General features: G+C 71.7%; 50 protein-coding genes, 1 tRNA gene and 2 pseudogenes (1 of these 53 cut by a window edge). 27 read left to right on the top strand and 26 right to left on the bottom strand.

From position 1 onward, the window contains the following. Positions 1-1,277, top strand: the 3' portion of a protein-coding gene (locus tag ACWC94_RS02470) for a sodium/solute symporter (protein WP_450794481.1). The gene continues 370 nt to the left of window position 1, outside the view; the window shows 1,277 of its 1,647 coding nt (coding positions 371-1,647); the start codon falls outside the window, past its left edge; the stop codon is at positions 1,275-1,277. A gap of 86 nt (positions 1,278-1,363) precedes the next feature. Here ACWC94_RS02470 and ACWC94_RS02465 read toward each other — a convergent pair whose 3' ends face one another. The 3 genes from ACWC94_RS02465 to ACWC94_RS02455 form a co-directional block, all read right to left on the bottom strand. After that, positions 1,364-2,251 carry a cellulose-binding protein gene (locus tag ACWC94_RS02465; RefSeq protein WP_450794480.1) on the bottom strand — a complete coding sequence of 296 codons (888 nt, stop codon included), beginning with the start codon at positions 2,249-2,251 and terminating at the stop codon, positions 1,364-1,366. 274 nt (positions 2,252-2,525) lie between these two features. Continuing rightward, a complete protein-coding gene (locus tag ACWC94_RS02460; protein WP_450794479.1) occupies positions 2,526-5,702 on the bottom strand; it encodes an SUKH-4 family immunity protein in 3,177 nt (1,058 codons plus the stop codon). Positions 5,703-5,712: 10 nt separating this feature from the next. Further along, on the bottom strand, positions 5,713-6,753 hold the full coding sequence (locus ACWC94_RS02455; protein ID WP_450794478.1) for an SMI1/KNR4 family protein: 1,041 nt from the start codon (positions 6,751-6,753) through the stop codon (positions 5,713-5,715). Between the two features lie 275 nt (positions 6,754-7,028). Here ACWC94_RS02455 and ACWC94_RS02450 point away from each other — a divergent pair, with 275 nt between their 5' ends. Both ACWC94_RS02450 and ACWC94_RS02445 read left to right on the top strand, forming a co-directional pair. After that, on the top strand, positions 7,029-7,544 hold the full coding sequence (locus ACWC94_RS02450; protein ID WP_450794477.1) for a YwqJ-related putative deaminase: 516 nt from the start codon (positions 7,029-7,031) through the stop codon (positions 7,542-7,544). 111 nt (positions 7,545-7,655) lie between these two features. Then, positions 7,656-8,189 (top strand): SUKH-3 domain-containing protein, encoded by a 534-nt coding sequence (locus tag ACWC94_RS02445; protein ID WP_450794476.1) that lies wholly within the window; start codon positions 7,656-7,658, stop codon positions 8,187-8,189. A gap of 27 nt (positions 8,190-8,216) precedes the next feature. On the opposite strand, the gene ACWC94_RS02440 is transcribed toward ACWC94_RS02445, so the two are convergent. Continuing rightward, positions 8,217-9,518, bottom strand: a complete 1,302-nt coding sequence (locus tag ACWC94_RS02440; RefSeq protein WP_450794474.1) for a sensor histidine kinase — start codon at positions 9,516-9,518, stop codon at positions 8,217-8,219. Between the two features lie 166 nt (positions 9,519-9,684). Here ACWC94_RS02440 and ACWC94_RS02435 point away from each other — a divergent pair. The 8 genes and pseudogenes from ACWC94_RS02435 to ACWC94_RS02400 all read left to right on the top strand — a co-directional run bounded on the left by ACWC94_RS02435 (position 9,685) and on the right by ACWC94_RS02400 (position 16,309). Continuing rightward, positions 9,685-10,499, top strand: a pseudogene (locus ACWC94_RS02435) (helix-turn-helix domain-containing protein). Between the two features lie 68 nt (positions 10,500-10,567). Beyond that, positions 10,568-10,642: transfer RNA gene (locus tag ACWC94_RS02430), tRNA-Gln, on the top strand. A gap of 130 nt (positions 10,643-10,772) precedes the next feature. Further along, entirely contained in the window at positions 10,773-12,221 is a 1,449-nt protein-coding gene (glmU, locus tag ACWC94_RS02425; RefSeq protein WP_450794473.1) for a bifunctional UDP-N-acetylglucosamine diphosphorylase/glucosamine-1-phosphate N-acetyltransferase GlmU, read from the top strand. A gap of 153 nt (positions 12,222-12,374) precedes the next feature. Next, a complete protein-coding gene (locus ACWC94_RS02420; RefSeq protein ID WP_450794472.1) occupies positions 12,375-13,355 on the top strand; it encodes a ribose-phosphate diphosphokinase in 981 nt (326 codons plus the stop codon). Positions 13,356-13,564: 209 nt separating this feature from the next. Beyond that, the gene (locus tag ACWC94_RS02415; RefSeq protein ID WP_450794471.1) at positions 13,565-14,158 is read left to right on the top strand and encodes a 50S ribosomal protein L25/general stress protein Ctc; all 594 of its coding nucleotides are present in this window, start codon (positions 13,565-13,567) and stop codon (positions 14,156-14,158) included. A gap of 75 nt (positions 14,159-14,233) precedes the next feature. Beyond that, complete coding sequence (gene pth / locus ACWC94_RS02410; protein ID WP_450794470.1) at positions 14,234-14,839, top strand: aminoacyl-tRNA hydrolase; 606 nt, start codon at positions 14,234-14,236, stop codon at positions 14,837-14,839. A gap of 98 nt (positions 14,840-14,937) precedes the next feature. After that, positions 14,938-15,441 carry a hypothetical protein gene (locus ACWC94_RS02405; protein WP_450794469.1) on the top strand — a complete coding sequence of 168 codons (504 nt, stop codon included), beginning with the start codon at positions 14,938-14,940 and terminating at the stop codon, positions 15,439-15,441. A gap of 169 nt (positions 15,442-15,610) precedes the next feature. Further along, positions 15,611-16,309, top strand: a complete 699-nt coding sequence (locus ACWC94_RS02400; protein WP_450794468.1) for a hypothetical protein — start codon at positions 15,611-15,613, stop codon at positions 16,307-16,309. Positions 16,310-16,378: 69 nt separating this feature from the next. Here ACWC94_RS02400 and ppc read toward each other — a convergent pair whose 3' ends face one another. Continuing rightward, the gene (ppc, locus tag ACWC94_RS02395) at positions 16,379-19,111 is read right to left on the bottom strand and encodes a phosphoenolpyruvate carboxylase (RefSeq protein ID WP_450794467.1); all 2,733 of its coding nucleotides are present in this window, start codon (positions 19,109-19,111) and stop codon (positions 16,379-16,381) included. 303 nt (positions 19,112-19,414) lie between these two features. Here ppc and ACWC94_RS02390 point away from each other — a divergent pair, with 303 nt between their 5' ends. Genes ACWC94_RS02390 through ACWC94_RS02380 form a run of 3 tightly spaced genes read left to right on the top strand, consistent with a single transcriptional unit; the run spans position 19,415 to position 21,615 of the window. Next, a complete protein-coding gene (locus tag ACWC94_RS02390; protein WP_450794466.1) occupies positions 19,415-20,422 on the top strand; it encodes an acyl-CoA desaturase in 1,008 nt (335 codons plus the stop codon). Beyond that, positions 20,419-21,093 carry a TetR family transcriptional regulator gene (locus ACWC94_RS02385; RefSeq protein ID WP_450794465.1) on the top strand — a complete coding sequence of 225 codons (675 nt, stop codon included), beginning with the start codon at positions 20,419-20,421 and terminating at the stop codon, positions 21,091-21,093. The genes ACWC94_RS02390 and ACWC94_RS02385 overlap by 4 nt, the downstream gene beginning before the upstream one ends. Positions 21,094-21,123: 30 nt before the next feature. Next, on the top strand, positions 21,124-21,615 hold the full coding sequence (locus ACWC94_RS02380; RefSeq protein ID WP_450794464.1) for a hypothetical protein: 492 nt from the start codon (positions 21,124-21,126) through the stop codon (positions 21,613-21,615). On the opposite strand, the gene ACWC94_RS02375 is transcribed toward ACWC94_RS02380, so the two are convergent. Both ACWC94_RS02375 and ACWC94_RS02370 read right to left on the bottom strand, forming a co-directional pair. Next, positions 21,564-21,923 carry a VOC family protein gene (locus ACWC94_RS02375; RefSeq protein WP_450794463.1) on the bottom strand — a complete coding sequence of 120 codons (360 nt, stop codon included), beginning with the start codon at positions 21,921-21,923 and terminating at the stop codon, positions 21,564-21,566. The two genes, ACWC94_RS02380 and ACWC94_RS02375, sit on opposite strands and share 52 nt — an antisense overlap. Positions 21,924-21,925: 2 nt before the next feature. Next, entirely contained in the window at positions 21,926-22,738 is an 813-nt protein-coding gene (locus ACWC94_RS02370) for a trans-aconitate 2-methyltransferase (protein WP_450794462.1), read from the bottom strand. An 89-nt stretch (positions 22,739-22,827) separates the two neighbouring features. Here ACWC94_RS02370 and tamR point away from each other — a divergent pair, with 89 nt between their 5' ends. Beyond that, positions 22,828-23,325 carry a MarR family transcriptional regulator TamR gene (gene tamR / locus ACWC94_RS02365; protein WP_069780386.1) on the top strand — a complete coding sequence of 166 codons (498 nt, stop codon included), beginning with the start codon at positions 22,828-22,830 and terminating at the stop codon, positions 23,323-23,325. On the opposite strand, the gene ACWC94_RS02360 is transcribed toward tamR, so the two are convergent. Continuing rightward, positions 23,284-24,051 (bottom strand): LuxR C-terminal-related transcriptional regulator, encoded by a 768-nt coding sequence (locus ACWC94_RS02360; protein ID WP_450794461.1) that lies wholly within the window; start codon positions 24,049-24,051, stop codon positions 23,284-23,286. The genes tamR and ACWC94_RS02360 overlap by 42 nt on opposite strands. Positions 24,052-24,522: 471 nt before the next feature. Between ACWC94_RS02360 and ACWC94_RS02355 the strand changes: the two genes are divergently transcribed. Beyond that, complete coding sequence (locus ACWC94_RS02355; protein WP_450794460.1) at positions 24,523-24,942, top strand: hypothetical protein; 420 nt, start codon at positions 24,523-24,525, stop codon at positions 24,940-24,942. A 62-nt stretch (positions 24,943-25,004) separates the two neighbouring features. Here the strand turns inward: ACWC94_RS02355 and galK are convergent, their stop codons facing one another. The 3 genes from galK to galT are packed head-to-tail and all read right to left on the bottom strand — an operon-like array spanning position 25,005 to position 28,179. Continuing rightward, positions 25,005-26,159, bottom strand: coding sequence for a galactokinase (gene galK, locus ACWC94_RS02350; RefSeq protein WP_450794459.1), 1,155 nt, complete (start codon positions 26,157-26,159; stop codon positions 25,005-25,007). Then, the gene (gene galE / locus ACWC94_RS02345; protein ID WP_450794458.1) at positions 26,159-27,121 is read right to left on the bottom strand and encodes a UDP-glucose 4-epimerase GalE; all 963 of its coding nucleotides are present in this window, start codon (positions 27,119-27,121) and stop codon (positions 26,159-26,161) included. The genes galK and galE overlap by 1 nt, the downstream gene beginning before the upstream one ends. Next, positions 27,118-28,179: a galactose-1-phosphate uridylyltransferase gene (gene galT / locus ACWC94_RS02340; RefSeq protein ID WP_450794457.1), complete on the bottom strand. Its 1,062-nt coding sequence runs from the start codon at positions 28,177-28,179 to the stop codon at positions 27,118-27,120. Before galT ends, galE begins: the two co-directional genes overlap by 4 nt. Positions 28,180-28,358: 179 nt before the next feature. Here galT and ACWC94_RS02335 point away from each other — a divergent pair, with 179 nt between their 5' ends. Further along, complete coding sequence (locus ACWC94_RS02335; RefSeq protein ID WP_450794456.1) at positions 28,359-30,050, top strand: sodium:solute symporter family protein; 1,692 nt, start codon at positions 28,359-28,361, stop codon at positions 30,048-30,050. 21 nt (positions 30,051-30,071) lie between these two features. Beyond that, positions 30,072-30,434: a hypothetical protein gene (locus ACWC94_RS02330; protein ID WP_450794455.1), complete on the top strand. Its 363-nt coding sequence runs from the start codon at positions 30,072-30,074 to the stop codon at positions 30,432-30,434. A 94-nt stretch (positions 30,435-30,528) separates the two neighbouring features. Here the strand turns inward: ACWC94_RS02330 and ACWC94_RS02325 are convergent, their stop codons facing one another. The 4 genes from ACWC94_RS02325 to ACWC94_RS02310 form a co-directional block, all read right to left on the bottom strand. Further along, positions 30,529-31,212: a helix-turn-helix transcriptional regulator gene (locus ACWC94_RS02325; protein ID WP_450794454.1), complete on the bottom strand. Its 684-nt coding sequence runs from the start codon at positions 31,210-31,212 to the stop codon at positions 30,529-30,531. A gap of 229 nt (positions 31,213-31,441) precedes the next feature. Then, entirely contained in the window at positions 31,442-33,214 is a 1,773-nt protein-coding gene (locus ACWC94_RS02320) for an outer membrane protein assembly factor BamB family protein (protein ID WP_450794453.1), read from the bottom strand. Positions 33,215-33,293: 79 nt separating this feature from the next. Continuing rightward, a complete protein-coding gene (locus ACWC94_RS02315; RefSeq protein WP_450794452.1) occupies positions 33,294-35,120 on the bottom strand; it encodes an outer membrane protein assembly factor BamB family protein in 1,827 nt (608 codons plus the stop codon). Between the two features lie 568 nt (positions 35,121-35,688). Next, a complete protein-coding gene (locus tag ACWC94_RS02310; RefSeq protein WP_450794451.1) occupies positions 35,689-37,497 on the bottom strand; it encodes an ABC-F family ATP-binding cassette domain-containing protein in 1,809 nt (602 codons plus the stop codon). A 182-nt stretch (positions 37,498-37,679) separates the two neighbouring features. Here ACWC94_RS02310 and ACWC94_RS02305 point away from each other — a divergent pair. Continuing rightward, a pseudogene (locus ACWC94_RS02305) lies at positions 37,680-38,267 on the top strand (Uma2 family endonuclease); the annotation flags it as partial. Positions 38,268-38,287: 20 nt separating this feature from the next. Here ACWC94_RS02305 and ACWC94_RS02300 read toward each other — a convergent pair. From ACWC94_RS02300 to rsmI, 6 genes are all read right to left on the bottom strand, one after another. Next, positions 38,288-39,181, bottom strand: a complete 894-nt coding sequence (locus ACWC94_RS02300; protein WP_450794450.1) for a 4-(cytidine 5'-diphospho)-2-C-methyl-D-erythritol kinase — start codon at positions 39,179-39,181, stop codon at positions 38,288-38,290. Further along, a complete protein-coding gene (rsmA, locus tag ACWC94_RS02295; RefSeq protein WP_450794449.1) occupies positions 39,178-40,071 on the bottom strand; it encodes a 16S rRNA (adenine(1518)-N(6)/adenine(1519)-N(6))-dimethyltransferase RsmA in 894 nt (297 codons plus the stop codon). The genes ACWC94_RS02300 and rsmA overlap by 4 nt, the downstream gene beginning before the upstream one ends. 245 nt (positions 40,072-40,316) lie before the next feature. Continuing rightward, positions 40,317-41,744 (bottom strand): ubiquitin-like domain-containing protein, encoded by a 1,428-nt coding sequence (locus tag ACWC94_RS02290; protein WP_450794448.1) that lies wholly within the window; start codon positions 41,742-41,744, stop codon positions 40,317-40,319. A gap of 160 nt (positions 41,745-41,904) precedes the next feature. After that, positions 41,905-42,801, bottom strand: a complete 897-nt coding sequence (locus ACWC94_RS02285) for a TatD family hydrolase (protein WP_450794447.1) — start codon at positions 42,799-42,801, stop codon at positions 41,905-41,907. 47 nt (positions 42,802-42,848) lie between these two features. Next, positions 42,849-43,250 carry a hypothetical protein gene (locus ACWC94_RS02280; RefSeq protein WP_450794446.1) on the bottom strand — a complete coding sequence of 134 codons (402 nt, stop codon included), beginning with the start codon at positions 43,248-43,250 and terminating at the stop codon, positions 42,849-42,851. A 362-nt stretch (positions 43,251-43,612) separates the two neighbouring features. Next, positions 43,613-44,461 (bottom strand): 16S rRNA (cytidine(1402)-2'-O)-methyltransferase, encoded by an 849-nt coding sequence (gene rsmI / locus ACWC94_RS02275; RefSeq protein WP_450794445.1) that lies wholly within the window; start codon positions 44,459-44,461, stop codon positions 43,613-43,615. Between the two features lie 98 nt (positions 44,462-44,559). Here rsmI and ACWC94_RS02270 point away from each other — a divergent pair, with 98 nt between their 5' ends. Together ACWC94_RS02270 and ACWC94_RS02265 are read left to right on the top strand one after the other, a co-directional pair. After that, complete coding sequence (locus tag ACWC94_RS02270) at positions 44,560-46,308, top strand: dolichyl-phosphate-mannose--protein mannosyltransferase (RefSeq protein ID WP_450794444.1); 1,749 nt, start codon at positions 44,560-44,562, stop codon at positions 46,306-46,308. Positions 46,309-46,468: 160 nt separating this feature from the next. Further along, positions 46,469-48,139, top strand: coding sequence for a penicillin-binding transpeptidase domain-containing protein (locus ACWC94_RS02265; RefSeq protein WP_450794443.1), 1,671 nt, complete (start codon positions 46,469-46,471; stop codon positions 48,137-48,139). On the opposite strand, the gene ACWC94_RS02260 is transcribed toward ACWC94_RS02265, so the two are convergent. After that, positions 48,140-48,478, bottom strand: a complete 339-nt coding sequence (locus tag ACWC94_RS02260; protein WP_450794442.1) for an SsgA family sporulation/cell division regulator — start codon at positions 48,476-48,478, stop codon at positions 48,140-48,142. A 169-nt stretch (positions 48,479-48,647) separates the two neighbouring features. Here ACWC94_RS02260 and ACWC94_RS02255 point away from each other — a divergent pair, with 169 nt between their 5' ends. The 6 genes from ACWC94_RS02255 (at position 48,648) to ACWC94_RS02230 (ending at position 53,575) form a co-directional block, all read left to right on the top strand. Further along, complete coding sequence (locus ACWC94_RS02255) at positions 48,648-49,703, top strand: energy-coupling factor ABC transporter permease (protein ID WP_450794441.1); 1,056 nt, start codon at positions 48,648-48,650, stop codon at positions 49,701-49,703. A 1-nt stretch (position 49,704) separates the two neighbouring features. Continuing rightward, positions 49,705-50,466, top strand: coding sequence for a cobalt ECF transporter T component CbiQ (gene cbiQ, locus ACWC94_RS02250; RefSeq protein WP_450794440.1), 762 nt, complete (start codon positions 49,705-49,707; stop codon positions 50,464-50,466). Further along, positions 50,454-51,215 carry an energy-coupling factor ABC transporter ATP-binding protein gene (locus ACWC94_RS02245; protein ID WP_450794439.1) on the top strand — a complete coding sequence of 254 codons (762 nt, stop codon included), beginning with the start codon at positions 50,454-50,456 and terminating at the stop codon, positions 51,213-51,215. The genes cbiQ and ACWC94_RS02245 overlap by 13 nt, the downstream gene beginning before the upstream one ends. Continuing rightward, positions 51,212-51,688, top strand: coding sequence for a MarR family winged helix-turn-helix transcriptional regulator (locus ACWC94_RS02240; protein ID WP_450794438.1), 477 nt, complete (start codon positions 51,212-51,214; stop codon positions 51,686-51,688). Before ACWC94_RS02245 ends, ACWC94_RS02240 begins: the two co-directional genes overlap by 4 nt. Positions 51,689-51,842: 154 nt before the next feature. Next, positions 51,843-52,289, top strand: a complete 447-nt coding sequence (locus ACWC94_RS02235) for an organic hydroperoxide resistance protein (RefSeq protein ID WP_450794437.1) — start codon at positions 51,843-51,845, stop codon at positions 52,287-52,289. A gap of 83 nt (positions 52,290-52,372) precedes the next feature. Continuing rightward, a complete protein-coding gene (locus ACWC94_RS02230; protein WP_450794436.1) occupies positions 52,373-53,575 on the top strand; it encodes a serine hydrolase domain-containing protein in 1,203 nt (400 codons plus the stop codon). Here the strand turns inward: ACWC94_RS02230 and ACWC94_RS02225 are convergent. From ACWC94_RS02225 to ACWC94_RS02210, 4 genes are all read right to left on the bottom strand, one after another. Then, the gene (locus ACWC94_RS02225) at positions 53,565-53,840 is read right to left on the bottom strand and encodes a DUF1876 domain-containing protein (RefSeq protein ID WP_450794435.1); all 276 of its coding nucleotides are present in this window, start codon (positions 53,838-53,840) and stop codon (positions 53,565-53,567) included. The two genes, ACWC94_RS02230 and ACWC94_RS02225, sit on opposite strands and share 11 nt — an antisense overlap. Positions 53,841-53,904: 64 nt before the next feature. Continuing rightward, positions 53,905-54,816 (bottom strand): NAD(P)-dependent oxidoreductase, encoded by a 912-nt coding sequence (locus tag ACWC94_RS02220; protein WP_450794434.1) that lies wholly within the window; start codon positions 54,814-54,816, stop codon positions 53,905-53,907. 73 nt (positions 54,817-54,889) lie between these two features. Next, entirely contained in the window at positions 54,890-55,735 is an 846-nt protein-coding gene (locus ACWC94_RS02215) for an EamA family transporter (protein WP_450794433.1), read from the bottom strand. Further along, the gene (locus ACWC94_RS02210) at positions 55,732-56,244 is read right to left on the bottom strand and encodes a YbaK/EbsC family protein (protein ID WP_450794432.1); all 513 of its coding nucleotides are present in this window, start codon (positions 56,242-56,244) and stop codon (positions 55,732-55,734) included. Before ACWC94_RS02210 ends, ACWC94_RS02215 begins: the two co-directional genes overlap by 4 nt. Between the last annotated feature and the right edge of the window lie 98 nt (positions 56,245-56,342).

The raw sequence follows: 56,342 nt of genomic DNA, 5'->3' as shown, positions 1-56,342 counted from the left end.
ACGCGCTGGCCCGCCGGCTGCCGGGCCGCAGTGTCCGCATCACGGCCTGCGCGGTGACGATCGCCGCCCTGCTGCCGCTGATGCTGGTCCAACTCGCCGGAACCGGGCAGCTGATGGCGTTCATCCTGGGCTTCACCAACGAGTCGCTGAAGACCGGATGCGTCGTGGGACTCGGCGCCCTGATGATCGCCTACGCGGCGATCGGCGGCATGAAGGGCACCGCGCTCATCCAGATCCTGAAGATCGTGATGCTGGTCGGTTCGGGCGCCGTGGTCGCCGTACTGGTCCTGCACCGCTTCGACTGGGACCCGGGCGCCCTGTTCACCGCGGCCTCGCGGCAGAGCGGCGCCGGACCGGCCTTCCTGCACTCGGGGCTGCAGTTCGGCGCCTCGGGCAGGTCCCGCCTCGACATGATCGCCTCGGAGCTGACGGTCGTGCTCGGCGGCGGCGTCCTGCCGCACATCACCATGCGCATGTACACCGCCTCCAGTGCCCGCCAGGTACGCCGCTCGATGTCCTGGGCGGTGTCGGTCGTCGCCCTGTTCGTGCTGATCATCACGGTGGTGGGGTTCGGCGCCACGGCCCTGGTCGGCCGTGCCGTGATCGCGGGGGCCGACCCGCAGGGCAACACGGCCTATCTGCTGGGCTCGCGGGCGGTGTTCGGCGCGGACGTGTCGACGGCGGAGACCTTCCTGTTCACCATGGTCACGACGGCGATCTTCCTGACCCTGCTCGCGTCGGTGGCCGGGATGATCCTCGCCTGCGCCAACTCCCTCGCCCACGACGTGTTCGCGGCCCGCGTGCAGGAGATGCCGGCCCGGCGCGAGATGGCCCTGGCCCGCTTCTCCGCGCTCGCCATAGGCGCTCCGACGATCCTGCTGGCCACCCTGGTGCAGCACCACAGCCTGCAGCCCCTCGTGACGCTCTCCTTCTGCCTGGGCGCCTCGGCCATCGCACCCGCCCTGGTCTACGGGCTCTTCTGGCGCCGCTACACCCGCAGCGGGCTGCTGAGCACGCTGATCGGCGGCTCACTGACCGTGCTGCTGCTGATGCCGGGCACCAACCTGGTCTCCGGCTCACCCGTCTCGGCCTTCCCGCACGCCGACTTCAACTGGTTCCCGTTCACCACCACCGGCATCGTCTCCATCCCGGCCGGCTTCTTCTTCGGCTGGCTCGGCACGGTGCTCTCCGACCGCACCGAGGCGGAACAGCAACGCCACCAGTACGAGGCGGTGGAGGGCCGAATCCTGGCGGGGGCGGTGCGGGAGGGGGGCTGACGGGGCGGCGAGCGGGGTGCCGGCCGGGGCGCGCCGGAGGGCACGCCCGACCCCGGCGCCGGCCGCGGGGACGGTGGGCGGGGTCGCTATTCCAGGGACGTTCTCCCCGTCAGCGAGATCAGGTTGCTGCGGGCCTCGTCCATGTGGGCCCGTACGTCGTCCCAGGCGTCGCCGTGCTCACGCAGCACCCGTTCCGTCTCCCGGGCGATGCGTTCCTCGTGCAGGCGCGCCTCGGCGATGAGGTCGGCGGCACGCGCGCACGCCTCCTCCTGGCTGCGGCGCGCGACCTCCTCGGCCTCGCCGAGGACCCGCTCGGCGTCGGCCAGTGCGGCCTCGGCCCGGCTCATCCGCTCGGCGTACCGGGCATCCAGGGCGGCGATCCGCTCGGCCTCCTCGCGCTCGACCTCGGCCCACCGCTCGGCCTGCTCCCGGGACAGCTGGGCGGCCAACCCGGTCGTGCGCTGCCGCATCTCGCGCAACGCGGCGAGCATCTCTCCGCGCCCTTTCCTCACCTCGCGCCGCGTCCTGACACGAATGCCGTCGGCCTCGGCGCGCGCGGCGATGAGCCGCCGGCGGGCGTGTTCGTCCGCTTGCGTGCGCAGCGCGTCCGCCGCTTCGTGCGCCTTCCGGCGCGCGCTGTCGGCGCGTGTTTCGGCCTGCGCGACCTGCCGCTCTGCTTCACGCCGCGTGCGCTCGCGGAGGTCTGCCGCCTCCTCCTGCACGAGCTGGAACAAGCGCCGTGCGCGCCCTCCCAGCACCTCGTACGTCTGCGGCGGGAGCTGGGCGACGACCTCGCGCATCCGCGCGGCCTCCGCCTCCATGTCCTTGGCGAGCACGGTCAGCCGCGCGGCACGTTCCCACGCGGCGTCGCGGTCGTACGACAACGCCTCCATGTAGGCGTCGACCTGGTCGGTGCGGTAGCCGCGCCCCCGGACGGTCACAAAGCCGTGCGGCGACTTCGATGCACTGCTCACCCTGGGAACCCCTCTCCACCGGACATACACGACAGAATGATTTCGCGCATATCTTGATGGATCGGACGTAACCGTTCATAACGCGACACTCCGCGGTCACGTCCCGCTCGCCCTCGCGCCATTCACGCGCGGGGTGCAGTGAATCCGCCGCACCGGGACGGCGCGAGAGAACGGCGGCCCCCACCCGTTCGGCCCACGGACACGACCAGAAACGCGTCGTGCCCCTCACGCACGCGTGAAGGGCACGATCAGCGCTTGCGCCGGGCCGGCGTCCCTACAGCAGCCCGTCCCACATCTGCTCCAGCAGCACCGACCACCAGCTCTCCGGCGAACCCAGCGCCGCCGGGTCGAGGGCGGCCAGCTGCGCCTGGAAGTCGACGGTCCAGCGGCCCGCCTGCTCCTGGTTCAGTCCGTACCTCAGCCGCCACATCCGGCCCAGCAGAGCCAGGCAGCGCGCGAACTCCGGCAGCCCGCTGTTCACGAACTGCGGCGGCACCGGAGCCCCGCCCGGCCCCGCCTCGACCGGCACGGCCACGATGTTCGCCGTCCCGTACTGCACACAGATCGCCTTGCCGAAGTCGGTGCCCATGACGAGGTACGAGCCCGCGTCCGCCGCCGGCTGCACCCCGCGCTCGGCCGCCAGCTCCGCCAGCGTGGGCACCGGGCGGCCCGGCTGGGCCTGCGCCCAGAAGAACGGGCCCATGTCCATCGGCAGACCGGCCACCACCAGCGTGTGCGCCACGACCGGCGGCACCCCCTGCCGGGACACCGCCTGCTGCTCGAACCGGAAGACCCCCGGCCCGAACACCGCCGCCAGTTCCTGCCCGATGCCCTCCGGCGGGATCGCCGGGACGGCCTGCACCGGCGTCAGCGGCGCCCGCACCGGCGCCGGCCGCGCGGGACCGTCCGCCACCTGGTGCAGCTCACCCTGGTGCGCCAGCAACTGCTGCATACCCTGCTGCCTGCTCGCATGGTCCGTGCCGTACGGCGCGATGCTGGTGATCCGCGCCTGCGGCCACTGCTCCCGGATCATCCGCGCACAGTAGGCGCCCGGCAGCGCGCACGACTCCAGCTCCGTGTGCAGCTCCAGCACCTGGTCCGGCGGCACGTTCATCGCACGCAGCTCGTGGAAGATCTGCCACTCGGGGTGCGGGGTGCCCGGCGCCGAACGCCGGATCAGCTGCTGCTCCGAACCGTCCTGCGCGCGGTAGCGCAGCACCGCCTGGTAGCCGGGCCCGACCGTCGGCTGCCCCTGCTGCGGATACCCGTACGCGGGCGGCTGCCCCGCAACCGGCCCGCCCGGAGGCGGCACCGCACCCGGCGGCATCGGCTGCGGCGCCCCCGGAGGCATGCCGGGAGCTCCCGGCGCACCGGGTGCGCCGGGAGCCTGCGGCGGCGGGGGCGCGCCCGGACCTGCCACGGGCGGCGCCGCCAGCACCGTCTCCGCATGGTGCACGGCCCCACGCCCGCCCCCCGGAGCGCCGGGCGCGCTCGGCGGCTGCGGTGCGCCGGGGGCGCCGGGACCCGCAGGGGCTCCCGGAGGGTGCGGCGCGCCAGGCGCGGGCGGCACGCCAGGGGCGCCCGGAGCCGCAGGAGCGCCGGGCGGATTGGGCATGCCCGGAGCGCCGGGAGCACCCTGCGCGCCCGGCGTACCCGGGACACCCGGAGCACCCGGCGGCTGGGGCGCGCCCCCGCCCAACTGGCTGGGGTCGGCCAGCATCGTGGCCGCATGGTGCACGCTGCCCGGAGGGGCGGCAGGCGGATTGGGTGCGCCCGGAGCATTAGGCGCGCCCGGCACCTGCGCCCCTTCCGCGCCACCCGGACCGGCCGGCACGCCCCCCTGGCCCTCGGGCCCCTCCGGCCCGAGGGCCGACACCAGTTGCGTCGGGATATACGCACCGGCAGGCGCACCCGGCGCGGGCGGCGTCGCCGCACTCCCCGGGCGCGCGCCCGGCGTGCCAGGAGCACCCGGCGGCGGAGGGGGCGTGCCCACTCCGCCGCGCGCCTTCTTCGGCGGCGGCGCGGCCTTGCTCGTCGCGGCATCCGCGATGTCCCCGGCGTTCGGCGCGAAATGCCGCGCGGACGCACCGGCGTCGGCCGGAGCCTGCGGCGCGCCCGCCGCACCACCCGGCGCCTGCGGGTAGCCGTAACCAGGAGCAGCCTGCGGGGCTCCGGGACCCTGCGGATAGCCGTACGTCGGGGCGCCCGGGGGCGGTGGCGGGGGCGTGTTGCCCTGCAAGGCGCCCGGCGCACCAGGAGCGGCAGGGGGCGGGAGCGGCGTGCCGGGCGCCTGCGGGTACGCGGGTACGCCCGGCGCAGGCGTCCCGGGAGCCGCCGGCGGCTGCGGATGACCGTACGGCGGTGTGCCGGGCGGCGGCGGGGGCGTACTGCCCTGCGGAACGCCCGGCGCACCGGGAACAGCGGGCGCCCCGGGTGCACCAGGCGCGCCCGGCGTGTGCACGATGCCAGGCGCGCCGGGCCCACCGGCAGGGGCGGAGGGTCCACCCTGCGCGCCCGGCGGGAAGCCCTGCGCGCCCGGCGGGAAGCCCTGCGCGCCCGGCGTGTTCGAAGGGTCGAGCGCCGGGGCGACCGCCGTCGGCGGCAGCTGGCTGCCCCCCGACATGAGCGCCGTCTTCGCATCCGGTGCGCTCACCGGCGGCCGGGGAGCCTCGGCGCCGGGGTCGCTCAGCGGCGGCGCGAACACCGTCGCGGGCAACGGCACCGAGCGGTCGTCCTCACCGGGGTCCGCGTTCGTGTCGGTACCGGCCCAGGGCGTGGCCCCCACCGGCACCTCCGCAGGAGGCGCGGCGTGCGGAGCAGGCGCCCCGGGCACACCGGACGCGCCCGGCGCACCCGGCCCGCCCTGCGCCCCATCAGGCGCCCCGGACACCCCGGAAGCCCCCGCCGGCACCCCGGCCTGCGTCTGCGCCAGCCCCGCCCCACCGGACGAAGCCCCGCCACCGGCACCGGACGCCTCCGAACCGGCACCGGCACCCGCACCCGCACCCGCACCCGCACCCGAGGCACCGGACGCCGCGGCAGCCCCGGCCCCGGCCTCAGCCCCCCGATCCCCCAGCCCCAGCTTGTCCGCCGCCTCCTGCAGCCACTCCGGAGGAGTCAGCAGGAACGACGTCTGATTGAGGTCCACCCGGGCAGCCGCCGGCGCCGGAACCGCGTCCCGCGGCTCATCGGCACGGCCGTACTCCTCCTCGTACCGGCGGATCACCTCACCCACCGGCAGCGCCGGCCACAACGTGGCCTCCCCGCTGTCCCGGGCGATCACCAGCCGCTGCGCACCCGCGTCCGACCGCGGCCCCTCCGCCCGGTCCTCGCCCCACACCACGAAACCCAGTTCGAACTCCCGCACCCGCACCTCACGATGCTGGTACGCGGGCACGTCACCGTTGATCCACTCCTCGGCGCGCTCCTGCGCCTGCGCGTAGGTCACCATCGCCTGGAACTCACTCTCCCACCGGGCCGGACGACGCCGCACCGGAGGACACCGGAACGACACGGGCGAAACCGCCGTCGACCATCAGATTCGCCACCGTCTCCAACTCGGGCGGACTGCCCGCCAGCCGCGACAGGAAGGCATCGAAATCGTCACCGCACGGCAGCAGCAGACGCTCCACCCGCTCCGCCGGCGACCACGACGGATCCACATCACGCACGTCGTCGTACGCGCAGAACCACACCGAACCGGGCCGCTCGCCCTTCACCTTCACCGCGAGCAACCCACCCTGCACGAACGCCACCCCGAGGTAATCCTTCGTCAGATGGTCGCGCAGGCACTTGTTCATGTACACCAGGTCGTTGACCGCCGCCTCGTCCCGCACCGTGAAGAACGGCTGGTCCAGCAGCAGGCCCAACTCGGCGTCCAGCGCCGTACCCACCGGCGCGCACCCGCCGGCCGCCTTCAAGAACGAGCGGTACGCGCCCGGAAGCCGGTACCCGAGGTCCTCCTCGACGCCCTGCACCTGCGCCTCCGCCACCGCCACACCCGACTTCGGCAGCCCGAAGTGCGCCGGCCGCGTCTCCTGCAACGGCCGCGTCCCCCGCTTACCGTGATCCACCGACGCCGTCGCCACCCCACCGTGATGCCGCAACAACGCCTTCACCTCGACCGGAACCAGCTCCAGCCGCCGCGTCCCCACCACGTGATGCCACGTCCAGCCGTGCGGCGTCGCCACATCAGGCACCGTGTCCCACAACTCGTGCCGCTCCGCCGCCAGCGCCGCGTTCGCCGACACATAGTCCGTCAGCCGCAACTCGTCGACGCCGAAACCCTCCGGCGGCTCGGCGATCTCCACCGCCACACGCGCGTACGGAGCGAAATCCGGGTAACCACGCTCATCGACCCGTACCCCTCTCGGGTGACGCGCCGCCCGCACCGGATCCGGGAAATGCACGACCTGTCCGGCGTAGGCCGCGTTCGGCGGCACGGCTTGTCCCCCGGCCTGGCCGCTGGGCGGTGTCCCCAGCCCGAGCCGACCTGTCGTCATGGCGGTAGCCCCCTGCGGCGTTCTCTCTGGCCTCAATCGGCGGTGTCGATCGCGAACGGCGACAGCCTATGCGGTACACGAACCCCGGTCACCGGCCCACCGCGTCCCCGGGGAAACCGGCCCTCCCGCTTCCGTGACCAGCCGTCACCCCACCGTGACCACCCACGCCCGGCCCGGGCGTGTCGCGCCGCCCCAGCTTCCGCACCCGCCACGGCATTTGGCACCCTGTGTCCTTCGGGGGAAGCCGGGGCACACCCGGGGAGGGGAAAACGATCATGAACACCTTGCGCACCGGAGGTACCGACGTGCGGGCCGGCGACCCACGCATCGACTGGAGCGGCACCGACACACCCCCCGCCCCCACCCTCCGCCACCGCCGCGACGGCATCCTGCCCACCGTCGCCGCCGCCCTCTCCGTCCGCGGCGCCACCCTCACCGGCACCGCCGCCCGCAGCGACCAGCCCCCCGCCCTGCACCCCCTCGTCCAGGACTTCCTCGACGCCCTCACCAGCAGTGAACGCGACCGCTTCACCGGCCGCTGCGCCGAGACCATCCTCATCTCCCGGCACATCACCGCCGCCGACGCCACCCGCAGCAAACGCGCCGCCCGCAAACCCATGACCAACAGCGAAGCGCGCAAAGCACTCAAACACGCCAAACTCACCGCCCGCCGCATACGCGAGGACGGCGACCCCCTCCACGGCAGCTTCGCCACCCCCTGCCGCGCCTGCACCGCCCTCAGCGCCCACTTCGGCGTCCGCATCGTCGACCCCACGGCAACCGACGGCTGACCACCACCGTCAACCCCAGTACCACCACACCCCACCGCCGACACGACGCACCCCGCACAACGCGGGACGCGGAACGCACGACGCACGACGCACGAGACGACTGAAGGGCAGATGCACCCCGAACACGCCACCACCCCCAAGCCCGCCACCCGCCACGAGCACGGCACCACCCCGGCCCGCTTCCCCGTACTCGTCGACGCCGCCCTGCGCGCCGCCGGCTGGCAACCCGGACGCTGGGACATAAAGCAGGCCGAGATCTGGGCCGACGCCCTCCGTGACCACACCTCGCCCGCCGGACACCGGCACACCGTCTTCCCCGCCGCCGTCGAAGCCTGGGCCGAATTCGGCGGACTCACCATCACCCCCAACGGCCCCGGCCGCCAGATCGCCCCCGCCACCCTCCACCTCGACCCCCTCCACGGCCTCCACCACGCCCGCACCCTCGGCGACCTCGGCCGCGCCCTCGGCACCGAACTCTGCCCCCTCGGCGAAGAAACCGACACCGCCGCCACCCTCGCCATCGACACCGAAGGCCGCGTCTACACCCTCGACCACACCGGCGACTGGTACGTCGGCCCCGACATCGACCACGCCCTCGCCACCCTCGTCACCGGCATCGAACCGGTACGCCTCACCGCCGGCTGAGCCACCGGACCCCCACCGCCGCGGTACTCACACCGCCGGAATCACCGCCGACACCCGGAAGCCCCCCGCATCCGTCGGCCCCGACACAAACACCCCGCCCAGCGCCACGACCCGCTCCCGCATCCCCACCAGACCGTTCCCGCCCGACGGCAACCCCGCCGCCGACGCCGACCCCGGCTCCGGCGGCGGCTCGTTCTCCACCTGCATCGCGATCTCCGACACCCGATGCGCCAGCCGCACATGCGTCTTCGCGCCCCCCGCATGCTTGTGGACGTTGGTCAACGCCTCCTGCACCACCCGGTACGCCGTCTGCTCCACCTGAGCCGCATACGACCGCACCGCCCCCTCCACCGACAGGTCCACGACCATCCCCGCCGCCGACGACTGCCCGATCAGCTCCTCCAGCTCCGACAGACACGGCCCGTCCTCGACCACCACATCCGAAGCCGCGGCGGCAGCCGCCTCCCCCACCCCCGCCAACGGCACCTCGCGCACCCGTCGGCCCACGTCCTCCCCCGACCGCAACACCCCGAGCATCTCCCGCAACTCCGTCAACGCCTGCCGCCCCATGTCCCCCACCAGCGCCGCGTTCTTCGCGGCCTTCTCGGGATCCTTCCGCGCCACCGCCTGAAGCGCGGCGGCATGCACGACCATGAGGCTCACCCGGTGCGCCACCACGTCATGCATCTCCCGCGCGATCCGCGTCCGCTCCTCGTTCCTGGCCCACTCGGCCCGCTCCCCCGCCCGCTCCGCGAGCAACTGGAGCTCCCGCTCCAGCGAATCCGCCCGCTCCCGCAAGCTCTCCATCAACCGCCGCCGCGCCCCCACGTACAGCCCCAGCAGCACCGGGGGAGCCGTCAGCCCCAAGGCCGTCGTCACCGCCGCGAACGGCACGAACCAGTCACCCAGCGTCAGGTCCCCCCGCGCCATGTCCTGCCGCACCCGTACGAACGTCACGACGGCCGTCCCCACCAGCGACATCCCCGCCAGCGCCCCGATGATCCGCCGCGGCAGCTCACACGCGGCGAGGGTGTACAGGCCGACGACGCCGAGCAGGAACCCCATCTGCGCCGGCGTGATCGCGATGGCGACGAGCACGACCGCAACCGGCCACTTCCGCCGCACGAGCAACACGGACCCGGCGATCACCCCGAAAACGATCCCCACCGCCACCGGGATCCCCGCATCCCGTGCGAACGGAATCCCCTCAGCCGCGCACTCCACGGCCGACACCAGCGCAAGACTCCCGTCGAGCGCCGCACTGCGCCACCTGGCCCACCACCACGGGCCGGTCAGGCCCTTGGCATGCTCTTCCCCCGTCACGGTCATACGTCCAGCCTACGGGCGGCAGCCAGGCCTTTTCCGGTGACTTTCCCTTACCACCACACACCACACTCCGTAACCGAACGACCTCGAGACCCACTGATATCCCGCGAACTGGTGAACCGTTCTCGTTCGACGCCGGAAGGAGTCATTCCGCCCGGACGGTACGGGTATGACACACCCACCGGGCAAGTACGCCGACTTCGAGAGCCCGCGGGACCGGGCGGTCGCCCTGCGCCGGGCGGGCTACAGCCTCCGGCAGATCCGCGACGAGCTGAAGATCTTCAAAACATCCTCAACCAGCTGGTGAAAGGGGAGCCCCCACCGGAGTGGACGAAGCGGCCTCGAGCCAAGGACGACCTGCGGGCGAGGGCACGGGAGCTACGACTCCAGGGCTGGACTTACAGCGAGATCCAGGCGGAACTCGGTTGCTCCAAGAGTTCGGTCTCACTCTGGGTGCGCGATCTACCGCACCCCGAACCCAAGTGCACCCCCGAGGAACAGCGGGCACGCATGAACGCCGGGTTGGCAAGGCTGCGGGCCTCACAGGACCGCGAGCGGACCGCGACCAAGCAGGCAGCGGCAGCAATGATCGGCACCCTCGCGGATCGGGAGCTCTTCATCACGGGCGTCGCCTTGTACTGGGCCGAGGGGACGAAGGACAAGCCGCACGCTCGCCGCGAGAGCGTCGAGTTCGTCAACAGCGACCCAGGGATGATCTCGGTCTTCCTCGCCTGGCTGGACCTGCTGGACGTGGGACGCGAGCGCCTGCACTGCCGGGTCATGATCCATGAAACCGCAGATGTCGACGCCGCCGAGCGCTACTGGGCCGACCTGGTCGGCATCGACAGGGCGCTGCTCGGCAAGACCATCCTCAAGAAACACAACCCCGCGACCGTGCGCAAGAACACCGGCGCCACCTATCGGGGGTGCCTCGGAATCAAAGTGCGACAGGGAGCGGATCTGTACCGTCGCATCGAAGGCTGATGGTGCGGCATAGTAGGTGCCGCGACCTCAGCGGGCTGATCAAATGTCCGTTTAGGACGCATATGCACTCCCCTGTGGTGTAATCGGCAACACGGGTCACTTTGGATGATTTGTTCCAGGTTCGAGTCCTGGCAGGGGAGCCACAGCACACAAACCCTGAGTTCGGGTCCTGCCCGGCGAAAGCCCGTCAGGGCCCGCTCTCATGTCCGCCACATGTCCCCCCGGTATCCTGCGGCTGTCACCCCCACTCACCCACAGCCGAAGGGCAACCCCGTGAGCGCCATTCGCCCGGCAGCCGTCGTCGTTCTCGCAGCGGGTGAGGGCACCCGTATGAAGTCGGCCACACCGAAGGTCCTGCACGAGATCTGCGGCCGTTCCCTCGTGGGCCATGTGCTGGCCGCCGCCCGTGAGTTGGACCCGCAGAATCTCGTGGTCGTCGTGGGGCATGCCCGTGAGCAGGTCACCGCGCATCTGAACGAGATCGACCCGGCCACCCGGACCGCCGTACAGGCGGAGCAGAACGGGACCGGGCACGCCGTGCGCATGGGTCTGGAGGAGCTGGGCGGGGCCGTCGACGGGACCGTGGTGGTCGTCTGCGGGGACACGCCGCTGCTCACCGCCGACACGCTCAAGCAGCTCGCCGGGGCGCACGCCGCCGACGGCAACGCGGTGACCGTGCTGACGGCCGAGGTGCCGGACGCGACCGGGTACGGCCGGATCGTGCGGGACGAGGCGACCGGTGCCGTGACGGCCATCGTGGAGCACAAGGACGCGACCGACGTCCAGCGGGTGATCCGGGAGATCAACAGCGGGGTGTTCGCGTTCGACGGGCAGTTGCTGGCGGACGCGCTGAAGAAGGTCCGCAAGGACAACAGCCAGGGTGAGGAGTACCTGACCGACGTCCTCGGCATCCTCCGCGAGGCCGGTCACCGCGTCGGCGCCTGTGTGGCGGCCGATCACCGGGAGATCGCCGGGATCAACAACCGGGTGCAGCTGGCCGAGGCGCGCCGGATCCTCAACGACCGGTTGCTGACCGCCGCGATGCTGGACGGGGTCACCGTGGTCGATCCCGCCTCGACCTGGGTGGAGGTGACCGTGACCTTCGAGCGGGACGCCGTGGTCCTTCCCAACACGCTGCTGTCCGGGTCGACGCATGTGGGTGAGGGTGCCGAGGTGGGACCGAACAGCCGGCTGAAGGACACGCAGGTCGGTGCGGGGGCGCGGGTGGACAACACGGTGTCCGACGGGGCTGTCGTGGGGCCGGAGGCGAGTGTGGGGCCGTACGCGTATCTGCGGCCGGGCACGCGTCTGGGCGCCAAGGGCAAGATCGGGACCTACGTCGAGACGAAGAACGCCAGGATCGGTGAGGGCACCAAGGTGCCGCATCTGTCGTATGTCGGTGACGCGACGATCGGGGAGTACTCGAACATCGGCGCGGCGAGTGTGTTCGTGAACTACGACGGTGAGAGCAAGCACCACACGACCGTCGGGTCGCACTGCAAGACGGGGTCGGACAACATGTTTGTGGCTCCTGTCACGGTCGGGGACGGTGCCTACACCGCTGCCGGGTCCGTGATCACGAAGGATGTGCCGCCCGGTTCGCTGGCCGTGGCCCGTGGTCAGCAGCGGAATATCGAGGGTTGGGTGGCGCGGAAGCGTCCGGGGAGCGCGGCGGCGAAGGCGGCCGAGGCGGCGTCCCGGGCGGGCGAGGGCGAGGGCTGACGGGAAACGGGTGCGGCAAAGTCGGCGTACCGTGATAAGTGCACATCCGCACGCGTGCACCCGCACCCTTACCAGCTGATACGGCCTCTCATGCCCAGCCGAGAGGTCGCCGAGCAGCCGGCTGGCTGAGACAACCTCTGAGGAGACAGTGCTGTGACCGGGATCAAGACGACCGGCGAGAAGAAGTTGATGTTCTTCTCCGGCCGCGCCCACCCCGAGCTTGCGGAGGAGGTCGCCCAGCAGCTGGGTGTCGGGGTCGTCCCGACGAAGGCCTTCGACTTCGCGAACGGTGAGATCTACGTCCGTTACCAGGAGTCGGCGCGTGGTGCGGACTGCTTCGTGATCCAGAGCCACACGGCTCCGATCAACCAGTGGATCATGGAGCAGCTGATCATGATCGACGCGCTGAAGCGTGCGTCGGCCCGTTCCATCACGGTGATCGTGCCGTTCTACGGTTACGCGCGGCAGGACAAGAAGCACCGGGGTCGTGAACCCATTTCGGCGCGTCTGATCGCTGATCTGATGAAGACGGCGGGTGCGGACCGGCTCCTGACGGTGGATCTGCACACGGACCAGATCCAGGGCTTCTTCGACGGTCCGGTGGATCACCTGTTCGCACTGCCGCTGCTGGCGGACTACGTGGGCGACAAGGTGGACCGGAACAAGCTGACGGTCGTGTCGCCGGACGCGGGCCGGGTGCGGGTGGCGGACCGGTGGTGCGACCGGCTCGGTGCGCCGCTGGCGATCGTGCACAAGCGGCGTGACAAGGACGTGGCGAACCAGGTGACGGTCCACGAGGTCGTGGGTGAGGTCAAGGGCCGGGTGTGCGTCCTGGTCGACGACATGATCGACACGGGTGGGACGATCTGCGCGGCTGCCGACGCGCTGTTCGCGCACGGGGCCGAGGACGTGATCGTGACGGCGACGCACGGTGTGCTGTCGGGTCCGGCCGCGGACCGGCTGAAGAACTCGCGGGTGAGTGAGTTCGTGTTCACCAACACGCTGCCGACGCCGGCGGAGCTGGGCCGGGACCTGGACAAGATCACGGTGTTGTCGATCGCTCCGACGATCGCGAGTGCGGTGCGTGAGGTGTTCGAGGACGGATCGGTGACCAGCCTCTTCGACGAGCAGTGAGGTTTCTGCACGTCCGTCGCCGGCGTTAGCCGTTGATCCTTTTGGGTGTGGCCTCCCCCTCCGAGTAGACTGCTCGAGTTGCTCGGCGAGGGAGGCCGTACTCGTTCTTCGGGACGGGGCCGGCGGTCCGTTATCGACGCGCTCTTCGTAGCAGGCCGTTCGTGGCCGGGTGACCACGTCCGTTCCGAGTTCTACGAGGAGTGATCCCTATGTCCGAGGTGAAGCTCGCCGCTGAGACCCGTACCGAGTTCGGCAAGGGTGCGGCCCGTCGCATCCGCCGTGACAACAAGGTTCCGGTCGTTCTGTACGGCCACGGCACCGAGCCGGTGCACCTGACCCTGCCGGGTCACGACCTGCTGCTGGCGCTGCGTACGCCGAACGTCCTGATCTCCCTGGACATCGACGGCAAGACCAACGAGCTGGCGATCCCGAAGGCCGTGCAGCGCGACCCGCTGAAGGGCTTCCTGGAGCACGTCGACCTGCTGCTGGTCAAGCGTGGCGAGAAGGTCACGGTCGAGGTTCCGGTGCACGCCGAGGGCGAGCTGGCCCCGGGTGGCAACCTGCTGGAGCACGTCCTGAACGCGCTGCCGGTCGAGGCCGAGGCCACGCACATCCCCGAGGCCGTCACGGTCTCCGTCGAGGGCCTGGAGGCCGGTGCCTCCGTCCACGCCAAGGACATCACCCTGCCCAGCGGTGTGACCCTGGCCGTCGAGGAGGACGCGGTCGTCCTGCAGGTCCTGGCCGCGCAGGCCGAGGAGACCGAGGGTGAGGCCGCCGCGGGCGAGGAGGCGGCCGAGGCCTGATCCTCGCCGTCGTCATCATCTGTTCAGCCGCTGCTTCCCTCGCCGGGAGCAGCGGCTGGCGCGTATCAAGGAGACATGGACGTGACCACCCCCGCCAGTACTGATCCCTGGCTGATCGTCGGGCTCGGGAATCCCGGGCCGGAGTACGCCATGAACCGGCACAATGTCGGGTTCATGGTGGTGGACCTGCTCGCGGAGCGGATCGGGGGGAAGTTCAAGCGGGCGGGCAAGGCGCAGGCGCAGGTGCTGGAGGGGCGGATCGGTCCGGCGGGTCCGGCGAGCCGGCGGGTGGTCCTGGCCAAGCCGATGTCGTACATGAATCTGTCCGGTGGTCCGGTGAACGCGTTGAAGGACTTCTACAAGGTGCCGGTGGCGAACGTCGTGGCGGTGCACGACGAGCTGGACATCGACTACGGGGTGCTGCGGCTGAAGCTGGGCGGCGGTGACAACGGGCACAACGGTCTGAAGTCGATGACGAAGGCGATGGGGCCGGACTATCACCGGGTGCGGTTCGGGATCGGGCGTCCGCCGGGTCGTATGCAGGTGGCGGACTTCGTGCTGAAGGACTTCGCGTCGGCGGAGCGCAAGGAGCTGGACTACTTCGTGGACCGTGCGGCGGACGCGGTGGAGTGTCTGGTGGCGGAGGGGCTGGAGCGGGCGCAGAGCGCGTACAACTCCTGACGTGCGGCGCGCACAACTTCGGACGTGCGGCGCGCACAACTCCGGACTTGTACGGCTTTGCCTCCCGGGCGAGTTGACCGGTCGCAGGGGGATGGCCAATGATCCCGGCCATGCCTGCCACTGCCACCACCGCTCGCCAGGCGTCCGTGACCGCGTTGCGGTTCGGGCGGGTCGCGGCGATGGGTACGCTCGCCGCGCTGATCCTTTTCTGCGGGGTGTGGGGTTCCTGGGGGACCGCGCAGCACGTGATGCTGACCAAGGGGCGTGAGGCCGGCACGGTGCGGGTGACGCGGTGTGCGGAGGACGTCTGCACGGGGCCGTTCACACCGGGGTCGCAGGGGGCGCGGGCACGCGCGCGTGTGGAGCTCGGGCAGTCGGTGGCGGTGCGCAAGGGGCGGACGTACGACGTGGTCCTGAAGCCGGGTACGACGGACGCGGTGCGCTCGGGTCCGGCGGGGATCCTTTATGCGTGGGTGCCGCTCGGCGGGGCGTTGCTGCTGGCCTCGGTGGTGGTGGCGGGCGGGATGCGGCTGACCCGGGCCGCGTGGGTGCTGGCGGGGTCGGGGATCGCGCTGCTGACGGCGGCGTTCGTGACCCTCTGATGCGTGCCCCTCTGATCCGTGACCCTGTGAGGGGTTGGGGCGTTCTTCACGTCTGTGGGGGGGGTCTGTTCGTTGCCTGTTCGTGCTTGATCGGCGTCAGGCGTGGGCTGGAAGCTGTACCGCCCCCTCCACATCTTCCCCGTTCACCACTCGAAGATGGATCAGTCCCATGCGTACCCTCATTCGCGCCGGCGCGCTGAGCGCCGGTGTCGCGGCGGCGCTCGTGTGCGCCCCGGCCGCCCACGCAAGTGCCCCCGGTGACAACGGCACCGTCAAGATCCACGACGCTCGGACCGGCGAGGAGCTGCGCCGCAACGAGCCGCATGTGTGCACGTTCTATCTGGACGCCTTCGGCTTCGACGGTGGCCAGCGGGTCGACTGGCACATCGAGGCCTGGGCGCCGACGGCCGCCACGAAGGGCGCGACCGTGAAGACCGGGGCGATCACTCTGGGCACGGACGGCCACGGCCGTACGGCGGACCTGTCGCTGCCCGACGGGCACTACAAGCTGTTCTGGAACTTCGAGGGCGAGAAGGGCGCGGCCAAGCACAAGGTGTTCTGGACGGACTGCAAGGGCTCCGCGGGGGGTGGCGGGAAGCCGTCCGGCTCGGCGTCGTCGTCCACTTCGGCGCCCTCTTCGTCGTCTTCGTCGCCGTCTTCGTCGTCCGGTGCGGCCCCGGGTGCGTCGGCGTCCGCTTCGCCCGCCGCCGCGGCCCCGTCCTCGTCGCCGTCCGCCCGGAGCGCCGGCGACGGTCTCGCCGAGACCGGCAACGGCGCTCCGGTGGGTCTGCTGTCGGCCGGTGCCGCGGCGCTGGTCGCCGTGGGCGGCTGTCTGGTGGCCCGGCGCCGGAGGACCCAGCAGGGCTGAGGCCGGTGTGCACATACGGGTGCCCCCGGGGTCGTACGACTCCGGGGGCACCCGTGTGTGGGGTGGCCGTCAGCCGGTGTTGCGCAGGCCGGCCGCCACGCCGTTGACGGTGAGGAGCAGGGCGCGGGAGAGCAGCGGGTCGGGGTCGGTGCCCGCGGCTGCCGCGTCGCGCTGGCGCTTGAGCAGGGTGACCTGGAGGTAGGAGATGGGGTCCAGGTAGGCGTCGCGGATGCTGAAGGTCTGCTTCAGGACGGGCTGGGCGTCCAGGAGTTCGCTCTCGCCGGTGACCCGCAGGACCTCGCGGACGGTCAGCTCGTGTTCGGCCTTGATGGTGTCGAAGACGTGCTTGAGCTCGTCGGGGACGAGGGTGTCGACGTAGTGCTGGGCGATGCGCAGGTCGGTCTTCGCGAGGGTCATCTCGACGTTGGAGATGAAGTTGCGGAAGAAGTGCCACTGCTGGTGCATCTCGTCGAGGACGGTGTCCAGGCCGGCCTCGCGCAGGGCCTTGAGGCCGGAGCCGACGCCGAACCAGCCGGGGACGATCTGCCGGGACTGGGTCCAGCCGAAGACCCACGGGATGGCGCGCAGGCCGTCGAGCGAGACGCCGGAGCCGGGGCGGCGGGAGGGCCGGGAGCCCAGGTGCAGGTCGGCGAGCTGGTCCACCGGCGTCGACGCGAGGAAGTACGTCGGCAGGTCCGGGTCCTCGACGAGGGCGCGGTAGGCCGCGTGCGCCGCGTCCGACACCACGTCCATGGCGGCGTCCCAGCGGGCGAGGGCCTCGTCGGACTGGCGGGGGGCGGTGTGCAGGGCGGAGGCCTGCAGGGTGGCCGCGACCGTCAGTTCGAGGTTCTCCCTGGCCAGGGACGGGATGAGGTACTTGTCGGAGATGACCTCGCCCTGTTCGGTGACCTTGATCTCGCCTTCGAGGGTGCCCCAGGGCTGGGCGAGGATGGCGTCGTGGGAGGGGCCGCCGCCGCGGCCGACGGTGCCGCCGCGGCCGTGGAAGAGGCGCAGGCGGACGCCGTAGCGGTGGGCGACGTCGCGCAGGCGGCGCTGGGCGCGGTGGATCTCCCACTGGCTGGTGGTGATGCCGCCGAACTTGGAGGAGTCGGAGTAGCCGAGCATGACCTCCTGGACGTCGCCGCGCAGCGCGACCAGGCGCCGGTAGGACGGGTCGGAGAGCATGTCCTCCAGGATGGTGTCGGCGGCCTTCAGCTCGTCCGTGGTCTCCAGCAGGGGGACGATGCCGATCTTCGCCCAGCCGGCATGCAGGTCCATGAGGCCTGCCTCGCGGGCGAGGACGGCGGCGGCGAAGACGTCGTCGGCGCCCTGGCACATGGAGATGATGTAGGACTCGACGACCTCGGGGCCGAAGACCTCCAGGGCCTTCTTGACGGTCTCGAAGACGCCGAGGGTCTTCCGCCCGGCCGCGTCGACGGGCGCCGGGGTCGGCGCGAGGGGACGTCGGGACCTGAGCTCCTTGGCGAGGAGCTTGGCGCGGTAGTCGCGGGGCATGTCGGCGTAGCGCCAGGACTCCTCGCCGAGGCGGTCGAAGAGCTGGCCGAGGGCGTGGTGGTGGGCGTCGGCGTGTTCGCGGACGTCCATGGTGGCGAGCTGGAGGCCGAAGGCGGCCAGGGTGCGGATGGTGCGGGCGAGGCGGCCGTCGGCGAGGAGGCCGCCGCGGTGCTCGCGCAGGGAGGCCTGGATGATCCGCAGGTCCTTCAGGAGTTCGCCGGTGCCGAGGTAGTCGCGGCCGTCCTCGTGCGGGGTGCCCTTGGCGAGGCGCTGCTTGGTGTTCTCCAGCTTCTGCCGGATGCAGGTGGCCTTGAGCCGGTAGGGCTCCTCGGCGTTGAGGCGCTTGTAGCGGGGGCTGATCTCGGGGAGCACCTCCAGGTCGCGCTTGAGGGACTCCAGCAGCTCCTCGGTCGCTCCGGTGTAGCGGATGGAGTTGGAGAGCAGGCCGCGCAGTTCGTCGATCATCTCCAGGGCGTCGTTGATGCCGTGCTCGTGCTGGAGGATGAGGACGTCCCAGGTGACCTGGGGGGTGACGTTGGGGTTGCCGTCGCGGTCGCCGCCGATCCAGGTGCCGAAGGTGAGCGGGCGGGTGTCGTCGGGGAGTCTGACGCCGACCCGTTCCAGTTCCGCCGTCAGATCCTCCAGGACGTCGCCGACGGCGTTCGCGTGCAGCTCGTCGAGGTAGTAGATGGCGTTGCGGGCCTCGTCGGCGGGCTCGGGGCGTACGACGCGCAGCTCGTCGGTCTGCCACACCAGGTCGATGTTCTCGGCGAGGCGGACGTCGTGGCGGCGGCGGTCGGAGCCCTGGACGGGGGTCTCCAGGAGCGCGGCGATGCGCCGGAGCTTGTTCAGCACCGAGCGGCGCGCGGCCTCGGTGGGGTGTGCGGTGAACACCGGGCGGACGTTCAGGTTCTGGACGGTCTGCTTCAGGTGCTCGGGGTCGGCGTCCTTCAGGCGGTCCGCCGTCCGGGCGAGGAGACCGCCCTCGGCGGCGCGCCGGGCGCGCAGCTCGCGGCCTCGGTGCACCTGTTCGGTGACGTTGGCGAGGTGGAAGTAGGTGGAGAAGGCGCGCACCAGCTTGGCCGCGGTCTCCAGTTCGGTGCCGCGCAGGAGCTCGGCGGCGGCCTCGCCGTCCTCGCGGGTGAGGCGGCGGACCTTCTCGACCAGGTCGAGGAGCTCGGGGCCCTCCTGCCGGACGAGGGTCTCGCCCAGGAGATCACCCAGCCGGCGGATGTCGGCGCGCAGCTCGCTGCTGGTCGTGGTGGTCTGGTCGTCGGCACTGCTCACAGGTGCGGCTCCTTGCAGTGTTGAAGCTCGTCTGGGAGGGAACCCGGCCGGCTGCCGGGCGGCGTGCGCCGCATACGGGCCGGAGTGTCCGGGAAGGAAACTTCAGCGGACCGCGCTGTCCGACCGAGTCCAAGGATAGGTGCCCCTGTGGACGCGCAGGCCGTGGGGCTCTTGCCGCCGCACGACACGCTGCCATACTTACGAAGCCGTAGGTTACGGAACCGTAGGGAAGTACCGTCGAGTCCCGTCCGGTCCCGGCGGCCCGGCACCTGCCTCGACCCTCGAACCCCACAGGGGACGCGCATGACCTCAAGTTCCGATGTGATCGAAGAAGCCCGTAAGGCCGACGACACTCTCCCCCCGTCCGCCACGCTGGGTGGCGAGCAGAAGCGTTCGATCGAGCAGATCACGCTGCTTTTGTTCATCACCGTGCCGTTCCTGGCACTCGTGGCGGCTGTGCCGCTGGCCTGGGGCTGGGGGGTGAGCTGGCTCGATCTGGGCCTGCTGGTGTTCTTCTACTTCCTGGGATGCCACGGCATCACGATCGGTTTCCACCGGTACTTCACCCATGGTTCGTTCAAGGCCAGACGGCCGCTGCGGATCGCGCTGGCGATCATGGGCTCACTGGCGGTCGAGGGCCCGCTGGTGCGCTGGGTGGCCGATCACCGCAAGCACCACAAGTTCTCCGACGCGGAGGGCGACCCGCACTCTCCGTGGCGGTTCGGGGAGACGGTTCCGGCGCTGATGAAGGGCCTGTGGTGGGCGCACATCGCCTGGATGTTCGACGAGGAGCAGACCCCGCAGGACAAGTACGCGCCGGATCTGATCAAGGACCCGGCGCTGCGGGCGATCTCGCGGCAGTTCGTCCTGTGGACGGCCGTGTCGCTGCTGGCGCCGCCGCTGATCGGCGGTCTGGTGACGATGTCCTGGTGGGGCGCGTTCACCGCGTTCTTCTGGGGATCACTCGTACGGGTGGCTCTGCTGCACCATGTGACGTGGTCGATCAACTCGATCTGTCACGCGGTGGGCAAGCGGCCGTTCAAGTCGCGGGACCGCTCGGGCAACGTGTGGTGGCTGGCGGTGCTGTCGTGCGGTGAGTCCTGGCACAACCTGCACCACGCCGACCCGACCTCGGCGCGGCACGGGGTGATGCGCGGCCAGATCGACTCCTCGGCCCGGATCATCCGCATCTTCGAGCTGTTCGGCTGGGCGTACGACGTGCGCTGGCCGTCACGCTCGCGTATCGATTCGCGCCGGAACACCGGCCAGGACGGCTCCCGGCGCCGGAAGGAGACCGCGAAGGCGGCATGATTGACGCCGTGGCGACCGACTCCAGCACCTCCAGCAACGACAAACCCCGGCGGACCCGCCGGACCCGTATGACCGGTGCCGAGCGCCGCCAGCAGCTGCTGGAGATCGGTCGCACCCTCTTCGCGGCGAAGGGTTTCGAGGGCACCTCGGTGGAGGAGATCGCGGCGAAGGCCGGGGTGTCCAAGCCGGTGGTGTACGAGCACTTCGGCGGCAAGGAGGGCCTGTACGCGGTGGTGGTGGACCGCGAGATGCGGCGCCTGCTGGACATGGTGACCGGCTCTCTGACGGCCGGGCATCCCCGCGAGCTGTGCGAGCAGGCGGCGTTCGCGCTGCTGGACTACATCGAGGAGTACACGGACGGCTTCCGCATCCTGGTCCGTGACTCCCCCATCCCCCAGTCGACCGGTTCCTTCGCCTCGCTGATCTCCGACATCGCCACGCAGGTGGAGGACATCCTGGGCCGCGAGTTCAAGAGCCGCGGCTTCGACCCGAAGCTGGCCCCGCTGTACGCGCAGGCGCTGGTCGGCATGGTCGCGCTGACCGGGCAGTGGTGGCTGGACGTGCGCCGCCCGAAGAAGGCGGAGGTCGCGGCGCACCTGGTGAACCTGGCGTGGCACGGCCTGGACGGGCTGGAGCAGAAGCCGCGACTGATAGGGCACCGCAAGTCATAGGCGTTCGGGGCCCCGGCGTACGATCACGCGGTGGCTGGGCAGCGCAGGATCCGTACGAGACGGCAGCAGGCGTGGGGGACGGTCGTGTGCGGTGTCGTCGCCGCGGGCCTGTTCGCTCTCACCGGCTACCTGGCCGGCTCGGCCGTGGGGCATCTGGGGCTGCTGGGGCATCCGCTGGCCCTGCGGGCGACGCACTGCTGGACGACCGGGCCCTCCACCACGTCGCGCGGCGGCTCCACCGGCAGCGACTGGGACTGCACGGGCCTGGCGGCCTCCGGCGGCAGGGCGCACCGGATCACGGCGACCGGCTTCACCTCCTACCCGGTGTTCATGCCCGTCCGGGTGGCCCAGGAGCCCTGGGGGACCTGGGTCCCGGTGGACCAGGGCGGCTGGAACAGGGCGGGCCGCGCGCTCTCACCGCTGATCCCCCTCGCGATCGCGGTGACGTTCGCCCGGTGGACGCTGATCAGCTACCGGGGCTGGAGGAACTCCAGGCGGTTGCCGACGGGGTCCAGCGAGTAGAAGCGCAGATGGCCGGGGAGGTTGTCGTCCCAGGTCACCGGGGCGCCCAGGGACTCCAGCCGGGCCGCGTACGCCTCGATCCCGCTCACGCGCAGCCCCGGATGGGCCTTCTTCGCGGGACGGAAGCCGTCCTCGACGCCCAGGTGGAGCTGGACGGAGCCCGCCTCGAACCAGCAGCCCCCGCGGGCCGCCAGCGCCGGCGGCTTCGGTGTCTCGCTCATCCCGAGAACGCCGGCGTAGTACGCCCGCAGCACGTCCTCAGACCCGGGCGGGGCCGCCAGCTGCACATGGTCCACGGCGACGAGCACGGTCAGGCCTCCTTCACGGCGACGGCGAACAGGCGGCGGAAGGGCAGGACCGTGCCGTACGGCGTGCCGGGGTAGGCCTGCCGCAGCAGATCGCGGTACTCGGCCACGAACGCGTCCCGCGCCTCGGGATCGTCGGCGAGCACGGTCAGGGCGGGCCGCAGTCCGGTTCCCATGACCCAGTCCAGGACCGGGTCCGCACCGGCGAGGACGTGGAAGTACGTCGTCTGCCACACGTCGGTCGCGCAGCCGAGGCGGGCGAGGCGGTCCAGATAGACGCCGGGGGCGTGCACGGAGTCGGTGTGGCGCAGGACGCCGGCGAGGCGGGACTTCCAGCGTGGGCCGCCGGCGAGTTCGCGCATCAGGGCGTGCAGCGGGGCGTCGGTGTTGTCGGGCACCTGGAAGGCGAAGGTGCCACCGGGGCGCAGACCGGCGATCCAGTCGGCGAAGCGCTCGGCGTGCCCCGGCACCCAGTGGAGGGTGGCGTTGGAGACGATCAGGTCGTACGGCTCCTCGGGTGTCCAGGTACGGACGTCGGCGTGGGCGAAGTCCAGCCGGCCGCCTCCCGCGGTGGGGCCCTCGTGGTCGGTGTGGGCCGCGTCGAGCATGGCGGGCGAGTTGTCGTAGCCGGTGACGTGGGCGGCGGGCCAGCGCCGGGTGAGCAGGGCGGTGACGTTGCCGGGGCCGCAGCCGAGATCGGCGATACGGGGCTGCTCGCCGCGCGGGTCCGGGATCCGGGCGAGGAGGTCGGTGAAGGGGCGGGCCCGGTGACCGGCGTGCCGCAGGTACTGGCCGGGGTCCCAGCTGGGAGTCGTCATGCCGGTTACTTTCCCCGCCCACATATCTCGATGTCAAGAGACTCGATCTCAAGAGACTTCATGTCGACACAACCACTACACTGATCTCCATGGAGGACGAGGTCGATCGGCTGGTCGCAGCGTGGCGCCGGGAACGTCCGGACCTCGACGTGGAGCCGCTGGAAGTGCTCAGCCGGGTGAGCAGGCTCGCCCGGCATCTGGACCGTGCGCGCCGGCTCGCCTTCGCCGAGCATCAGCTCGAGCCCTGGGAGTTCGACGTGCTGACCGCGCTGAGGCGCGCGGGCACGCCGTACCAGCTCTCCCCCGGCCAGTTGCTGACCCAGACCCTGGTCACGTCGGGCACGATGACCAACCGCATCGACCGGCTGGCCAAGAAGGGCCTGGTGGAGCGGCTGCCCGACCCGAGCGACCGGCGGGGTGTGCTGGTCCGGCTGACCGACACCGGCCGGGACCGCGCCGACCAGGCTCTCGCGGGCCTGCTGGAACAGGAGCGGGCGATCCTCGCCGAGCTCTCCCGCGCCCAGCGCGCGGAGCTGGCCGGTCTGCTACGCCAGCTGACCGCCCCGTTCGACAACATCCCCGGCTAGGTCGGCCGGTCCGACACCGGCGCGGCGGGCGAGTGCCACGGCGGCCAGCGTGGAGTGGACGCCGAGTTTGCCGAGGACGTTCTGCATGTGGGTGCGCACGGTGTGCGGGGAGAGGAACAGCCGCTCGGCGACGGCCTTCCGGCCCAGCCCCGCGACCATGCAGCGCAGCACCTCCCGCTCGCGCGGGGTGAGGGACTCCACGAGCCGCTCGCTCTCGGTGCGGTGCCGGCGGGCGGCGGTGAGTTCGCGCAGGACGCCCGTGAGCAGGGCGGGCGGCAGATGGGTCTCGTCGCGCAGCACGCCCCGGATCACCGTCAGCAGCCGGGACAGCGAGCAGTCCTTGGCGACCCAGCCCGAAGCCCCGGCCTGCAGCGCGAGCGCCGCCCGCCGGGGGTCGTCCTTCTCGGCGAGCACCACGATCCGCACGGCGGGCTGGGCGGCGCGGACCCCCGCGACCAGGGAGATGCCGTCGACCAGCCCTTCCTCGTCGCCCTCCTGCACGGGTACGGCCGGACGGGTGCCGGGCACGTTGCCGCCGAGGTCGGCGTCGACCAGGAGGACGTCGTAGCGGCGGCCCTCGCCGGCCGCGCGCTCCAGGCAGCGCAGCGCGGCGGGGCCGCTGCCGGCGGCGAAGACGTCGACGTCGGGCTCGGCGGCCAGGGCGGCGGCGAGCGACTCGGCGAAGATGCGGTGGTCGTCCACGACCAGGACTCGGATACGAACCACGAAACCCCCTTCCCCAGGCTCCGCGCGGAGCAGGGGACAACCAAGGTCCGGAAAGGGCCCGGCCGCCATCAGCCGGTCCGCAAGGACCGCAACGGCCCGGAGAACGACGACCCGCGCGGGTACGACACCCCACGGAAAGGACGCGCGCCGCGCGGCCGCCGCCGTCGCGGAAACTGCTACCCCCACCGCGGGTGCCGTACCCGACTGTCTCGCCCCCTGATCAGCACCGGCCCCCACCGGTGCTGTTCCACAGAGTACGGATGGGAGCACGCAGCGGAAGCGGATTTGCAGAACTGACCATCCGATGTGTGAGTCATGTGCCGCATGTTTCGTATGGGACGGAATTCGACAGCGCCGACGTGATCAGGTGGTGCACCCCTCACATGATCGAGGGCCTTCGAGTGGCATGGCCATGACTCACATACGATGTACGGTGGCGTGTTTTCGATCTTGACACAGGAGTGAAACCCTTTGAAGAAGAAGCTCAGCCGCATGCTCACCGTCGGTGCCGCGGCCGTCGGCGCCGTCGCCCTCGCCACGGGCCCCGCCTTCGCCGGCAGTGTCGGCGCGAACGTCTACGGGGCCCAGGGCTCCGGGACCTTCCGCTACGACGGCCACTACATCGCCCCGCAGATCTATCTGACGGTGGCCGACACCAACAAGGACGGGCACTCCGTCGGGATCCGTGTGCAGTCCCTGACGCCGGACCGCAAGGTGACCAGCTACAGCTGGCACAAGGTCTACACCGGCGCCAGCACCGAGCAGACGTGGCCGACCTCCCTGCAGGACAACCGCGGCATCTGGGCCCTGCGCGTCCAGGTCTGCGTCTTCGAGGGCGACAGGACGCTGGGCTGCGACGAGTCCAGCTGGGACGGCAACCCCAACTACTGATCCGTCCCGCCCCCCGGCCCCGTACACGCCCGGCGCGTACGGGGCCGGTCGGGGTGGCGGGGTCAGTTCAGGCGGCGTGCCCCCGCCGACGGCACCGCCTCGAACACCCGGGGGGCGGTGAAGCCCGCCGCGGCGAAGGCCTCTTCGACCGCCTTCGTGAGGGTGTCGACGTCCGTGGCCTGCGCCAGGACGATCGCCGAACCGCCGAAGCCGCCACCGGTCATCCGGGCGCCGAGGGCGCCGTTCGCCAGGGCGGTGTCGACGACCAGGTCCAGCTCCGGGCAGGAGATGCGGAAGTCGTCGCGCAGCGAGGCGTGGCCCGCGGTCAGGACGGGGCCGATGGCGCGGGTGTCGCCGGCGCGGAGGAGGGCCACCGTCCGTTCGACCCGTTCGTTCTCCGTCACGATGTGCCGGACCAGGCGGACGGTCTCCTCCTCGTCGCCGAGCCGGGCCAGCGCCGCGTCCAGGCCGGCGTACGGGACGTCCCGCAGGGCGTCGACACCGAGCAGGGCCGCGCCCTTCTCGCAGCCGGCCCGGCGCTTGCCGTACTCGCCGCCGCTGTGGGCGTGCTTGACCTGGGTGTCCACGACGAGCAGGCGCAGGCCCCCGGCCGCGAGGTCGAAGGGGATCTGCTGCTGGGACAGGTCACGGGTGTCCAGGAAGAGCGCGTGGCCCTGCTCGCAGCAGGCCGACGCCGTCTGGTCCATGATGCCGGTCGGCGCGCCGACGTAGACGTTCTCGGCGCGCTGGCACAGCCGGGCCAGCTTCCAGCCCGGAAGGCCCAGTCCGTAGAGGTCGTTGAGCGCGAGGGCGATCACCACCTCCAGGGCCGCCGAGGAGGAGAGGCCCGCGCCGGTCGGGACCGTCGAGGACAGGTGGACGTCCGCGCCGGTGACCTCGTGGCCCGCCTCGCGCAGCGCCCAGACCACGCCCGCCGGGTACGCCGTCCAGCCGTCGTCGCCCTGCGGGGTCAGCGCGTCCGGCGACAGCTCCACGATCCCGCCCCCGACGTCCGCCGAGTGCAGGCGCAGGACGCCGTCGGTGCGGCGGGAGACGGCTGCGACCGCCCGGTGCGGCAGCGCGAACGGCATGACGAAGCCGTCGTTGTAGTCGGTGTGCTCGCCGATCAGGTTGACCCGGCCCGGCGCCGCCCAGACGCCCTCGGGCTCCGTGCCGTACAGCTCGGTGAAGCGCTCCGCGACCTGCTGTGCACCCACTAGTGCTCCCTCGTGATGCTCTGCGCGAACCGCCACGCGTCCGCGACGATGCCCGCGAGATCCGCGCGGGTCGGGTTCCAGCCCAGTTTCTCGCGGGCGGTGTCCGCCGCGGCGACCAGCACGGCGGGGTCGCCGCCCCGGCGCGGGGCCGCGATCTCGGGGATCGGGTGGCCGGTGACCCGACGGGCGGTCTCGATGACCTGGCGGACGGAGAAACCCTCGCCGTTGCCGAGGTTGCAGATCAGGTGCTCGCCCGGCCGCGCGGCCGTCAGAGCCAGCAGGTGCGCCTCGGCCAGGTCGGCGACGTGGATGTAGTCGCGGACGCAGGTGCCGTCGGGGGTCGCGTAGTCGTCGCCGTAGACCGAGATCGCCTCGCGGCGGCCCTGGGCGACCTGGAGGACCAGCGGGACGAGGTGCGACTCGGGGTCGTGGCGCTCGCCGTAGGCGCCGTAGGCGCCCGCCACGTTGAAGTAGCGCAGGGAGACCGCCGCCAGGCCGTGGGCGTTCGCCTCGCTGGTGATCATGTGGTCGACGGCGAGCTTGGAGGCGCCGTAGGGGCTCGTCGGCCTCGTGGGGGCGCTCTCCACGATGGGGACCTGCTCCGGCTCGCCGTACGTGGCCGCCGTGGAGGAGAAGACCAGCTTGCGGACGTTCGCCTCGCGCATCGCGCCGAGCAGCGCCATGGAGCCGGCGACGTTGTTGTCCCAGTACTTCTCCGGTTTCACCACCGACTCGCCGACCTGCGAGAACGCGGCGAAGTGCAGCACACCGTCGTAGGAGGGGTCGAGCCACTTGGCGGCGTCGCGGATGTCGCCCTCGACGAAGGCGGCACCGGCCGGGACGCCCTCGCGGAAGCCGGTCGAGAGGTTGTCGAGGACGGTGACCTCGTGGCCGGCCTCCAGCAGGTGCTGGGCCACGACACTGCCGACGTAACCCGCGCCACCCGTCACCAGGTACTTCATGAACTCGCTACCTCTCGCAGTCGCTCGGCCGCGCGCTCCGGCGGCACGTCGTTGATGAACACGTTCATGCCGGACTCGGAACCCGCGAGAAACTTCAGCTTGCCGGAAGTGCGGCGGATGGTGAAAAGCTCGAGGTGCAGCGCGAAGTCGTCCCGCGTCACCCCCTCGAACTCCTCCAGCGGGCCGAACGGGGCCTGGTGCCAGGCCGCGACGTACGGCGTCGGAGGCTCACCGGCGCCGAAGATCCGGTCGAAGCGCTTCAAGAGTTCCAGATACACCTGGGGGAATTCTGTGCGCGCGGCCTCGTCCAGGGCGAGCAGGTCGGGCACCCGGCGCTTGGGGTACAGGTGGACCTCGTACGGCCAGTGCGCCGCGTACGGCACGAAGGCCGCCCAGTGTTCACCCTCAAGGACGATCCGCTCACCGGTGAGCTCGCTCTCCAGGACGGCGTCGAAGAGGTTCTCCCCGCCCGTGGCCTCCTTGTGGGCGGCGAGCGAGCGGAGCACGAGGGCGGTGCGAGGGGTGGTGAAGGGGTAGGCGTAGATCTGACCGTGCGGGTGCTGGAGGGTCACGCCGATCTCGGCACCCCGGTTCTCGAAACAGAACACCTGCTCGACTGCGGGCAGGTGCGACAGCTCCGACGTGCGGTCCGTCCACGCGTCGAGCACCAGCCGCGCCTGATCCTCGGAGAGGCCGGCGAAGGAGGCGTCATGGTCGGAGGTGAAGCAGACGACCTCGCAGCGGCCGGAGTCGCCGGCCAGGGAGGGGAACCGGTTCTCGAAGACGACGACGTCGTACGACACGTCTGGGATCTCACTGAGCCGCTCGCCCCGCGTCGGACACAGGGGGCACTCGTCGGCCGGCGGATGGTACGTGCGCCCCTGCCGGTGGGAGGCGACGGCGACCGAGTCGCCGAGCAGTACGTCCCGGCGGATCTCGGAGGTCGTGACCGTGCGGTCCAGGGGGCGGCGGTCGACGGCGTCGCGCACGGTGTCGTCCCGCAGGTCGTAGTAGATCAGCTCACGACCGTCGGCCAGCCGTGTCGAGGTCTTCTTCAACGCCGGACTCCTCTACGTCCCGCACCCAACCGCTCACACAATCAAACATAACAGACCACAACTCCACAGCACCGCTGACCATCACAATCAAACAAAGAACACCATCAGAAGTGTTCAATTAACGAACGCGGCGGCGTAGGTTCCGCTCTGGATCAGTTCGCGCAACGAAGCGAGTACTCATGCAAACCCCCACAGGCAGTCCCCTGTACCTGGCGGCGCAGCTACGGCTCCCCACCAACTGGCTGGACTACACGATCCTGGCGATCTACTTCGTCGTCGTCCTCGGCATCGGCTTCGCGGCCCGCCGCTCGGTGAAGACCAGCCTCGACTTCTTCCTCTCCGGACGCTCGCTGCCCGCCTGGATCACCGGCCTCGCCTTCATCTCGGCGAACCTGGCGGCCACCGAGATCCTGGGCATGGCCGCGAACAGCGCCCAGTACGGCGCCTACACCGTGCACTGGTACTGGATCGGCGCCATCCCGGCCATGGTCTTCCTGGGCCTGGTGATGATGCCCTTCTACTACGGCAGCAAGGTCCGCTCGGTCCCCGAGTTCCTGCTGCTGCGCTTCGACCGGGCCGCCCACCTGCTCAGTTCGATCCTGTTCGCGTTCGCCGCGATCCTGATCGCGGGCGTCAACCTCTACGCCCTCGCGATCGTCGTCGAGGCGCTGCTGGGCTGGCCGCAGTGGGTCGCGATCGTGGTGGCCGGCGCGTTCGTGCTGGCGTACATCACCCTCGGCGGTCTGTCGTCGGCGATCTACAACGAGGTGCTGCAGTTCTTCGTGATCCTGGCCGCCCTCATCCCGATCACCGTCCTCGGCCTGAAGAAGGTCGGCGGCTGGAACGGCCTGACCGACAAGCTCACCGCCACCCACGGCGCGAACTTCACCACCGCCTGGGGCGGGACCGGCATCGGCACCGCCAACCCGCTCGGCGCCAACTGGCTGACCATCGTCCTCGGCCTGGGCTTCGTCCTCTCCTTCGGCTACTGGACGACCAACTTCGCCGAGGTACAGCGCGCCCTGTCCGCGAAGAACCTCTCCGCCGGCCAGCGCACCCCGCTGATCGCCGCCTACCCGAAGATCTTCATCGTCTTCCTGGTGATGATCCCGGGCCTGGTCGCCGCCGCGATCGTCCCGAAGTTCGGCACCGCCGGCTCCGGCTACCAGTACAACGACGCCATCCCGTACCTGATGCAGGAGCTGCTGCCCAACGGCGTCCTCGGCATCGCCGTCACCGGTCTGCTGGCGGCCTTCATGGCGGGCATGGCGGCGAACGTGTCGTCCTTCAACACGGTGTTCACCAACGACATCTGGGCGAAGTACGTGGTGCGCGGCCGCGAGGACGCCTACTACGTCCGCTTCGGCCGTCTGATCACCGCGATCGGCGTCTTCGCGTCGATCGGTACGGCGTTCCTGGCGTCCTCGTTCTCGAACATCATGAGCTACCTGCAGACGCTGTTCTCCTTCTTCAACGTGCCGATGTTCGTCGTCTTCATCGTCGGCATGTTCTGGAAGCGCGCGTCGGCCAAGTCCGGCTTCTGGGGCCTGCTCGCGGGCACCGTGACCGCGATGGTCAACTACTTCGTGTTCTACAAGAAGGGGATCATCTCCATCCCCTCCGACCAGGGCGCCAACTTCGTCTCCGCGATCGCGGGCTTCGTCGCCGGTGCGGTCGTGATGGTCGCGGTGTCCCTGTTCACCAAGCCCAAGCCGGCCCGGGAACTGCAGGGGCTGGTCTACGGCACCCGCTCCCCGGGCATGGCCGAACCGCCCGCCCCCGGTGACGAGGCCTGGTACCGCAAGCCGGCCCTGCTGGGCTGGGGCGCGGTCGTCCTGGCCGCCGCCTGCTACATCCCGTTCTCGTTCTGACGCGGGAGGATCGAGGAAACCATGAGCGAGCACGCGCACTCCGACCGCCACCACGAGCCCTTCCACTACAGCGAGGAGGACGTCCAGCGGGAGGTCACCGAGCTGGAGGGCAAGTCCACGACGGCCGCCCGCATCTTCGACCTGCGCCGCATCATCGGCGGCCTGTTCGTGGTGTACGGCGTCATCGTCACCATCACCGGGATCACCGACCCCCGGTCCGCCATCGACAAGGCCCAGGGCGTCAACATCAACCTCTGGACCGGGATCGGCATGCTCCTGCTGGGCGTCTTCTTCCTGGCCTGGCTGAAGCTGCGGCCCACTCCCCCGCCGCTTCCTCCGCAGGGGTTGCCGGAGGACGGGCAGGGCGACAGGCAGGGGGACTGACCCACCGTTCCCGCCCGCGGGCGCGTGGGGGCCGGTCGCGCCCGCGCGGCGGCAGCCGCACATCGGACACAGCCCCGCACCCGGTACCGGGCGCCTACTGGGGACCGGAGTGCAACGGACCCGCCCGGTCCAGCAGCCCCGTGCGCGCCGCCAGCGCCGCCGCCTCCAGCCGCGATCCCACCCCCAGCTTCATCAGCACGCGCTGCACGTGCGTACGAGCCGTACTGGGCGCGATCCCCATCCCGGCCGCGATCAGCCGCGTGTCCTCCCCGTCGGCCACCCGCACCAGCACCTCCACCTCCCGCGGTGTCAGCACCGACAGCAACCGCTGCGCCTCGTCGTCGGGCTGCGCGGCGGGGTTGAGCAGCTCCCCGAACGCGCCCTGCAGCAACTGCGGAGCCACCGCCGCCTCCCCCGCCCGCGCCTTCATGATGGCCCGCTCGACCCCCTCGATCCGCTCGTCGTGCCGCACGTACCCCGACGCCCCGGCCGCGAACGCCGCCGCGATCCCGCGCGGCGACGGCACCGGGCCGAGCACCAGCACCGCCACCTGGGGCCGCTCCCGCTTGATCTTCACCACCGGGTCGAACACGCCCGGTTCAGCCGGCGCCGCCGTACCCAGCAGGCACACCTCCGGCGCCCGCGCGATCACCAGGTCCGCCGCACCCGCGGCCGGTGCCGCCGCGGCGAGCACCCGGTGCCCGCGCAGCTTGAGCGCCGACGCCAACGCCTCCGCGAGCAGGCGATGGTCGTCGACGACCATGAGCCGCACTCCCATAGAGCAACCCCCCAGTCCCCCCCATGGATGCCCCACTATGGACGCCCACCGGTCCGCGAGGACAGAGGGCCCCCCGGCACCTCCGCCCTCCATATGCCCCCGGAAGCTACACGCTTGTTCGACGTCGCGCTGCCCCTCTTGATGAGAAGTGCCCCGGATCGATGAAATCCGGGGCACTTCTTGGGAAGTCACCCATTCGGGCGAGACCCGCCGAGGCGGCGGCGCGGCGTCAGCCGCCGGTGCCGAAGACCAGCAACAGGTCCTCCTTGCCGATCGACGACGTGCCCTTCCGGCGGGCGAAGACCTGCCCCATGTACAGGCGGCCGTCCTGGAAGAGGATCTCGTCGCTGTCGGGCAGCAGGTTGCTCTCCGTCTCGCGCACGTTCTTCGCGCCGGGGTTCTCCAGCAGCTTGGTCACCTTGAAGCTGCCGCCGTCGATACTGACGACCTGACCACCGGCCTTGTACGTCGGCGGCTTGTAGGCGAGCAGATTGCTCCCGTCCATGCGCAGCGGGTGGAGCGTGGTGTCGTCGCCGGCCTCGGCGCGCTGGCCGGTCGGCTTACCGGTGGTGAGGTCGAAGGAGACGATCTCGTTGGTCTCGCTGAGGGCGTCGGAGCCGTCGTGCTCCGCGGTCGGCAGGTACAGCTTGCCGTTCCCGACGACGATTCCGTGGCAGTCCTCGATGCGGTCGATGCCGTCGCACTTGCCGGCGTAGTTGTCGGACGGCGCGGAGATGTGAGCCAGCAGCCTGCCCGTCTTGTTGTCGATGGAGAAGTAGTCCGAGACCTGGGTGCTGTCGCCCACGGCCGCGGCCACCACCAGCGGGTCGGTGGAGACGACGGAGGCCTCGTCGATGCCCGGGTCCATCTTGTACTCGGAGATCACCTTCCCCGTCTTCGGGTCGAGGGTCTGGATGAGCAGCCGGGGGTTGTCCACGCCTCCGCAACTGCGCACCGCGACCAGCTTGGCGCCACCGCCGTACCCCGCGTCGTAGCAGTCGTCGCCCTGCTTCGGCAGCCACAGCGGCTTGCCGGAGTCGATGTCGAAGGCGGCACCGCCGTCACTGTCACCGACCGCGACGGTCCGCTGACCAACCGTCACGTTCTGGTAGTTGACCGGGTAGTCGCCGGACTTGACCGACTTCGTCCAGAGCTTCTTTCCGGCGTCGAGGTCGATCGCGGCGATCTGCGTGCATCCGGCGAAGTGGTTCTTCGTGTCCCACTTCGGCTGGTAGGTGATCGCGGTCCTGCCGTCGGACGTGACCTGCTTGCTGGCCGCGCAGACCGGACCGGGCAGCTTGATCGTCCACAGCCTGGTTCCCTTGGCCGGGTCGTACCCGACGATCTCGGCGACACCGCTCTTGGCGTACACCTTGTCGGTCAGCCATGAACCCACGGTGCTGGTCGTGTCGTCCGTGGTGGGCAGCGGAACCTCGAACAGCACCTTGGCCGCGGGGTCGGCCGGCACCTTCTCCTTGCCGCCGCCCGAGCCGCCGCTGCCGCCGCCGCTCTTGCCACCACTGGAGGAGGCGGTCTCGTGCTTCTTCGCGTCGCCCCCGGAGGAGTTGGCGTACCAGATGCCGCCGGCGACGATCAGCGCGATGGCGACGACGGCCGCGACGACGATGAACAGCACCGTGTTGTTCCGCCCGCCGCCGCTCTGCCCCGGCTGCGGCTGGACCGGCACGGTCGGCGGCTGGCCCGGATAGCCGTAACCCGGCTGCGCGGGCTGCGAGTACGGGCTCTGCGGCTGGCCGTAGGCCGGGGGCTGCTGGCCGTACGGGTTGTGCTGGGCGCCGGGGTAGCCGTAACCGGGCTGGGCCGGCTGTGGCGCCGGAGCGGCCTGAGGATAGCCGTAGCCGGGCTGCGGCTGGGCGGCCTGCGGATAGCCGTAGCCGGGCTGCGGCTGAGGGGGCTGCGGAGGCTGCTGCGGTGGGCTCGGGGGGCCGAAACCTGGCTGCTGCGGGGGCTGGTTCGGCGGCGGAGGGGGCGGCTGGGTCATGGGGTGGGTACCTCAGTGAGGCTCGAAAGGCCGGACGGCGCAGGGGACTTGGCGAGGACAGGGAAGCCGGGACGGCGGCTCAGTTGCCGAAGGCCATGATCAGCTTCTCCTTCGCCTGGTCGCTGCCGGACAGCCGGCCGGAGGAGATGAAGAACCGCCCGTCGGCCCAGTCCACGACGGAGTCGAAGAAGGTGTCCTCGATCTGGGCCGTGCCCTGCGGGTTCTGCAGCAGCCGGGTGGCCTTGTGGGAGGAGCCGGTGGTCGGGATCGACACCACCTGGCCGCCCGTGTCGTACGACGGCTGCACGTACGCGACGAGCTTGCCGCCCTCGATCCTCATCGGGGACATCGGCTCGTCGGCCGGGGACTTGGTCCGCCACTCGGCCTTGCCGGTGGTGAGGCTGATCGCGACGATCTCGTTGGCGCTGCTCGTGCTGTCCGTCGGCAGGTACAGCGTGTCGGCGTCGGCCACGACGCCCTGGCAGCCCTCCAGATTCCGGTCGAGGAAGCCGCAGCGGGGGGCGAACTTCTCGTCGACCTTCACCTCGGAGCGGAACTTGCCGTCCTTGGTGAACGTGGAGATGTTCCAGGCCTTCTTGTCCGGGTTGGTCAGATACACCACGAGCGGGTCCAGGGAGTAGACCTTGGTCACCTCCCAGCCCTTCTTGACCGGCTGGGTCCACTTGACCTTGCCGGTGGCCGGGTCCAGCTCCTGGATCTCGTCGTGCTCGTTGGGCGCGAACGCGGCACAGGAGGACGCCTGGATCAGCCGGCCGGCGCCACCCGCGTACCCGGACGGAGCGCACGAACCGCCGTCGCCCCCCTTGTCGTACAGCTTCTTGCCGCTGTCGACGTCGTACGCCGTGCCCGCCGACCCCGCGCGGCCCGCTATCAGCGTCTTCCCGCTGATGGTCAGGCTGATCTCGACCTGGATGTCGAACGCCCCGTTCTTGTCGAGCTTGCCGCTCCAGCCCTTCTGGCCGGTGTCCAGGTCGATCTGCTGCAGCTGGTTGCACTCGGCCTTGTCGCCGGGGCCGCTCATGTACGCCACGACGACCTTGTCGTCGTCCGACTTGTGCGGGGTGATCGCGCAGATCTTCTGCGGGAGGGTGACCGGGCTCCAGGCCGCCTTGCCGTCGGCCACGTTGTAGGCGAAGACCTGCTTGTACGCCGCCTTCACCACGGCCTTGTCGGTGACCCACATGCCGGGCGCGTCGGCGCCGGAACGGGGCGCGTCCGGTGCCGACTGGTACCAGAGCACCTTCGCCTCACCGGCCTTGCGGCCCGCGTTGAAGTTCTCCGGGTCGTCACCGCCGCCGCTCGACGGGCTCGGCGTGCCGGAGGCGGAGTGCTTGGGGTCGTCGCTGTGCTGGGCGACGGGCTTCTTCTTGCCGCCGTCGTCGCCGCCGCTCGTGACCGCGTACACCGTGCCGCCGATGACCAGCAGCGCGGCCACCGCGGCACCGATGATCAGCGCGGGCTTCGTCCTGGACGCCGGCTTGCCGCCGGGCACGCCACCGGGCCCGCCCGGGTACGGCGGCTGCTGCGGATGCCCGAAACCGGGCTGCGGCACCGCACCGTAGGGGCCCGGCTGCTGCTGCGGATAGCCGTAGGGGCCCGGGGTCCCGTACGGTCCCGGCTGCTGGGGGTAGCCGTAGCCGGGCTGGGGCTGCTGCGGCGGGGCGGCGGGCGGCTGGGCCGGCGGCGGCGGGGGCGTGGGAGGCACGCCGGGGGCGCCGGGAGTCCCCTGGGGAGCGCCCGGCGTGCTCTGCGGGGCGCCGAAACCGCCCTGTGCCGGTGGCGTCTGCGGCGCACCGAAACCACCGCCCTGCGGCGGCTGCTGCTGCGGCGCTCCGAAACCGCCCTGCGGCGGCTGGTTGGGCGGCTGGTTGGGCGGCTGAGTCATCAGCGCTCTTCCCCCTCGTTCACTGATTTTTAGCCACGCCCTGAGGTTCGTGACGGACCCTGGGTCGTTACTCAGACAGTTCTCAGACGGCCCTTTCTATCACCCGGCACCGACAGCACAGGGGCTCGGATCCGCCGCTGTTCCCAAGGGACGACCGGGCCGTGACGCCCCCGTTATGCGCCTTCACGCCCCCTTCACGCGGCGCACGCAACCGCGGCGCGCGCCGGGAGGGTTGGAGTGTGAGGCGGGCGCGGGCGGTGGCTGGTTCACACCACGGGGCGGGCGGTGACGGTTCGCGCCTTGGGAGCGGGCGCGGGTGCGGACGGGGGAGCGGGCGTGAAGTGGGTTGCGTGCGCCGCCCGTTGGGGAGCGCACGCCGGTGGCGACCGCCGCTGCCGGGGCGTCACACAAGCCCGTACTCGGCGGCGCGCAAGCCCGTACCCGGCGCCGCCCGCCCGGCCCGGGCGCCATCACCGGCAACGCACCGCCCTCGGCCCGGGCGCCGTGCTCGGCGACGCGCACGCCCACGGCTCGCGCGGGCGCGCGCACCCGCAGCCCGCGCCTCCCGCTACGCGTCCTCCGCCAACTCCAGCCAGCGCATTTCCAGTTCCTCGCGCTCCCCGGCGAGGTCGCGCAGCTGGGCGTCCAGGTCGGCGACCTTCGCGAAGTCCGTGGCGTTCTCGGCGATCTGGGCGTGCAGCCTGGTCTCCTTCTCGGAGATCTTGTCCAACTGCCGCTCGATCTTCTGGAGTTCCTTCTTGGCGGCGCGCTGGTCGGCGGCGCTCTTCTCCGCTGTGGCCGGCTTGGGTGCCGCGGCGGCGGCCTGCGCGGCGACCGCCTCCTCCATCCGCTGCCGCCGCTCCAGGTACTCGTCGATGCCGCGCGGCAGCATCCGCAGGGTGCCGTCGCCGAGGAGGGCGAAGACCCGGTCCGTGGTGCGCTCGACGAAGAACCGGTCGTGGGAAATGACGATCATCGAGCCGGGCCAGCCGTCGAGGACGTCCTCCAGCTGGGTGAGGGTCTCGATGTCGAGGTCGTTGGTGGGCTCGTCCAGGAAGAGGACGTTGGGCTCGTCCATGAGGAGCCGCAGCAGCTGCAGCCGGCGGCGCTCACCGCCCGACAGGTCCCCGACCGGCGTCCACTGCTTCTCCTTGGTGAAGCCGAACGTCTCGCACAGCTGCCCGGCGGTCATCTCGCGCCCCTTGCCGAGGTCGACGCGCTCGCGGACCCGCTGCACCGCCTCCAGGACCCGCCAGGCGGGGTCGAGTTCGGCGACCTCCTGGGAGAGGTAGGCGAGCTTGACGGTCCTGCCGACGGAGATGCGGCCACCGGCCGGCTGCTCCTCGCCCCCGGTGCGCGCAGCCGCGGCCATGGCCCGCAGCAGCGAGGTCTTCCCGGCGCCGTTGACGCCGACGAGGCCGATCCGGTCGCCGGGGCCCAGCTGCCAGGTGACGTGCTTGAGCAGCACCTTCGGCCCGGCCTGGACGGTGATGTCCTCGAGGTCGAAGACGGTCTTGCCGAGCCGCGAGGAGGCGAACTTCATCAGCTCGGAGCTGTCCCGGGGCGGCGGCACGTCCGCGATCAGCTCGTTGGCCGCCTCGACCCGGAAGCGCGGCTTGGACGTACGCGCCGGAGCGCCGCGCCGCAGCCAGGCCAGCTCCTTCCTGATCAGGTTCTGCCGCTTGGTCTCCTCGGTGGCGGCGATCCGCTCGCGCTCGGCACGCGCGAAGACGTAGTCGGAGTAGCCGCCCTCGTACTCGTACACGTCGCCGCGCTGCACGTCCCACATGCGGGTGCAGACCTGGTCCAGGAACCACCGGTCGTGGGTCACGCACACGAGGGCCGAGCGCCGGTTCTGCAGGTGCCGGGCGAGCCAGGAGATGCCCTCGACGTCGAGGTGGTTGGTGGGCTCGTCGAGGACGATCAGGTCCTGTTCCTCGATGAGCAGCTTGGCGAGCGCGATACGGCGCCGCTCGCCACCGGACAGCGGCCCGATGACGGTGTCCAGGCCCTTGGGGAAGCCGGGCAGGTCCAGTCCGCCGAACAGCCCGGTCAGTACGTCCCTGACCTTGGCGTTGCCGGCCCACTCGTGGTCGGCCATGTCGCCGATGACCTCGTGGCGGACGGTGGCGGCGGGGTCGAGGGAGTCGTGCTGCGTGAGCACGCCGAGTCGCAGGCCGCCGGACTGGGTGACCCGCCCGGTGTCGGCCTCCTCCAGCTTGGCGAGTATCCGGATGAGGGTGGTCTTGCCGTCGCCGTTGCGTCCGACGACCCCGATCCGGTCCCCTTCCGACACACCGAGCGAGACGCCGTCGAGCAGGGCACGGGTGCCGTACACCTTGCTGACGTTCTCGACATTGACCAGGTTGACGGCCATTTCACTCCTGTGCGCGGGGCTGTGTCGACACGCGGCTCAGCCGCGGGGGTCAGCCTTCTAGCGTAGGGCCTCGGGGGTGAGGGGCGGGGCGCGAGGGGCTTGTCACTCTTTGTGATGACGTGATCGGGAACAGGTCGCTACCGTGGAGGACGGGCAGCAGGATCCCGTCCATGGGGGGAACCATGACCGCCGAGTCCGTAGAGCACCGCGTTCCATGGCCGGTGCCGCCGCTGGACGGATACACCGTGGACGACCTGTTCACGCTGCCGGATCTCCCGCCACACACCGAGCTGATCGACGCCAGCCTGGTCTTCGTGGGTCCGCGGCGCCGATTCCACGGCAACGTGGTCGACTTGCTCGTCTTCGGTCTGCGCAGCAGTGGCCTGCCCGCCGAGTTCAGGGTCAGCCGGGAGATGACCGTGATCCTCGACCGGCGCAACGGCCCCGAACCCGATGTGAGCGTGATCCGGACCGACGCAATCACCGGGCCGGACCAGACGAGCTACCAGGCCGGCGACGTGCTGCTGGCTGTCGAAGTGGTCTCCCCCGAGTCCGAGTCCCGTGACCGCACCACCAAGCCGCAGAAATACGCCGCCGCCGGGATCCCGAACTTCTGGCGCGTCGAGGCGAGCGGGATGAACGGCAGGCCCGTCGTCCACGTCTACGAACTTGACACGCTCACCCGGGCGTATGTCCACATGGGCATGCATCGCGACCGCGTCAAGGTCGACAAGCCGTACCCCATCGACATCGACCTGACGGCGATCGACGAGCTCCGAGGGGATGGCCGTCAGACCACCGTCGCCCCCGCCACCGGCCCCGCCGCCGTCCGCACCGACCTGCACGTGCCGGACGCCCGCAGGGCCTCTGCCACCTTCTGAGCCGACTCGGTGTCCCGGGCGAGGAACGCCGTCGTAGGCCCGGAACCGGAGACCAGCGCGGCGAGTGCACCGGCACCCCGCCCCGCCTCCAGCGTGTCGGCCAGCTCCGGGAACAGGGACAGGGCCGCAGGCTGAAGGTCGTTGGACACGGCCGCGGCCAGCGCCTCCGCGTCCCCCTTCGCCAGCGCCTCCAGCAGTTCGGCCGAAGCCACCGGCTCCGGAACCTCCCGCCCCTGCGCCAGCCGGTCGAACTCGCGGAAGACCGCAGGCGTCGACAGCCCCCGCCCGGCCATCGCGAACACCCAGTGGAAGATGCCACCGACCTCCAGGGCCGTCAGCTGCTCACCACGGCCGACGCCGAGAGCGGCGCCCCCGACCAGGCTGAACGGCACATCGCTGCCCAGCTCGGCGCAGATCGCGAGCAGCTCGGCCCGGGAGGCACCCGCGCCCCACAGGGTGTTGCAGGCCAGCAGCGCGGCCGCGCCGTCCGCGCTGCCGCCCGCCATGCCGCCGGCGACCGGGATGTCCTTGGCGATGTGGAGGTGGACGTTCGGCTCGATGCCCCGGCGCCCGGCGAGCGCGATCGCGGCGCGCGCGGCGAGGTTGGTGCGGTCCAGGGGGACCTGGTCGGCGTCCGGGCCCTCGCAGGTGATTCGGAGTTCGTCCGCGGGGGTCACCGTCACCTCGTCGTAGAGGCCGACGGCGAGGAAGACGTTGGCGAGGTCGTGGAAGCCGTCGGGGCGGGCGGCGCCGACCGCGAGCTGGACGTTGACCTTGGCCGGTACCCGTACCGTGACACTCACGTGCCGCTCTCCTCGTGCTCGGTGGTCCCCGCGCCCTTGTGCTCGGCGATCCGCGCGAACTCCTCCACCGTCAGCGCCTCACCGCGCGCCTGCGGCGAGACACCGGCCGCGACCAGGGCGGCCTCGGCGGCGACGGCGGATCCGGCCCAGCCGGCCAGTGCCGCCCGCAGGGTCTTGCGGCGCTGCGCGAAGGCGGCGTCCACGACCGCGAAGACCTCCTTCTTGGAGGCCGTCGTCTTGAGCGGCTCGGTCCGGCGGACGAGGGAGACCAGCCCGCTGTCCACGTTCGGCGCGGGCCAGAAGACATTGCGGCCGATGGCCCCGGCCCGCTTGACCTCGGCGTACCAGTTGGCCTTCACCGACGGCACGCCGTACACCTTGTTGCCGGGCGCGGCGGCCAGCCGGTCGGCGACCTCGGACTGCACCATGACGAGGGTGCGCTCGATGCTCGGGAAGGTGTCGAGCATGTGCAGCAGGACGGGGACGGCGACGTTGTAGGGGAGGTTCGCCACCAGCGCCGTCGGCGGGGGGCCGGGCAACTCGGTGACGTGCATCGCGTCGGAGTGGACCAGCGCGAACCGGTCGGCGCGCGCCGGCATGCGCGCCCCGATGGTGGTGGGCAGGGCCGCGGCGAGTACGTCGTCGATCTCGACCGCGGTGACCCGGTCGGCGGCCTCCAGCAGCGCGAGGGTGAGGGAGCCGAGCCCCGGGCCGACCTCGACGACCACGTCGTCGGGGCGGACCTCGGCGGTGCGCACGATACGGCGGACCGTGTTGGCGTCGATCACGAAGTTCTGGCCGCGCTGCTTGGTGGGACGGACACCGAGCGCTGCCGCGAGCTCACGGATGTCGGCGGGGCCGAGGAGGGCGTCGGGGGTGGGGCTGCTCACGGGACAAGGGTACGGGGAGGTACGGGGCCGGCGGTGCCAGGTGCCGGTGCGCTGCGGTCCGGGGGGCGCGGGTGCCGCTTCCCCGCGCCGGCGGGGTGCCGCTGCGCCCCCGCCGTGCGCCTCGAAGCCGGCGGCACCGCGGCTCCCCGAGGGGCGCGGGGAACTGCGCGAGCGCCCCGCGCACCCGCATCGCGCGGACGACCCTCAGTGCCGCGGCGCGTCCCCGCATCCCCGCGTCCGCCGGGTCAGCCGTGCAGCCGCGCCCCGCAATGCGGCCAGGGCGTCGCCCCCCGGCGCACATACAGCTTCTTCGCGCGGAGGGTCTGCTCGGCCTCCGGTGCGTCCTGCGGGCGTCCGGTGCCGCCGAGGCTGTGCCATGTGCGCGCGTCGAACTGGTAGAGGCCGCCGTACGTCCCGGACGGGTCGACCGCGTTCGGGCGGCCGCCGGACTCGCAGGTGGCGAGACCGTGCCAGTTCAGGTGGTCGGCGCCGGCCACGGAGGGCGGCAGCGGCTTGGTGCCCACCTTCACGATCTGCTTGCGCGGCTTGCGCACCACCTCGGAGGTCTCCCGGCGCGGCTTCTCCCGGACCCCGTTGACGATGCGCAGCAGGTAGGTGTCGCGCCGCAGGCCGGGCTGCCCCGCCTGTACGACGACCTCGGTGCCCTTGAAGAGGGTGGGGTCCTCGGTGCGCTCGACCGCGAAGGGGATCTGTTCCTCGCGGACCTCCCGGGTGCCGCTGACCCGCAGCACGGTCACCGTCTGCCCGTCGCGCGGGAAGCTGTCGAGCGGCACGGAGGTGATGTCCTCGCCGTGCAGGCCGATCCCGGCCTCCCCGATGACCTCGCGGACGGTGGCGGCGTTGGTGCGGATGGTGCGGGTCCGGCCGTCGGCCATGATCGTGACGGCGCGCTCGGTGCGCACGTCGAGTGTGAGCCCGGCGCGTCCGATGCTCCGGGAGCGCGAGGTGGACAGGTACGCGCCCTCCGCGCGCACCCCCAGCTCGTCGAGCGCTCCTTCCACCGTGTGCGCCGTCGTCCACACCTCGTGCTGCCGGCCGTCCAGGGTGAGCCGGACGGGGCGCCCGTAGCGCACGGCGACCGTGTCACCGCTGGCGAGCGGCGTGCCGGGGGCGGGCGCGATCAGGTCGTGCGCTCCCACGGGTACGCGTTCCTCGGCGAGCAGCTCGCTGACGTCGTCGGCGAAGGTGTGCAGGGTGCGCTGCTTGCCCTCGACGGTCAGCTCGACCGCCTTGTCCTTGGCGACGAACGCGGTGGTGCCGCCGGCGAGGAAGGCCACGACCAGCGCCTGCGGCAGCAGGCGGCGCACGGCGGACTCCGGGCGCTCGGCGCAGCGCCCCTTGCGTCGGCGCGCGGCCCGCCCGCCCACGCCGGCGAGGGTCTCGGGTCCGCTCACCCCCGCGTCGTCCGGCGCGCCGCCCGCCCGCGGCGCGTACCCGGACTTGGGCACGCTCCCGGCCTGCTGTGCGCGCCCGCCCTGCCGGGGCAGCACCGGCTCGGTGACGAAGTACGCCTGGGCCTCGTAAGCGGGCCGGTAGGTGTCCTCGTACAGCCCGTACGGCTGGGTGTCCGCGGTGTACACGGAGGAGGCGCCGGGGCCGTACGGCTCGTACGGCCACCATGTCTCGAACGTCTCGTACTGCGACTTGCTCACGCCGACACGCTCCAGAGGTGCCAGAGGGGTCCGGATCGGGCCCCCAGAACCTAGCGGAGCGACCGTCACTCTCCAAAGCGACGCGACTACGTACTGTTGCCCGCCGAGTGCGTGCTCGCCACCCGGACACGGGAACGTGGCCCGCCGGTCGAACAGGGGGTCAGTAGCCGAAGGCGCGAGCGGTGTTGGCGGCGAGGGCCGTCGCCAGCGCGTCCTCGTCGATGCCGCGCACGGCGGCCATCGCGCGGACCGTGACCGGGACGAGGTACGGGGCGTTGGGCCGGCCCCGGTACGGCGCCGGGGTCAGGAAGGGCGCGTCGGTCTCCACGATGACCAGCTCCAGCGGGGCGACGGCGAGGGCGTCCCGGAGGTTCTGGGCGTTCTTGAAGGTGACGTTGCCGGCGAAGGACATGAAGTAGCCCTCGCGGGCGCAGATCTCCGCCATCTCGGCGTCGCCGGAGTAGCAGTGGAAGACGGTGCGCTCGGGGGCGCCCTCCTCCTTCAGGACGCGCAGGACGTCGGCGTGCGCGTCGCGGTCGTGGATGACGAGCGCCTTGCCGCGCCGCTTGGCGATCTCGATGTGGGCGCGGAAGGAGCGCTCCTGGGCGTCCTTGCCCTCGGGGCCCGTGCGGAAGTGGTCCAGGCCCGTCTCGCCGACGCCCTTGACCTGGGGCAGTCCGGCGAGCCGGTCGATCTCGGCGAGGGCCTCGTCCAGCGCCGCGTCGCCGCCCGGCTCCCGCGCGCCCTGTCGCGACCAGCCGTCGGGGTCGCCGTGGACGATGCGCGGGGCCTCGTTGGGGTGCAGGGCGACAGCGGCGTGGACGCTGTCGTACGCGGCCGCGGTCTCGGCGGCCCAGCGCGAGCCCTTGATGTCGCAGCCGACCTGGACGACCGTCGTGACCCCCACCGACGCGGCCTTCGCGAGGCCCTCCTCGACCGTGCCGGACTGCATGTCGAGGTGGGTGTGGGAGTCGGCGACCGGAACCCGCAGCGGCACCGGGAGCGGCGGTGCGGTGTTCTTGTCACCCTTGGCGTTCTGGCCGGCGTTCGAAGGCATGCCCCGATCCTACGAAAGGGGCGTGCCCGCGGCGGCCGGCGATCCGCTCAGCCGGCCTTGCGATGGAACGGGTGCAGGAGGTCGGACAGGTGCCAGTGGTGCGGTTCCCTGTCCGGCGCGGGCACCTGCGGCGCCTCGACCGGGCCCGCCTGCGGCACTCGGTGGTGCCGCTCCACGGCGCCGCGCACCGACGAGACCTGCCCCGCGCGCATGATCCGCACGACGTGACCGTCGCAGTTGTGGCAGCTGGGCCGGCTCAGCGGCGACGGCACGACCCGGCCGTCGGCCACGTAGAGCACGAACTCCTGCCCGTCGGCGTCCGTGTGGTGCTCTATCTCGTACGACTGCTCCCAGCCGTGCCCGCATCGCATGCAGGCGAAGGAATACGACTCGTGAACGACGGCTGTGGCCGTACCGCGGAGGCCGGAGTGCCCTGCGATCTCACTCATGCCAGCTCCTCTTAGTCCGCTGGACAGGCGCCCCGCAACGGGGCGCCTCTTCAACCAGTGGACTCTTCCGCCGACGCGAACGCAGCAGGGCTGTCGAGTGTTGGAGGCGATTTGGCAGTTCCTTGCAGAAACCGCCCTCTTCACCCCCGCTCGGCTTTGCTTTCGGCGACAGCCTTTTGCCCTCCCATGGGGCGCCCGCTCACCCGAGATCAGCCCTGCTCAGAGGGGGTTTCCACGGCGCCCCGACCGGACGCGTGGAATGGCGCGAGCAACCAGGAACGCCCCGCACCCCGCACCCCGCACCCCGCACCCCGCACCCCGCACCAAAGCGGAACCGCCGGCCTCCCCCGGTCGCACGCCGCTCACCCACCGGCGCGCTTGGCGGCGACCACCGCGTCGAAAACGACTCTCTTCGGCACCCCCGCCTCCACCGCGACCGCGGCGATCGCCTCCTTGCGCCGCTCACCGGCCTCCTCCCGCACCCGCACCCGGCGCACCAGTTCCTCCGCGTCGAGTTCCTCCGGCCCGGTCTCGGGGGCTCCCTCGACGACGACGGTGATCTCCCCGCGGACGCCCTCCGCCGCCCACCGCGCCAGCTCCGCCAGCGGACCGCGCCGTACCTCCTCGTACGTCTTGGTCAGCTCCCGGCACACGGCGGCCCGCCGCTCCGCGCCGAAGACCTCGGCCATCGCGGCGAGGGTGTCGTCGAGCCGGTGCGGGGCCTCGAAGTAGACGAGGGTGCGCCGCTCGCCCGCGACCTCCCGCAGCCGGGACAGCCGCTCGCCCGCCTTGCGCGGCAGGAAGCCCTCGAAGCAGAACCGGTCGACGGGCAGCCCGGACAGGGCGAGCGCGGTGAGCACGGCGGACGGCCCGGGCACGGCCGTGACCCGGATGTCCCGCTCCACGGCGGCCGCGACCAGCCGGTAGCCCGGGTCGGAGACCGACGGCATCCCGGCGTCGGTCACGAGCAGCACGCGCGCGCCGCCGAGCAGCTCCTCGACCAGCTCCGGTGTACGGGCGGACTCGTTGCCCTCGAAGTACGACAGCACGCGGCCCTTGGGTGTGACGCCGAGGGCCTGGGTGAGCCGGCGCAGCCGCCGGGTGTCCTCGGCGGCGACCACGTCGGCGCCGGCCAGCTCCTCGGCGAGCCGGGGCGGCGCGTCCGCGATGTCGCCGATGGGGGTACCTGCGAGGACAAGGGTTCCAGTCACACGACCATCCTCCCAGGAACCACTGACAGCCCTCCCGAAAGCCGACCGGTACCGCACATGCACGGGACTCGCACAGGACCGTTCCCTACGATGGCGCGGTGACCAGTACCGCGTCCTCCATGGACCTCCGGCAGGGCCAGGCGCCGCACGACCAGCGGCCGTCGTGGCAGCAGCGGCTGCGCCGATTCGGGTACGTACCGGCGGGGGACGCGCCCTCGGGCGACGTGCGCGACCGACTGGTGCCCCCGTACGCCGGGCCGAGCCCCCGGCTGTGGCAGGTGCTCGGCGTGCCGCCGGTCCTCGCCGAGCGGATCACCCGCTGGTCGGGCTGGGGCGGTCCGCTGCTGGTGACGCTGATGGCGGGCCTGATGCGGTTCTGGAACCTGGGCAGTCCGCGCGCGGTGATATTCGACGAGACGTACTACGCCAAGGACGCCTGGGCGCTCGTCCACCGCGGCTACGAGGTCAACTGGGACAAGAACGCCAACGACCTGGTGCTGCAGACGCACGGCCACCTGGCGATCCCGACGGACGCGGCGTACGTCGTGCATCCGCCGGTCGGCAAGTACGTCATCGGGCTCGGCGAGCTGATGTTCGGGTTCGACCCGTTCGGCTGGCGGTTCATGACCGCGCTGCTGGGCACCCTCTCCGTCCTGCTGCTGTGCCGGATCGGGCGCCGGATGTTCCGCTCGACGTTCCTCGGCTGCCTCGCGGGCGCGCTGATGGCGGTGGACGGCCTGCACTTCGTGATGAGCCGGACCTCGCTGCTCGACGGGGTGCTGATGTTCTTCGTGCTGGCCGCGTTCGGCTGTCTGGTCATCGACCGGGACCGGTCGCGGGAGAGGCTGGCCGCCGCGCTGCCGGCCGGCCCGGACGGCCGGGTCCGCCCGCACGCGCGCGTGGCCGACACGTTCCGTTTCGGTCTGCGCCCCTGGCGCTGGGCGGCCGGGCTGATGCTGGGCCTGGCCATCGGGACGAAGTGGAACGGCCTGTACATCCTGGCTGCGTTCTGCGTCATGGCGGTGCTGTGGGACGTCGGCGCCCGCAGGACCGCGGGCGCCCTGCACCCGTACGCGGCGGCCCTGAAGTACGACACGGGCATCGCCTTCCTGGCGACGGTCCCGGTGGCGATCGTCGTCTACCTGGCCTCCTGGACCGGCTGGATCCTCTCCCCGGCCAACGGCAGCGGCGGCTACTTCCGCAACTGGGCGGCCACCGACGGCAAGGGCGGCAGCTGGACGTTCCTGCCGGACTGGCTGCGCAGCCTGTGGCACTACGAGCACGAGGTGTACGAGTTCCACGTCGGCCTGACGTCCCCGCACACCTACCAGTCCAACCCGTGGAGCTGGATCGTGCTGGGCCGCCCGGTGTCGTACTTCTACGAGTCGCCGAATCCCGGTGCGGACGGCTGCCCCGCGGACGCCGGCCAGAAGTGCGCCCGCGAGGTGCTGGCGATCGGCACACCGCTGCTGTGGTGGGCGGCCTGCTTCGCGATCCTGTACGTGCTGTGGCGCTGGGCGTTCCGCCGGGACTGGCGTGCGGGTGCGGTCGCGTGCGGGATCGCGGCCGGCTATCTGCCGTGGTTCCTGTACCAGGAGCGGACGATCTTCCTGTTCTACGCGGTCGTCTTCGTGCCGTTCCTGTGCCTGGCGGTGGCGATGATGATCGGCGCGATCGTCGGCCCGCCGGGGTCCTCCGACACCCGCCGGGTGATCGGCGCGTCGGCGGCGGGCGTCCTGGTGCTGCTGATCGCCTGGAACTTCATCTACTTCTGGCCGCTGTACACCGGCACCGCGATCCCGATCGACTCCTGGCGGTCGCGGATGTGGCTGGACACGTGGGTGTGAGCCGCGGTGGCGGTGGGGGCGTTCCGGTCGGATTGTCGCAACCCTGCTACGGATCGGCCGCCGACATCACCCTCTGAGGTGGGGACTTTAAGGTGAGTGCCGTCGTTGGGGAGTGTGAGGGCTACGGGGAGCCTGGGGAACGTACGGAGGATCTGAGGCTGTGGGCAAGAGAAGGCGCGTCGCCGAGCGACGGAAGACGACCAGTCCCGCCGTGCTCGGCGGGATGATCGCCCTGGTCGTCGGCGGCGCCGGGGTCGGTGTCTACGCGCTGTACGACGGCGGTGCCGCGGCCGACGAGCGCTCGTCCGCCACGGCCGGCCACAAGACGGTCAAGACCGGCCCGCTCAGCGCCGCCGAGGTCCACGCGGCCTCCACCCGCTTCCTCACCGCCTGGCAGCAGGGCAGGCCCACCGAGGCGGCCGCCGCCACCGACGACGCCTCCGCCGCCGCCAAGCTGCTCACCGGCTACGCCAAGGACGCGCATCTGAAGGACGTCACGCTGACGCCGGGCGCGGCCAAGGGCGCCAAGGTGCCGTTCTCCGTCAAGGCGACGGTGTCGTACAAGAACCTGAGCAAGCCGCTGGCCTACGACAGCTCGTTCACGGTGGTGCGGCGGCCCAGCGACGGCAGGCCGGTGGTCGACTGGCACTCGGCCGTCGTCCACCCGGACCTGAAGGACGGCGACACCCTCGTCACCGGCGAGTCCGGCACCCCGCCGATCAAGGCGCTGGACCGTGACGGCGGCGAGCTGACGACCGCCACGTACCCGTCACTGGGCTCGGTGCTGGACGGGCTGCGGGAGAAGTACGGCAAGACGGCGGGCGGCAAGGCGGGCGTCGAGCTGCGGGTGGTGCGCGGCGCGGCGTCGCAGAAGGCCGAGCTGTCCGACAAGACGCTCGCGGAACTGAGCAAGGGCACGCCGGGCACGGTGAAGACGACGCTGAGCCCGACCCTGCAGGCGGCGGCCGAGAAGCAGGTCGGCAAGCGGGCGCAGGCGTCCGTGGTGGTCGTACGGCCCTCGACCGGGGAGATCCTCGCGGTCGCCAACAGCGGGCACGGCTTCAACGTCGCTTTCCAGGGCTCCCTGGCGCCCGGTTCCACGATGAAGATCGTGACGTCGACGATGCTCTTCGAGAAGAAGCTCGTCACCCCGGGCGCATCGCACCCGTGCCCCAAGACGTACAAACTGGCCGGCTGGACGTTCCACAACGACGGCGACTCCGAGATCAAGAAGGGCACGTTCAAGCAGAGCTTCGGAGCCTCCTGCAACAACGCCTTCATCAACTTCGCGCCGAAGCTGTCGGACAGCGACCTGACGAAGGAGGCCCAGCAGGTCTACGGCCTCGGCATGAACAACTGGGCCATCGGCGTCCCCTCGTTCGACGGCTCCGTCCCGGTGCAGAGCGGCGCGCAGATGGGCGCCTCGCTGATCGGGCAGGGCGGCGTGCGCATGAACCCGCTGAACATGGCGTCCGTGGCGGCGACGGTCGAGGCGGGTGTCTTCCGTCAGCCGTACCTGGTGTCCCCCGAGGTGGACCACCGCACGCTGGCGAAGGCCGCGCGCACCATGTCGTCGGCCACGCAGTCCCAGCTGAAGGACGTCATGCGGTTCACGGCGGACTACGGCACGGCCGCCAAGGCGATGGCGGGCATGAGCGGGGACTACGGCGCGAAGACGGGCTCCGCGGAGGTCGACGGGCAGAAGAAGCCGAACGGCTGGTTCACCGCCTTCAAGGGCGACCTCGCCGCCGCGGGCGTGGTCCAGGCGGGCGGCCACGGCGGCGACACGGCCGGGCCGATCGTGGCGTCGCTGCTGAAGACGGGCGGCTGATCAGGTCCGTACGGGCTCCGCGGTGTAGGTGCGGCGCAGGAATCTGAGCAGCGCCTTCGAGTCGAACTGGACCACCTCGACACCGTGGTCGGAGTGGAACTCGACGACGGCCTGGACACGCCCGCACGGCCACACCCGCACCGCGCCGCTCTCGGCCGGTACCCGCAGGCCCCGTTCCAGCAGTGCGCGGGAGAACGTCCATTCGTGCGGTCCCGGCAGGTCGACCCGGACCGAGCGTGGATCGCTGTCGGGGTCGTACCGCAACACCACCGGTACGGCCCCCGGGTCCTCCTCGTCCGTGACGATATGGGCGCGCGCGTACTGCTCGACCACAGACATCGTATCGCCCTCTCACGCTGAGTGACCAAAGTGAAAACTTTGCATCCGCTTTCTCTCCAATGTCGCACATTTTCCGGTTCCCGCCCGCTGGGGCGGGCCGTCCCGCGGAACGCTCGCAGGAACGACTGGCTCTTGCAACTGGTTCGCAACAAGGGCCTAAGATCGTCCGGTGCATGTTCCTGACGGATTCATCGACGCCCCCGCATCCGCCGTCACCGCGGTGGTCGCCGCCGGCGCCCTCGCGGTGAGCCTGCGCGGCGCCCGCCGTGAACTCGACGAGCGGACGGCCCCGCTGGCCGGCCTGGTTGCGGCGTTCATCTTCGCCGTACAGATGCTCAACTTCCCCGTCGCGGCCGGAACAAGCGGACACCTGCTGGGCGGGGCCCTCGCGGCGATCCTGGTCGGCCCGTACACCGGCGTGCTCTGCGTGTCCGTGGTGCTGCTCATGCAGGGCGTGCTGTTCGCGGACGGCGGGCTCACCGCGCTCGGCGTGAACATCACCGACATGGCGATCACCACGACGGTCGTGTCGTACGCCGCCTTCCGCGCGCTGCTCGCGGTCCTGCCCCGCAAGCGGCGCTCGGTGACCGTCGCCTCCTTCGTCGCCGCGCTGGTGTCCGTACCGGCCGCCGCGGTCGTCTTCACACTCCTGTACGCGGTCGGCGGGACGACCGACGTCTCCCTCGGCAAGGTCGCGACCGCGATGATCGGCGTCCATGTCCTGATCGGCATCGGCGAGGCCGTCATCACCGCGCTCACGGTGAGCGCCGTGATCGCCGTGCGCCCGGATCTCGTGCACGGCGCGCGCGGCCTGCGCCGGCGGCTCAAGTTGCGCGTGGACGGCGCGCTCGTGGATGCGCCGGCGCCCGCCCTGGCGCGCACGGCGCCCGTGGCGGCGCGCACCTCGCGGCGCACGCTGTGGGCAACGGGCCTGGTCACCTCCCTCGTCCTCGCCGGATTCGTCAGCTTCTACGCCTCCGCGAACCCCGACGGCCTGGAGAAGGTCGCGCACGACAAGGGGATCGACAAGAAGGAGGAGAAACACGCCGCCGACGGCTCCCCGCTCGCCGGCTACGGCGTCAAAAACGTCTCGAACGCCCGCCTGTCCGGCGGGCTCGCGGGCGTGATCGGCGTCGGCGTCACGGTCGTGGCGGGCAGCACGGTGTTCTGGGCGCTGCGCCGGCGCCGGGCCGAGGACGCCTCCCCCGTCGGCACGGGGCTGTGACTTGGGAGCCGGACACGCGCACCGGCTGTACCGGCACGGGCACTCGCCGGTGCACGGCCTGCCGCCGCACACCAAGCTCGCCGCCGCCTTCCTGTTCGTGGTGGTCGTCGTGTCCACCCCGCGCGAGGCGATGTGGGCGTTCGCGGTGTACGCCGTCCTGCTCGCCGGCGTCGCCCGCCACGCGCGCGTACCGGCCGTCTTCCTGCTCAAGCGGCTGCTGATCGAGGTGCCGTTCGTGGCGTTCGCGGTGCTCATGCCGTTCGTGGCGGAGGGCGAGCGGGTGCATGCGCTCGGCCTCTCGCTGAGCGTGAACGGCCTGTGGGGCGCCTGGAACGTGCTCGCCAAGGGCACGCTCGGCGTCGCCGCCTCCGTCCTGCTGGCCGCCACCACCGAGCTGCGCGAACTGCTGCTGGGCCTGCAACGGCTGAGGCTCCCACCGCTGCTGGTCCAGATCGCCTCCTTCATGATCCGCTACGGCGACGTCATCACCGACGAGATGCGCCGGATGCGGATCGCCCGTGAGTCGCGCGGTTTCGAGGCCAGGGGCGTACGGCACTGGGGCGTGCTCGCCAAGTCCGCCGGCGCGCTGTTCATCCGCTCCTACGAGCGCGGGGAGCGCGTGCACCTGGCCATGGTGAGCCGCGGATACGCCGGGTCCATGCCGGTCGTCGACGAGGTGACCGCGTCCGGCGCGCAGTGGCGGCACGCTCTGGCACTCCCCTGCGCCGCCGTTGTCGTCTGTCTGCTGGGATGGATCCTGTGAGTACTGCTTCCCTGGAGGTCTCCGGCCTCGCCTTCGCCTACCCCGACGGCCACCAGGCCCTGTTCGGCGTCGACTTCACGATCGCGCGCGGCGAGCGGGTCGCGCTGCTCGGCCCGAACGGCGCCGGCAAGACCACCCTGGTGCTCCACCTCAACGGCATCCTGGGCGGCGGCACCGGCACGGTGACCGTGGCCGGGCTGCCCGTCGGCAGGCAGCACATGGCCGCCGTCCGGCAGAAGGTCGGCATCGTCTTCCAGGACCCGGACGACCAGTTGTTCATGCCGACCGTGCGGGAGGACGTGGCGTTCGGGCCGGCCGCCGCCGGGATCAAGGGGGCCGCGCTTCAGGAGCGGGTGCGCACGGCCCTGGAGCGGGTCGGCATGCAGGACTTCGCCGACCGTCCGCCGCACCACCTGTCCTTCGGCCAGCGCCGGCGCGTGGCCGTGGCCACCGTGCTCGCCATGGAGCCGGAGATCCTCGTCCTCGACGAGCCGTCCTCCAACCTGGACCCGGCCTCCCGCCGGGAACTCGCGGACATCCTGCGTTCCCTGGACGTCACCGTCCTCATGGTCACCCACGACCTTCCCTACGCCCTGGAGCTGTGCCCGCGCTCCCTCGTCCTCAGCGACGGTGTGATCGCGGCCGACGGCCCGACCGCAGGGCTGCTCTGTGACGAGGCGCTGATGCGGGCGCACCGCCTGGAGCTGCCGTTCGGCTTCGATCCGACGTCCGTGACAATGGGCGCGTGACGCGTCAAGAGGACCGAGACGACCAAGGGGCCGCCGGGTCGCCGCTGCTGGACGACCAGCTGTGTTTCGCGCTGTACGCCGCGCAGCGCGCCGTGACCGCCGCGTACCGTCCACTTCTGGACGACCTCGGCCTCACCTATCCGCAGTACCTCGTGCTGCTGGCGCTGTGGGAGCGCGGCGAGACCAGCGTGAAGGAACTGGCGCGCGCCCTGCGTCTGGACTACGGGACCGTCTCGCCGTTGCTCAAGCGGCTGGAGGGGGCGGGTCTGGTGCGCAGGGAGCGCGCGGCCGACGACGAGCGCTCGGTGCTCGTCGCGTGCACGGGGCGCGGAGAGCAGCTCAGGGAGCGCGCGGCGCGCGTACCCGGCGCACTCCTGACGACCACGGGCCTCGGCGCGCAGGAGATCGCGCGGTTGCGCGAGGAGTTGTGGAAGCTCACCGAGCGCGCCGACGCGGCGGCCGGCCGACGCTGATCCCGCCGAGCACCCCGCGCCGATCCCGCCCTGCGCCCCGCGCCGGATCCCGCGTTACCCGCGGTTGCCACCCCCGAGTGCGCCCCGCCGACCTACCGGCCAGTACCTTGTGCACGATGTACTTGTGCGCCACTTGTTCCGGGGGAGGCCGGCCATGACCGAGGACACCGCTGTCGACACCCGTCCGACGAAGATCATGTACGTCGCCGAGGCCACCGCCCACGGCGGTCGCGACGGCTATGTCACCAGCCAGGACGGCCGGATCGAGCTCAAGGTCGCGATGCCTGCGGAGCTCGGCGGCGACGGCAACGGCACCAACCCGGAACAGCTCTTCGCGGCCGGCTACAGCTCCTGCTTCCACAACGCGCTGATCCTCGTCGGCAACCGCGCGGGCTACGACCTGACCGGCTCCACGGTGGCCGCCAAGGTCGGCATCGGCCCGAACCGGCACCGCGGCTACGGCCTCGCGGTCGCCCTCAGCGTCTCCCTGCCGGTCCTCGACCCCGACCTGGCGGCCCGGCTGGTGGACGCGGCGCACGAGGTGTGCCCGTACTCCAACGCGACGCGCGGCAACATCGACGTAACGATCCTGCTGGGCTGATCCCACCGAGGAATCACAGGCACGCGGCGCGCGTTGCTCCCCCTGTCGCAGGCGATGGGGCAGTGATCGAAAGGATGGCGGGCGTGGACGTGAACGGCGCAGTGGCCGAGGGCTTCGAGCCGGTCAGGGAGGCGTTCGCAGCGAACTTCGCGCTGCTCGGGGAACGCGGCGCGGCCGTCGCCGTGTACCGCGACGGGCACAAGGTCGTCGACCTGTGGGCCGGCACCAGGGACGTGGACGGCACGGCCGCCTGGGAGCCCGGAACCGCGCAGATCGTGCGCTCCGCCACCAAGGGCGTCGTCGCCGCCGCCCTCCTGCTCCTGCACCAGCGCGGCGAACTCGACCTGGACGCCCCGGTCGGCGCGTACTGGCCCGAGTACAAGGCGGCCGGCAAGGAGCACACCCTCGTCCGGCATCTGCTCGCGCACCGCGCCGGCGTGCCCGTGCTGGACCGCCCGCTGACCCCCGCCGAGGCCGCCGATCCCGACCTGGGCGCCGCGGCGGTCGCCGCGCAGGCGCCGGTGTGGGAGCCGGGCGCGGCCCACGGCTACCACGCCCAGACCTACAGCTGGCTCACCGGCGAACTGGTCCGGCGGATCACCGGCCGCCCGGTCGGCGCGTGGATGGCGGACGAGATCGCCCGGCCCGTCGGCGCCGACCTGTGGCTGGGCCTGCCGGAGTCGGAGCACGCGCGCGTGGGGCGCGTCGGCCCGGTCGAGGCGCCGGAGGCCGTGGGCGGTCTGAAGACCCGCCCCAAGCGCGCGGTGGCCGAGGCCTACGCCGACCCGGACTCGCTGACCCGGCGCGCGTTCGCCGCGATCACGCCGCTCCCCGACGAGAACGATCCCGCCTACCGCGCGGCCGCCCTGCCCGCGTCCAACGGCATCGCCACCGCCGACGGACTGGCCCGCTTCTACGCCTCGCTCATCGGCGAGGTCGACGGCGGCACCCGGCTGTTCACCCCGCACACCATGGAACTGGCCCGTGCCGAGCAGTCCGCCGGACCGGACCGGGTCCTGGTGGTCGGCACCCGGTTCGGCCTCGGCCACATGCTGCACGGCGCGGCGTCCCCGCTGCTCTCCCCCGGGTCGTTCGGCCACCCGGGCCGGGGCGGCGCCCTGGCCTTCGCCGACCCGGAGACCGGCATCGCCTTCGGCTATGTCACCAACGGTTTCAGGAAGAGTGTGACGGCGGACCCGCGGGCGCAGGCGCTGGTACGGGCGGTACGCACGGCGCTCGTGCGGGGCGGTACGCACGGCGCCCCGCAGGGCCCTGTCACACGTTGATCGTGTGCGAGGTCCGTCCGGACTCCGCGTCGATCTCGTCGTGGGCCTTGGTCAGCAGGTGCATGGCGAGTTCGTTGAGGGCACGTGCGCCTGCTATCTCCTCGCCGACCCTGGGCTGGTTGGAGTCGACTCGGTGGCGGGTGGCATGACCGTGTGCCCGCACCTCGGTACCGTCGGGCAAGCGCACCAGCGCCACCGCCTTGGTGTGCTGATCGTCCTCCATGAACTCCAGCTCGACATGCCATCCGACAGCGGTGTGCATCATGACGATCACCTCCGGGAACAGCTGCTTCCAGCTGTCTCCAGGGTGCTCCCGTGAGCGGGGAACGTCACCTCGGCCGGACGGCCGCGCCTTCCTGCCCGGACGCGTCGAAGCTGGCGAAGTACGCGGCGGCCATGTCCTCGTCCGCGTGGCCCAGGGCGGCGGCACGGGCGAACCGTTCCGCGGTCGCGGCGGCGACGTCCAGCCGTACGCCGCCGCGCTCGCCGGCCTGGACGATGAGACGGGCGTCCTTCTCGGCGGTGGCCACCGCGAACGACGCCGGGGACAGCTTGCCGTCGAGGACCAGGGCGCTCTTGGCCCGCAGGTAGCCCATGTCGAGCGGGCCGCCCTCGATGAGGTCGAAGAAGTCCTGCGGATCCACGCCGAGGGCCCGGGAGAGGGCGAGGACCTCACCGGCGGCGGCGGTCGCGGCGAGCACCCAGCTGTTGGCGACCAGCTTCAGCCGGCTGGCGCTGCCGGTGCCGCCGTCGGTGCCCGTCCACAGGGTCTTCGCGCCGACCGCGTCGAAGACGGGCCCGACCGCCGCCCGCCCCTCCTCGGGCCCTGCGGCCAGCACGGTCAGCTGCCCCGCCTCGGCCGGCTGCTTGGTCCCGAGGACGGGAGCGTCGTAGAAGACGAGTCCGTGGTCGCGGGCGAAGGCCGCCAGTTCGGTGATCAGCTCGGTTCCGGCGGTGGTGCACTGCGCCCACGCCGTGCCGGGGCGCAGTGCCGGCGCGGCCTCGCGCATGACGTCGAGGACGGTGTGGCCGTCGTACAGCATCGTCAGGACGACGTCGGCGCCCTCGACGGCCTCGGCGGGGGTGCCGGCGATCCGTGCGCCGTCGGCGGCGAGCGGCTCGGCCTTCTCGCGTGTGCGGTTCCACGCGCGCACCCCCAGCCCCGCCCGGCACAGGTTCCGGGCCATCGCGGCCCCCATGATGCCGGTGCCCAGCACGCTGACGGTCGGCTTGTCGGTCATGACGGCTCCCTGTCGTTCCTGTCGCTGCCCCCGCTCCTCAGTACAGGGCTACCCGTGGTGCGGGGCCACCCGCCTACCCGGCGTGCATCATCAACCCGATGCCCACCACCAGCAGCCCGGCCGCCGCGATCCTGGGGGCCCCGAACCGCTCCTTGAAGAACACCGCGCCGATCGCGGCCCCGACGATGATCGAGGACTCGCGCAGGGCGGCGATCGGCGCGAGTTCGGCGCGGGTCTGGGCCCACAGGACCAGGGCGTACGCGGTGACGGACAGGGCCGCGCCGAGGAGGCCGAGGGTGGCGTACGGCCGGAGGAGCCGGGCGGTGCCGGCACGCGCGCGTGCGTACATGCAGCCGGGAATGACGACTCCCTGGATGGCCATCAGCCAGGCGATGTATCCGAGCGGCGCGTGCGCCGCGCGTACCCCGAGGCCGTCGATCACCGTGTACACCGCGATCGTCAGCCCGGTCGCGAAGGCCGCGCCGATCGCCGCCCAGTCGGGCCGGCGTCCGCGCAGCCCCCACAGGCTGACGCCCATGAGCCCCACGCAGGACACGGCGATCCCGGCCAGCGCCCAGGCCCCGGGCACCTCGTGCGCGAAGACGGCGGCCAGCACGGTGACCACCAGCGGGGCGCTGCCGCGCGCGATGGGGTACGCCTGTCCGAAGTCACCGAGCCGGAAGGAGGTCATCAGCAGGGCGTAGTAGACGCTGTGCACGACCGCCGAGGTCAGCAGGTACGGCCAGGCGGGCCCCGCCGGGAAGGCGACGAACGGCGCGATCGCGAGCCCGATGAGCAGCCCGCCGCCGGAGATCAGGGTGAATCCGACCAGCTTGTCGGTGATGCGGTGCGCGATGGCGTTCCAGCTGGCGTGGGTCACCGCGGCGACCAGGACGGCGGCCGCGACGAGCGGCGTCACGCGGTCTGCTCGCGCCCGTCCACCAGGCCGGCGCCGGCATGGGCCACGAGCGCCTCCGGCCCGGCCGGGAAGACGGCGTGCGGGATGCCGGCCGCCGCCCGCACCCCGTGGTGCGCGAGCGGCGAGCGGCCGGCGAGGACACGCGTGCGCGTGCGGTGACCGCAGGGCGGCACGTCACCGATGGCGTACCCGGTGGTCGCGCGCACGACGCCGGCGCGGGCCCGGCCGGCCTCCCCGGCACCCGGTTCCTCCGGCACCCGTTCCCCGTCCACGCGTGAGGCACCGCCCCCCAGCACCGGCATGGGAACGCCGTCGGCGGCGAAGACCGGCGACGTACGGATCCGGCCCGCCTCGCGCCCGATCGCGGCGGCGGCCCCGGCGGCGGTCCGGGTGGTCTCGGGGAACCGCCGGGTCCGCGCGAGGACGTCGTCCGGCCCGAGCGCACGCGTCGCTTCGGCGAACCCGGGGCGGGCTCCGGACTGTCCGGTGTCGGTGGCGGTCGTCGTCATGCACGGCACGCTACGGCATCGTCGCGGCCGCACTCACGGGTTTTCACCGGCCACCGGGCTCGACTGCGGTCATCCGACGGCCGTGTGATGACCTGACA

Source organism: Streptomyces sp. NPDC001135 (assembly GCF_053598395.1).
This window is presented reverse-complemented; position numbering and strand designations above follow the sequence as displayed.

What these genes read in the sequence shown, in the direction of transcription:
- ACWC94_RS02460 (WP_450794479.1), bottom strand. Translation starts at nt 5,702, where the DNA reads ATGGTGACCTACGCGCAGGCGCAGGAGCGCGCCGAGGAGTGGATCAAC.
- ACWC94_RS02455 (WP_450794478.1), bottom strand. Translation starts at nt 6,753, where the DNA reads ATGACGACAGGTCGGCTCGGGCTGGGGACACCGCCCAGCGGCCAGGCC.
- ACWC94_RS02450 (WP_450794477.1), top strand. Translation starts at nt 7,029, where the DNA reads ATGAACACCTTGCGCACCGGAGGTACCGACGTGCGGGCCGGCGACCCA.
- ACWC94_RS02445 (WP_450794476.1), top strand. Translation starts at nt 7,656, where the DNA reads ATGCACCCCGAACACGCCACCACCCCCAAGCCCGCCACCCGCCACGAG.
- ACWC94_RS02440 (WP_450794474.1), bottom strand. Translation starts at nt 9,518, where the DNA reads ATGACCGTGACGGGGGAAGAGCATGCCAAGGGCCTGACCGGCCCGTGG.
- ACWC94_RS02415 (WP_450794471.1), top strand. Translation starts at nt 13,565, where the DNA reads ATGTCCGAGGTGAAGCTCGCCGCTGAGACCCGTACCGAGTTCGGCAAG.
- pth (WP_450794470.1), top strand. Translation starts at nt 14,234, where the DNA reads ATGGACGTGACCACCCCCGCCAGTACTGATCCCTGGCTGATCGTCGGG.
- ACWC94_RS02405 (WP_450794469.1), top strand. Translation starts at nt 14,938, where the DNA reads ATGATCCCGGCCATGCCTGCCACTGCCACCACCGCTCGCCAGGCGTCC.
- ACWC94_RS02400 (WP_450794468.1), top strand. Translation starts at nt 15,611, where the DNA reads ATGCGTACCCTCATTCGCGCCGGCGCGCTGAGCGCCGGTGTCGCGGCG.
- ACWC94_RS02390 (WP_450794466.1), top strand. Translation starts at nt 19,415, where the DNA reads ATGACCTCAAGTTCCGATGTGATCGAAGAAGCCCGTAAGGCCGACGAC.
- ACWC94_RS02385 (WP_450794465.1), top strand. Translation starts at nt 20,419, where the DNA reads ATGATTGACGCCGTGGCGACCGACTCCAGCACCTCCAGCAACGACAAA.
- ACWC94_RS02370 (WP_450794462.1), bottom strand. Translation starts at nt 22,738, where the DNA reads ATGACGACTCCCAGCTGGGACCCCGGCCAGTACCTGCGGCACGCCGGT.
- tamR (WP_069780386.1), top strand. Translation starts at nt 22,828, where the DNA reads ATGGAGGACGAGGTCGATCGGCTGGTCGCAGCGTGGCGCCGGGAACGT.
- galE (WP_450794458.1), bottom strand. Translation starts at nt 27,121, where the DNA reads ATGAAGTACCTGGTGACGGGTGGCGCGGGTTACGTCGGCAGTGTCGTG.
- ACWC94_RS02335 (WP_450794456.1), top strand. Translation starts at nt 28,359, where the DNA reads ATGCAAACCCCCACAGGCAGTCCCCTGTACCTGGCGGCGCAGCTACGG.
- ACWC94_RS02330 (WP_450794455.1), top strand. Translation starts at nt 30,072, where the DNA reads ATGAGCGAGCACGCGCACTCCGACCGCCACCACGAGCCCTTCCACTAC.
- ACWC94_RS02325 (WP_450794454.1), bottom strand. Translation starts at nt 31,212, where the DNA reads ATGGGAGTGCGGCTCATGGTCGTCGACGACCATCGCCTGCTCGCGGAG.
- ACWC94_RS02320 (WP_450794453.1), bottom strand. Translation starts at nt 33,214, where the DNA reads ATGACCCAGCCGCCCCCTCCGCCGCCGAACCAGCCCCCGCAGCAGCCA.
- ACWC94_RS02315 (WP_450794452.1), bottom strand. Translation starts at nt 35,120, where the DNA reads ATGACTCAGCCGCCCAACCAGCCGCCCAACCAGCCGCCGCAGGGCGGT.
- ACWC94_RS02310 (WP_450794451.1), bottom strand. Translation starts at nt 37,497, where the DNA reads ATGGCCGTCAACCTGGTCAATGTCGAGAACGTCAGCAAGGTGTACGGC.
- ACWC94_RS02285 (WP_450794447.1), bottom strand. Translation starts at nt 42,801, where the DNA reads ATGCCTTCGAACGCCGGCCAGAACGCCAAGGGTGACAAGAACACCGCA.
- ACWC94_RS02280 (WP_450794446.1), bottom strand. Translation starts at nt 43,250, where the DNA reads ATGAGTGAGATCGCAGGGCACTCCGGCCTCCGCGGTACGGCCACAGCC.
- ACWC94_RS02260 (WP_450794442.1), bottom strand. Translation starts at nt 48,478, where the DNA reads ATGTCTGTGGTCGAGCAGTACGCGCGCGCCCATATCGTCACGGACGAG.
- ACWC94_RS02245 (WP_450794439.1), top strand. Translation starts at nt 50,454, where the DNA reads ATGGATCCTGTGAGTACTGCTTCCCTGGAGGTCTCCGGCCTCGCCTTC.
- ACWC94_RS02235 (WP_450794437.1), top strand. Translation starts at nt 51,843, where the DNA reads ATGACCGAGGACACCGCTGTCGACACCCGTCCGACGAAGATCATGTAC.
- ACWC94_RS02225 (WP_450794435.1), bottom strand. Translation starts at nt 53,840, where the DNA reads ATGATGCACACCGCTGTCGGATGGCATGTCGAGCTGGAGTTCATGGAG.
- ACWC94_RS02220 (WP_450794434.1), bottom strand. Translation starts at nt 54,816, where the DNA reads ATGACCGACAAGCCGACCGTCAGCGTGCTGGGCACCGGCATCATGGGG.
- ACWC94_RS02210 (WP_450794432.1), bottom strand. Translation starts at nt 56,244, where the DNA reads ATGACGACGACCGCCACCGACACCGGACAGTCCGGAGCCCGCCCCGGG.